General features: G+C 57.8%; 54 protein-coding genes and 1 pseudogene (1 of these 55 running past the window's edge). 38 read left to right on the top strand and 17 right to left on the bottom strand.

Features of this window, described 5'->3' with window-relative positions; all coding sequences use genetic code 11:
- The first annotated feature begins 94 nt into the window (after positions 1-94).
- From ACWNMW_RS02390 to glmM, 7 genes are all read left to right on the top strand, one after another.
- Positions 95-1,093 carry a DNA-directed RNA polymerase subunit alpha gene (locus ACWNMW_RS02390; RefSeq protein ID WP_009408803.1) on the top strand — a complete coding sequence of 333 codons (999 nt, stop codon included), beginning with the start codon at positions 95-97 and terminating at the stop codon, positions 1,091-1,093.
- 41 nt (positions 1,094-1,134) lie between these two features.
- Positions 1,135-1,716 carry a 50S ribosomal protein L17 gene (gene rplQ / locus ACWNMW_RS02385; protein ID WP_034501347.1) on the top strand — a complete coding sequence of 194 codons (582 nt, stop codon included), beginning with the start codon at positions 1,135-1,137 and terminating at the stop codon, positions 1,714-1,716.
- Between the two features lie 131 nt (positions 1,717-1,847).
- A complete protein-coding gene (locus ACWNMW_RS02380) occupies positions 1,848-2,597 on the top strand; it encodes an ROK family protein (protein WP_449489911.1) in 750 nt (249 codons plus the stop codon).
- On the top strand, positions 2,585-3,571 hold the full coding sequence (locus ACWNMW_RS02375; protein WP_449489910.1) for a tRNA pseudouridine synthase A: 987 nt from the start codon (positions 2,585-2,587) through the stop codon (positions 3,569-3,571). Before ACWNMW_RS02380 ends, ACWNMW_RS02375 begins: the two co-directional genes overlap by 13 nt.
- Positions 3,572-3,796: 225 nt before the next feature.
- Entirely contained in the window at positions 3,797-4,240 is a 444-nt protein-coding gene (gene rplM, locus ACWNMW_RS02370) for a 50S ribosomal protein L13 (protein WP_019126481.1), read from the top strand.
- Positions 4,241-4,284: 44 nt separating this feature from the next.
- A complete protein-coding gene (gene rpsI, locus ACWNMW_RS02365) occupies positions 4,285-4,776 on the top strand; it encodes a 30S ribosomal protein S9 (protein WP_156335125.1) in 492 nt (163 codons plus the stop codon).
- A 176-nt stretch (positions 4,777-4,952) separates the two neighbouring features.
- The gene (gene glmM, locus ACWNMW_RS02360; protein WP_449489909.1) at positions 4,953-6,302 is read left to right on the top strand and encodes a phosphoglucosamine mutase; all 1,350 of its coding nucleotides are present in this window, start codon (positions 4,953-4,955) and stop codon (positions 6,300-6,302) included.
- Between the two features lie 190 nt (positions 6,303-6,492).
- On the opposite strand, the gene ACWNMW_RS02355 is transcribed toward glmM, so the two are convergent.
- Both ACWNMW_RS02355 and ACWNMW_RS02350 read right to left on the bottom strand, forming a co-directional pair.
- The gene (locus ACWNMW_RS02355; protein ID WP_295893654.1) at positions 6,493-7,425 is read right to left on the bottom strand and encodes a hypothetical protein; all 933 of its coding nucleotides are present in this window, start codon (positions 7,423-7,425) and stop codon (positions 6,493-6,495) included.
- Between the two features lie 90 nt (positions 7,426-7,515).
- Positions 7,516-8,538: a LacI family DNA-binding transcriptional regulator gene (locus ACWNMW_RS02350; RefSeq protein ID WP_449489908.1), complete on the bottom strand. Its 1,023-nt coding sequence runs from the start codon at positions 8,536-8,538 to the stop codon at positions 7,516-7,518.
- 114 nt (positions 8,539-8,652) lie between these two features.
- Here ACWNMW_RS02350 and ACWNMW_RS02345 point away from each other — a divergent pair, with 114 nt between their 5' ends.
- From ACWNMW_RS02345 to ACWNMW_RS02325, 5 genes are all read left to right on the top strand, one after another.
- Positions 8,653-11,496, top strand: a complete 2,844-nt coding sequence (locus ACWNMW_RS02345; protein ID WP_449489907.1) for a glycoside hydrolase family 2 TIM barrel-domain containing protein — start codon at positions 8,653-8,655, stop codon at positions 11,494-11,496.
- Between the two features lie 124 nt (positions 11,497-11,620).
- The gene (locus tag ACWNMW_RS02340) at positions 11,621-13,036 is read left to right on the top strand and encodes an extracellular solute-binding protein (RefSeq protein WP_449489906.1); all 1,416 of its coding nucleotides are present in this window, start codon (positions 11,621-11,623) and stop codon (positions 13,034-13,036) included.
- A gap of 74 nt (positions 13,037-13,110) precedes the next feature.
- The gene (locus ACWNMW_RS02335) at positions 13,111-14,022 is read left to right on the top strand and encodes a carbohydrate ABC transporter permease (RefSeq protein WP_314212242.1); all 912 of its coding nucleotides are present in this window, start codon (positions 13,111-13,113) and stop codon (positions 14,020-14,022) included.
- The gene (locus ACWNMW_RS02330; RefSeq protein ID WP_034501360.1) at positions 14,019-14,954 is read left to right on the top strand and encodes a carbohydrate ABC transporter permease; all 936 of its coding nucleotides are present in this window, start codon (positions 14,019-14,021) and stop codon (positions 14,952-14,954) included. The genes ACWNMW_RS02335 and ACWNMW_RS02330 overlap by 4 nt, the downstream gene beginning before the upstream one ends.
- 20 nt (positions 14,955-14,974) lie before the next feature.
- The gene (locus ACWNMW_RS02325; protein WP_449489905.1) at positions 14,975-16,408 is read left to right on the top strand and encodes an alpha-L-fucosidase; all 1,434 of its coding nucleotides are present in this window, start codon (positions 14,975-14,977) and stop codon (positions 16,406-16,408) included.
- Here the strand turns inward: ACWNMW_RS02325 and coaA are convergent.
- The gene (coaA, locus tag ACWNMW_RS02320; RefSeq protein WP_034501363.1) at positions 16,398-17,348 is read right to left on the bottom strand and encodes a type I pantothenate kinase; all 951 of its coding nucleotides are present in this window, start codon (positions 17,346-17,348) and stop codon (positions 16,398-16,400) included. The two genes, ACWNMW_RS02325 and coaA, sit on opposite strands and share 11 nt — an antisense overlap.
- Before the next feature lie 142 nt (positions 17,349-17,490).
- Between coaA and ACWNMW_RS02315 the strand changes: the two genes are divergently transcribed.
- From ACWNMW_RS02315 to tsaD, 10 genes are all read left to right on the top strand, one after another.
- Entirely contained in the window at positions 17,491-18,423 is a 933-nt protein-coding gene (locus ACWNMW_RS02315) for a GRP family sugar transporter (protein ID WP_449489904.1), read from the top strand.
- 30 nt (positions 18,424-18,453) lie between these two features.
- Entirely contained in the window at positions 18,454-19,374 is a 921-nt protein-coding gene (locus tag ACWNMW_RS02310; RefSeq protein ID WP_449489903.1) for an ADP-dependent NAD(P)H-hydrate dehydratase, read from the top strand.
- Positions 19,375-19,399: 25 nt separating this feature from the next.
- A complete protein-coding gene (gene alr, locus ACWNMW_RS02305) occupies positions 19,400-20,641 on the top strand; it encodes an alanine racemase (protein ID WP_449489902.1) in 1,242 nt (413 codons plus the stop codon).
- The gene (gene tsaE / locus ACWNMW_RS02300; protein ID WP_449489901.1) at positions 20,638-21,192 is read left to right on the top strand and encodes a tRNA (adenosine(37)-N6)-threonylcarbamoyltransferase complex ATPase subunit type 1 TsaE; all 555 of its coding nucleotides are present in this window, start codon (positions 20,638-20,640) and stop codon (positions 21,190-21,192) included. Before alr ends, tsaE begins: the two co-directional genes overlap by 4 nt.
- Positions 21,193-21,201: 9 nt before the next feature.
- Positions 21,202-21,897: a tRNA (adenosine(37)-N6)-threonylcarbamoyltransferase complex dimerization subunit type 1 TsaB gene (gene tsaB / locus ACWNMW_RS02295; RefSeq protein ID WP_448750862.1), complete on the top strand. Its 696-nt coding sequence runs from the start codon at positions 21,202-21,204 to the stop codon at positions 21,895-21,897.
- Positions 21,894-22,397, top strand: coding sequence for a ribosomal protein S18-alanine N-acetyltransferase (rimI, locus tag ACWNMW_RS02290; RefSeq protein ID WP_448750863.1), 504 nt, complete (start codon positions 21,894-21,896; stop codon positions 22,395-22,397). Before tsaB ends, rimI begins: the two co-directional genes overlap by 4 nt.
- Positions 22,398-22,607: 210 nt before the next feature.
- The gene (locus ACWNMW_RS02285; protein WP_034501369.1) at positions 22,608-23,309 is read left to right on the top strand and encodes a succinate dehydrogenase cytochrome b subunit; all 702 of its coding nucleotides are present in this window, start codon (positions 22,608-22,610) and stop codon (positions 23,307-23,309) included.
- Between the two features lie 15 nt (positions 23,310-23,324).
- Positions 23,325-25,304 carry a fumarate reductase/succinate dehydrogenase flavoprotein subunit gene (locus tag ACWNMW_RS02280; RefSeq protein WP_034501370.1) on the top strand — a complete coding sequence of 660 codons (1,980 nt, stop codon included), beginning with the start codon at positions 23,325-23,327 and terminating at the stop codon, positions 25,302-25,304.
- The gene (locus ACWNMW_RS02275; protein ID WP_034501371.1) at positions 25,301-26,044 is read left to right on the top strand and encodes a succinate dehydrogenase/fumarate reductase iron-sulfur subunit; all 744 of its coding nucleotides are present in this window, start codon (positions 25,301-25,303) and stop codon (positions 26,042-26,044) included. The genes ACWNMW_RS02280 and ACWNMW_RS02275 overlap by 4 nt, the downstream gene beginning before the upstream one ends.
- A 99-nt stretch (positions 26,045-26,143) precedes the next feature.
- Complete coding sequence (gene tsaD / locus ACWNMW_RS02270; protein ID WP_449489900.1) at positions 26,144-27,205, top strand: tRNA (adenosine(37)-N6)-threonylcarbamoyltransferase complex transferase subunit TsaD; 1,062 nt, start codon at positions 26,144-26,146, stop codon at positions 27,203-27,205.
- On the opposite strand, the gene ACWNMW_RS02265 is transcribed toward tsaD, so the two are convergent.
- Entirely contained in the window at positions 27,186-28,424 is a 1,239-nt protein-coding gene (locus ACWNMW_RS02265; RefSeq protein ID WP_449489899.1) for a THUMP-like domain-containing protein, read from the bottom strand. The genes tsaD and ACWNMW_RS02265 overlap by 20 nt on opposite strands.
- Positions 28,425-28,638: 214 nt before the next feature.
- Here ACWNMW_RS02265 and groES point away from each other — a divergent pair, with 214 nt between their 5' ends.
- On the top strand, positions 28,639-28,935 hold the full coding sequence (groES, locus tag ACWNMW_RS02260) for a co-chaperone GroES (RefSeq protein ID WP_034501374.1): 297 nt from the start codon (positions 28,639-28,641) through the stop codon (positions 28,933-28,935).
- Positions 28,936-29,000: 65 nt separating this feature from the next.
- Here the strand turns inward: groES and ACWNMW_RS02255 are convergent, their stop codons facing one another.
- The 3 genes from ACWNMW_RS02255 to ACWNMW_RS02245 form a co-directional block, all read right to left on the bottom strand.
- Complete coding sequence (locus tag ACWNMW_RS02255) at positions 29,001-29,813, bottom strand: cytochrome c biogenesis CcdA family protein (RefSeq protein ID WP_449489898.1); 813 nt, start codon at positions 29,811-29,813, stop codon at positions 29,001-29,003.
- Between the two features lie 140 nt (positions 29,814-29,953).
- On the bottom strand, positions 29,954-30,748 hold the full coding sequence (locus ACWNMW_RS02250) for a DsbA family protein (protein WP_449489897.1): 795 nt from the start codon (positions 30,746-30,748) through the stop codon (positions 29,954-29,956).
- A gap of 137 nt (positions 30,749-30,885) precedes the next feature.
- Complete coding sequence (locus ACWNMW_RS02245) at positions 30,886-31,179, bottom strand: WhiB family transcriptional regulator (protein ID WP_034501378.1); 294 nt, start codon at positions 31,177-31,179, stop codon at positions 30,886-30,888.
- A 344-nt stretch (positions 31,180-31,523) separates the two neighbouring features.
- On the opposite strand from ACWNMW_RS02245, the gene ACWNMW_RS02240 reads away from it, so the two are divergent.
- From ACWNMW_RS02240 to ACWNMW_RS02220, 5 genes are all read left to right on the top strand, one after another.
- Positions 31,524-32,456, top strand: a complete 933-nt coding sequence (locus tag ACWNMW_RS02240; protein WP_449489896.1) for a MerR family transcriptional regulator — start codon at positions 31,524-31,526, stop codon at positions 32,454-32,456.
- Positions 32,457-32,589: 133 nt separating this feature from the next.
- Complete coding sequence (locus tag ACWNMW_RS02235) at positions 32,590-33,873, top strand: AGE family epimerase/isomerase (RefSeq protein WP_449489895.1); 1,284 nt, start codon at positions 32,590-32,592, stop codon at positions 33,871-33,873.
- 92 nt (positions 33,874-33,965) lie between these two features.
- Positions 33,966-35,483, top strand: a complete 1,518-nt coding sequence (gene guaB / locus ACWNMW_RS02230) for an IMP dehydrogenase (protein WP_449489894.1) — start codon at positions 33,966-33,968, stop codon at positions 35,481-35,483.
- Positions 35,484-35,794: 311 nt separating this feature from the next.
- Positions 35,795-36,433, top strand: a complete 639-nt coding sequence (locus ACWNMW_RS02225; protein ID WP_034501385.1) for a TetR/AcrR family transcriptional regulator — start codon at positions 35,795-35,797, stop codon at positions 36,431-36,433.
- The gene (locus tag ACWNMW_RS02220; protein WP_034501387.1) at positions 36,426-37,592 is read left to right on the top strand and encodes a macrolide family glycosyltransferase; all 1,167 of its coding nucleotides are present in this window, start codon (positions 36,426-36,428) and stop codon (positions 37,590-37,592) included. Before ACWNMW_RS02225 ends, ACWNMW_RS02220 begins: the two co-directional genes overlap by 8 nt.
- Before the next feature lie 321 nt (positions 37,593-37,913).
- Here the strand turns inward: ACWNMW_RS02220 and ACWNMW_RS02215 are convergent, their stop codons facing one another.
- Positions 37,914-38,678 (bottom strand): exonuclease domain-containing protein, encoded by a 765-nt coding sequence (locus ACWNMW_RS02215; RefSeq protein WP_449489893.1) that lies wholly within the window; start codon positions 38,676-38,678, stop codon positions 37,914-37,916.
- 671 nt (positions 38,679-39,349) lie between these two features.
- Between ACWNMW_RS02215 and ACWNMW_RS02210 the strand changes: the two genes are divergently transcribed.
- Positions 39,350-40,471, top strand: coding sequence for a GuaB3 family IMP dehydrogenase-related protein (locus ACWNMW_RS02210; RefSeq protein ID WP_034501402.1), 1,122 nt, complete (start codon positions 39,350-39,352; stop codon positions 40,469-40,471).
- 46 nt (positions 40,472-40,517) lie between these two features.
- Here the strand turns inward: ACWNMW_RS02210 and ACWNMW_RS02205 are convergent, their stop codons facing one another.
- The 3 genes from ACWNMW_RS02205 to fumC form a co-directional block, all read right to left on the bottom strand.
- Positions 40,518-40,988 carry a hypothetical protein gene (locus ACWNMW_RS02205; RefSeq protein WP_034501404.1) on the bottom strand — a complete coding sequence of 157 codons (471 nt, stop codon included), beginning with the start codon at positions 40,986-40,988 and terminating at the stop codon, positions 40,518-40,520.
- A 317-nt stretch (positions 40,989-41,305) separates the two neighbouring features.
- Positions 41,306-41,557 carry a hypothetical protein gene (locus tag ACWNMW_RS02200; RefSeq protein ID WP_158705811.1) on the bottom strand — a complete coding sequence of 84 codons (252 nt, stop codon included), beginning with the start codon at positions 41,555-41,557 and terminating at the stop codon, positions 41,306-41,308.
- 211 nt (positions 41,558-41,768) lie between these two features.
- Complete coding sequence (fumC, locus tag ACWNMW_RS02195) at positions 41,769-43,178, bottom strand: class II fumarate hydratase (protein ID WP_295893568.1); 1,410 nt, start codon at positions 43,176-43,178, stop codon at positions 41,769-41,771.
- Positions 43,179-43,324: 146 nt separating this feature from the next.
- Between fumC and ACWNMW_RS02190 the strand changes: the two genes are divergently transcribed.
- The 3 genes and pseudogenes from ACWNMW_RS02190 to ACWNMW_RS02180 form a co-directional block, all read left to right on the top strand.
- Positions 43,325-44,056 (top strand): SGNH/GDSL hydrolase family protein, encoded by a 732-nt coding sequence (locus ACWNMW_RS02190; RefSeq protein ID WP_449489892.1) that lies wholly within the window; start codon positions 43,325-43,327, stop codon positions 44,054-44,056.
- A gap of 37 nt (positions 44,057-44,093) precedes the next feature.
- The gene (locus ACWNMW_RS02185) at positions 44,094-45,341 is read left to right on the top strand and encodes an MFS transporter (RefSeq protein ID WP_449489891.1); all 1,248 of its coding nucleotides are present in this window, start codon (positions 44,094-44,096) and stop codon (positions 45,339-45,341) included.
- Between the two features lie 4 nt (positions 45,342-45,345).
- A pseudogene (locus tag ACWNMW_RS02180) lies at positions 45,346-45,429 on the top strand (twin-arginine translocase TatA/TatE family subunit); the annotation flags it as partial.
- Between the two features lie 58 nt (positions 45,430-45,487).
- On the opposite strand, the gene tatC reads toward ACWNMW_RS02180, so the two are convergent.
- Together tatC and tatA are read right to left on the bottom strand one after the other, a co-directional pair.
- On the bottom strand, positions 45,488-46,267 hold the full coding sequence (tatC, locus tag ACWNMW_RS02175; protein WP_449489890.1) for a twin-arginine translocase subunit TatC: 780 nt from the start codon (positions 46,265-46,267) through the stop codon (positions 45,488-45,490).
- Positions 46,268-46,281: 14 nt separating this feature from the next.
- On the bottom strand, positions 46,282-46,455 hold the full coding sequence (tatA, locus tag ACWNMW_RS02170) for a twin-arginine translocase TatA/TatE family subunit (RefSeq protein WP_448750875.1): 174 nt from the start codon (positions 46,453-46,455) through the stop codon (positions 46,282-46,284).
- Positions 46,456-46,621: 166 nt separating this feature from the next.
- Here tatA and efeU point away from each other — a divergent pair, with 166 nt between their 5' ends.
- From efeU to ACWNMW_RS02145, 5 genes are all read left to right on the top strand, one after another.
- A complete protein-coding gene (gene efeU, locus ACWNMW_RS02165) occupies positions 46,622-47,494 on the top strand; it encodes an iron uptake transporter permease EfeU (RefSeq protein WP_449489889.1) in 873 nt (290 codons plus the stop codon).
- Positions 47,491-48,690 carry an iron uptake system protein EfeO gene (gene efeO / locus ACWNMW_RS02160; protein WP_449489888.1) on the top strand — a complete coding sequence of 400 codons (1,200 nt, stop codon included), beginning with the start codon at positions 47,491-47,493 and terminating at the stop codon, positions 48,688-48,690. Before efeU ends, efeO begins: the two co-directional genes overlap by 4 nt.
- 96 nt (positions 48,691-48,786) lie before the next feature.
- Complete coding sequence (gene efeB, locus ACWNMW_RS02155; RefSeq protein ID WP_449489887.1) at positions 48,787-50,130, top strand: iron uptake transporter deferrochelatase/peroxidase subunit; 1,344 nt, start codon at positions 48,787-48,789, stop codon at positions 50,128-50,130.
- An 11-nt stretch (positions 50,131-50,141) separates the two neighbouring features.
- Positions 50,142-50,993 carry a class I SAM-dependent methyltransferase gene (locus ACWNMW_RS02150; RefSeq protein ID WP_449489886.1) on the top strand — a complete coding sequence of 284 codons (852 nt, stop codon included), beginning with the start codon at positions 50,142-50,144 and terminating at the stop codon, positions 50,991-50,993.
- A complete protein-coding gene (locus ACWNMW_RS02145; protein WP_448750790.1) occupies positions 50,980-51,354 on the top strand; it encodes a cupin domain-containing protein in 375 nt (124 codons plus the stop codon). The genes ACWNMW_RS02150 and ACWNMW_RS02145 overlap by 14 nt, the downstream gene beginning before the upstream one ends.
- A gap of 62 nt (positions 51,355-51,416) precedes the next feature.
- Here the strand turns inward: ACWNMW_RS02145 and ACWNMW_RS02140 are convergent, their stop codons facing one another.
- From ACWNMW_RS02140 to pta, 4 genes are all read right to left on the bottom strand, one after another.
- Complete coding sequence (locus tag ACWNMW_RS02140) at positions 51,417-53,498, bottom strand: NAD(+) synthase (protein ID WP_449489885.1); 2,082 nt, start codon at positions 53,496-53,498, stop codon at positions 51,417-51,419.
- Positions 53,499-53,581: 83 nt separating this feature from the next.
- The gene (locus tag ACWNMW_RS02135) at positions 53,582-54,316 is read right to left on the bottom strand and encodes an NAD-dependent protein deacylase (protein ID WP_449489884.1); all 735 of its coding nucleotides are present in this window, start codon (positions 54,314-54,316) and stop codon (positions 53,582-53,584) included.
- 99 nt (positions 54,317-54,415) lie between these two features.
- Entirely contained in the window at positions 54,416-55,609 is a 1,194-nt protein-coding gene (locus ACWNMW_RS02130; RefSeq protein ID WP_034502094.1) for an acetate/propionate family kinase, read from the bottom strand.
- A 158-nt stretch (positions 55,610-55,767) separates the two neighbouring features.
- Positions 55,768-57,261, bottom strand: a complete 1,494-nt coding sequence (gene pta, locus ACWNMW_RS02125) for a phosphate acetyltransferase (protein ID WP_449489883.1) — start codon at positions 57,259-57,261, stop codon at positions 55,768-55,770.
- Between the two features lie 132 nt (positions 57,262-57,393).
- Here pta and ACWNMW_RS02120 point away from each other — a divergent pair, with 132 nt between their 5' ends.
- A protein-coding gene (locus ACWNMW_RS02120; RefSeq protein ID WP_034502089.1) for a DUF3017 domain-containing protein crosses the window boundary here: on the top strand, positions 57,394-57,473 show its 5' end (the start). Its footprint extends 211 nt past the window's final position; 80 of the gene's 291 nt are visible here — the first part of the coding sequence; the start codon lies at positions 57,394-57,396; its stop codon lies off the right edge, out of view.

Below are 57,473 nucleotides of genomic sequence, written 5' to 3'. Positions count from 1 at the left end.
AAAGAATCCGTGGCCTCGTCCTTACCTTTTTCCCCGCAATGCGGGACCCCTATCCGGCGTCATATGGCGGGCGCCGGGAAGAAAGGACTAAGACGTGCTCATTGCAGAGCGACCCATCCTGACCGAAGAGAAGGTCAGCGAACTGCGCTCCCGTTTCATCCTGGAGCCCCTTGAGCCCGGTTTCGGCTACACGCTGGGTAACTCCCTGCGCCGAACCCTGCTCTCGTCGATCCCCGGCGCTGCTGTGACCTCCATCCGCATTGATGGAGTGCCTCACGAGTTCCGCACGATCGAGGGCGTGAAGGAAGACGTCGCCGAGATCATCCTGAACATCAAGCAGATCGTTCTCTCCTCCGAGAATGACGAGCCTGTTGTCATGTACCTGCGCAAGGCAGGCCCGGGAGAGGTCGTCGCAGGGGATATCACCCCTCCGGCCGGCGTTGAGATTCACAACCCCGATCTGCACCTGGCAACCCTGAACGAAAAGGGCAAGCTGGAGATCGAGCTGACTGTTGAGCGTGGCCGCGGCTACGTTTCGGCAGCTCAGAACAAGGACCCTCAGGCTGAGATTTCCCGCATCCCGATCGATTCGATCTACTCGCCCGTTGTCAAGGTGACCTACAAGGTCGAGGCAACGCGTGTTGAGCAGCGCACCGACTTCGATCGCCTGATCATCGATGTCGAAACCAAGCCGGCAATCACCCCGCGTGACGCCGTTGCCTCCGCTGGCAAGACCTTGGTTGAGCTCTTTGGTCTGATGCGCGAACTGAACGAGGAAGCCGAAGGCATTGAAGTTGGTCCCTCGACCACCGATGCCACTCTCGCTGCCGACCTCGCGCTGCCCATTGAGAACCTCGGCCTGCAGTCGCGTTCCTACAACGCCCTGCGTCGCCGCGGAATCCTCACTGTTGGCGAGCTCGTGGCTCACTCCGAGGCGGATCTGCTTGACATTCGCAACTTCGGAACGAAGTCGATTGAAGAAATCAAGGAAGCTCTTGCAACCCTTGGTATGACCCTGAAGGATTCCGTCCTGCCCTCCGGTGAGGCCAGCGAATCCGGGTCTATCCACTTCAGCGACGACCAGTCCATCTGACATGCTGCGTCCGGTGGACGCATAAATTCCTAGGAGACAAAATGCCCACCCCCAAGAAGGGTGCTCGTCTGGGCGGAAGCCCGGCACACCAGAAGCTGATCCTCAAGAACCTCGCGACTCAGCTCATTGAACACCGCTCTCTGACCACGACCGAGGCCAAGGCTAAGGCCCTGCGCCCCTTCGTTGAGAAGCTCGTGACCAAGGCAAAGCGCGGCGACATCCACGCTCGCCGTACCGTTGCACGCGTTATCACCGACCGCGATGCGCTCTACACCCTGTTCGACGTCATTGCTCCTGCTCTTGACCCCGAGCGTAAGGGCGGCTACACCCGTCTGACCCGCCTGGGCAACCGCAAGGGCGACAATGCCCCCATGATGCAGATTGAGTTCTGCATGGAGGCCGTCGAGAAGAAGGCAGTCGTGAAGTCTGCTGAGAAGGCTGCCGAAAAGGCCGCTGCTGCCGAAGTTGCAGCAGAAGCTGAGGAAGCCGCAGAAGCAGCAGCAGAGCGCGCCGAAGAGGCTCGTGAAGAAGGCGACCTCGCCAAGGCTAACGAGGCTGAAGAAATCGCAGCCGAGGCCGGCGAAGAAGCTGACGCCGCCGAGCAGGTCGAAGAAGAGAAGTGACCACGCTCGCGTAAGCGACTTTTCGGGGCCGGGCACCACAACTGTGGTGCCCGGCCCTTGTGCTATGCCTATTTCCCCTGTATTTCTTGCCTCTTCAGGATGAAAATCGGTGGTGGCTGTAGCCTGTACGTATGACTCGTAAGATGACCTTGGCTGTCGACTGTGGCGGCGGCGGAATCAAAGCATCCGTATTGGATTCCCTTGGAACAATGGTCGCTCCGCCCAAACGCACTCCGACTCCCTATCCTCTTCCCCCGCAGCTCTTGGTCGACACTGTCGTCGAATTGGCCTCGCAGCTTCCGGCTGCCGATCGAGTCACCCTTGGAATGCCGGGAATGATTCGCCACGGCATTGTCATCGCCACTCCGCACTACATCACCAAAGATGGTCCCCGTTCTCGCGTTGTCCCTGAACTTGTCACCTTGTGGGATCACTTTGATATGGCAGGTGCGTTGGAGAAGGCGTTGGGCCTCCCCACGAAAGTCCTCAATGATGCAGAAGTCGCGGGTGCGGGTGTTGTGACCGGCCGAGGCCTCGAAATGATTATCACTTTGGGCACGGGTCTTGGAAACGCTGTTTTTGACGGCGGACGCCTTGCCCCACACGTTGAAGTCTCCCAGGGGCCGATTCGCTGGGGACTCACCTACGACGACTACATCGGCGAGCATGAACGCTTGCGCTTGGGCGATATGCACTGGTCACGCCGCGTCCGCCGCGTCGTTGAGGGCCTGCGCCCCATGTACATGTGGGATCGCCTCTATTTGGGTGGGGGAAACTCAAAGCGCATTGTTCCTTCGCAACGCGAAAAGCTTGGGGACGATGTCATCATCGTCCCCAACGACGCGGGAATTATCGGGGGAGTGCGCTCGTGGGAGCTTTAGAATCTGCCTCGCTGAGGATCCGTCTTGACCTCGCCTACGATGGGACTTTCTTTCACGGCTGGGCCTCTCAAGATGGCCTGCGCACTGTTCAAGGAGTTCTCACCCTTGCCCTTGAGACGATTCTTCGCCACCCCATTACGCTCACCGTCGCAGGGCGGACCGACGCGGGAGTGCACGCGCGTCACCAGGTTGCGCACTTTGACTGCTCCGCGCAAGCCTTCCACGGCCTCGTGAGGGAGAAAAACCAACCTAGCGACGAAGGGGAACTAAGCGCGGCATGCGCCGAAGCTCTCCAGCGGCGAGTGAACTCCCTCTTGGGGCGCGCCTATGTTGACTTCGCAATCGGCAGTGGACTGAAGGTCCCTCGAGGAACCAGCGATGTGCGCATTGATCGGGTGAGGGTCGTCAGTTCAGACTTCGACGCGCGCTTTGCTGCCCTTGAGCGCTCCTACACGTATCGCCTCGCCCCCGAGGGGCAGCTTCCCTTGGCTCGGCGCTGGGACGTGTGCGAGGTCCCCCACGCTCTCGATATCGAGGCGATGAACCGCGCGGCGCAACCACTACTGGGTGAGCATGACTTCCTCGCGTATTGCCGCCCGCGTGAGGGGGCGACGACGATTCGCGAACTACGTGAGTTGGGTATTATTCCCGAGGCCGAGGGGAGCGGCGTCCTTGAGTGCCACGTGCGCGCGGATGCCTTCTGCCACTCTATGGTTCGATCCCTTGTCGGTGCTCTTATTGAAGTCGGTAGGGGAGCGCGCGAGGAGACGTGGCCCGCGCAGCTGCTCGAGAAGGCCTCGCGCCAAGACGCGGCACCGATTGCCCACGCCCACGGGCTGACTTTGGAATCCGTGAGCTACCCCGACGAGGCCGAGTGGAGTGCGCAGGTTCACCGCACTCGCAGGATTCGCGGCTTTGCCTTCGATGGAAGCGTTGAAGAGTGGGCGATGGGTGGCAATTGCTGTGCTGGTTGAGCAAGAAACGATTTGAGGAATAAGCCACACTCTGGTCTGCGCTTTGACCCGGAGTGCCGCGGACGCATAGACTAGCAGGTGCTGTGCGTCAGCTGGACCTTCGGTGCCTTCCCACTCGCCGGAGAAGAAATTCGGCTGATGCCTCGCGGAACCGTTTCATAGCGGGCCGGTGCGTTGAATATTCGATGCTAGGCCCCATGACAGAAAGAATTGAAGGTTACGCCCGTGCGCACCTATTCACCTAAGCCGGCGGATGCCGACAAGCAGTGGTACGTCATCGACGCCACTGACGTCGTCCTCGGCCGCCTTGCGGCTCAAGTTGCCGCTATCCTTCGTGGGAAGCACAAGCCGACGTTTGCCCCTCACCTTGATATGGGCGATTACGTCATCATCATCAATGCGGACAAGGTTGCCCTCACCGGTAAGAAGCTTGACCAGAAGATGGCCTACCGCCACTCCGGTCGCCCCGGTGGTCTGAGCGCAACACGTTATCGCGATCTCATGGCTGAGCGTCCTGAACGCGCAGTTGAGAAGGCAGTCCGTGGCATGCTTCCTCACACCAGCCTCGGCCGCGCGCAGTTCAAGAAGCTGCACGTCTACGCCGGAGCTGAGCACCCGCACATCGGCCAGCAGCCGATTCCCTACGAAATCACCCAGGTCGCCCAGTGAGCGCGTCGCGCTTCTGAGCCCAACGAACTGCACTGAGGAGAACTGTGGCTGAGACCACCGAGATTCTTGAGCTGGATGAGGAAGTTGTCCCCAGCTCCTACACCACAGAGACTGAGTCAGCGCCTGCTGGTGCTGGTCAGTCCATCACCGCGCCCGGCGCGGGCCTTGGCCGCCGCAAGGAAGCCGTTGCCCGTGTTCGCCTGGTTCCCGGCAGCGGCCAGTGGACCATTAACGGACGCACTCTTGAAGATTACTTCCCGAACAAGCTGCACCAGCAGCTCGTGAAGTCCCCCTTCACCCTGCTCGATATCGACGGTCGCTTCGACGTGATCGCTCGCATCAATGGCGGCGGCATCTCCGGCCAGGCCGGCGCGCTGCGCCTGGGCATCTCCCGCGCACTGAACGAGATCGATCGTGACGCGAACCGCCCCGCACTGAAGAAGGCTGGCTTCCTGACCCGCGACGCCCGCGCTGTCGAGCGTAAGAAGGCAGGCCTCAAGAAGGCACGCAAGGCTTCGCAGTTCTCGAAGCGCTGATCTTCGCCTTTACTTCAAGGTGTGGCCCCAATCGGAAGATTGGGGCCACACCTTTTGTATTCGGAATGCCTGTTCTCTGCTTGCTTTCCTGCAATGTTGCTTGCTGGTCAATCGATTGAGTGAACAGTGAGCAGCTAGAATAGCGGTGGATTAATTTTCGAGCGGGAGGAACCCCGATGACCAGGTTGTTCGGAACTGACGGCGTACGCGGACTGGCAAATGTTGATTTGACCGCGCCCCTCGCACTGGAACTGGGTGAAGCGGCAGCTCGCCTGACGATTCAGGGACGCCCGGCCTCGGGACACAAACCAAAAGCCATCATCGGTCGCGATACGCGTATCTCCGGCGAATTCCTCGACCACGCACTGGCGGCGGGCCTGGCAAGCGCCGGAATGGACGTTGTCCGTGTCGGTGTCGTCACCACTCCGACTGTTGCCCACCTGACGGCGTCGTCCTCAGTCGATCTGGGCGTCATGATCTCCGCTTCGCACAACCCCATGCCCGACAATGGCATCAAGTTCTTCGCGCACGGCGGCTACAAGCTCCCTGACCAGGTCGAGGACCAGATCCAAGAACTCCTCAATACTCCTTGGGATCGTCCCACAGGCGCCGCCGTTGGTGAGGTCGAATACGATGATGACTGGGCGGAAAAGTCCTACATCGAGCACCTGATGACGTCCTTGGGTACCGACCTTCATGGCCTCCGAATTGCGGTTGACTGTGCAAATGGCGGTGCGTCTTTCCTTGCTCCCGAGGCTTTCCGTCAGGCGGGTGCGGATGCCGTTGTCATTAACGCGGCTCCCGATGGTCGCAATATCAATGACAAGGCCGGCTCCACCCACCCCGAGCAGCTACAGGCTCTGACCGTTGCCTCCGAGGCCGATTTCGGCGTTGCCTACGATGGTGACGCTGACCGTTGCCTTGCGGTTGACCGCCACGGAAATCTCGTTGATGGTGACAAGATCATGGGCGCCCTGGCTGTGCATATGCGCGATGAGGGCCAGCTTGCCAAGGACACTCTGGTTGTCACGGTCATGTCGAATCTCGGCTTGATTCTCGCCATGCAAGAAGCAGGTATTCAGACGGTTCAGACCGGAGTTGGTGACCGCTACGTGCTCGAAGCGATGCTCGAGGGCGGCTACTCCCTGGGCGGCGAGCAGTCCGGACACATCATCGCAAAGAAGTACGCGACCACCGGCGACGGTATTCTCTCCTCGCTGCTGTTGGCACGCATGGTGAAGGAATCTGGCCGAGATCTGGCCGACCTGACCAGCTTCATCAAGCGCCTTCCTCAGACGCTCATCAACGTTGGGGGAGTGGATCGTTCGCGCGCGAATACCGACCCGGCTGTTCAGGAAGCGGTTGCCGCTGCCGAGGCCGTGCTGGGCAATACTGGTCGCGTCCTGCTTCGCCCCTCCGGTACCGAACCTTTGGTCCGTGTCATGGTCGAGGCCGCAACGCAGTCCCAAGCCGATGGTGTGGCTTCGCGTTTGGCTGATGTCGTGAAGGAAAACTTGGCGCTCTGAAACGGCTGAGGCCTGTGGCCTCGGCGAGTAACGGCGTCGCTTCTGGGTGTTGCTCCCGCATTTTGTGAGCGTGTGGGAGACACCCGGAGCGGGGTGCACTCAAGCGGGAGGGGCGGATGTCAACTGGCATCCGCCCCTCCCTGCGTCATGTCGAGGATCCTCCGATGCGTCCCTCGCGTCGGACTCGCGACTAGGGCAAGTCGAATCGCGCCCGGAAAGCGGGGGAGGGGGACAGGTACTGATCGACGCAGGTGCGCACGGTCTCGGCGTCGATGTCTTGATTCGTGAACAACTCCTGGATGGCCGGGTTATCGCCCTGCGTGATCGGCTCGTACGTTCCTTCCGGCGAGTAGTAGAAGATGTCGCGGCTCACAACAGCCTCCGGGCGCTGCTTGGTCGTGGTGAGGACGGGGACGCGGCCGAAGATCGCGAGATCCCAGAGCTGCTTCGAAATGTTCGCGGGGTCGGCGGGGGCGTAGTACATCATGTGGTTCGCCGGGATCGTAAAGAACAGGCCGTGCGGTGCCTGGATGAGGAAACGCGACATGAGCGCGGGTATGTTCGCGGCCTTCGCCGTGACAAACGGGGATTGCGCCGACAGGCAGGTGAAGGGCCCGAACTGCTGGATGCGCTCGATGGGGAGGTCGTCGGTGTTCTTTTGTGCGCAATGGAAGAGCTCGTCGATGCTCAGGGGGCATTGGGCCAGCTGTTCGTCTTTCAGCCTGAACAGGGGTGTCGGGCAGTCGAGGCTGAGCGTCAGCGCGAGGCCGCCGGGGTATTGGCGGGCGTAAGAAAACTGCGGGTGTGCGACAGCGTCGGCAGTGCAGAACTCGGTGCGTATGAGTCGACGTAGCTCGTCGGGTTTGTTCAGGATGGTTTCGTCGATGCGTGTCCGCTCGATGAGGTACGGAACCCACGGATCCATCAGATCGTGGTGCGCGTCCGGTTCCGCATCTAGCAGCTCGTTGATGAGTTGATTAATGCCGCACTTCACGGAATCGTTGAGGAGGAGGAACATTGTGCGCTCGGTTTTGTTGAAGCCAAGCTGAACCGTGAGGCCGGCGTCTTCGAGCTTGCTCGTCAGATAGGGCAGGGATGTATTGACGACGTATTCGGGATCCATGGGGTCATTCTACAGGGTATGGCGGCCGACAGACCGGGTGGATGGCGTAGCCTCGCGCCTGGCTGATGTGGTGGAGGAAAGCCTGTCGCTCTAAAGACGAGCGACAGAAGAGTGCCAAACCGCGCGAGTGGGGACGATGAGCCGCTCAGCTTTCTTAACTTTGCGAGGCTTTTCGATCGCCGAAATCATCGCCTCAACGGCGCCCTGCGTCATTTCACGCAGCGGCCACTCGACGGTTGTGAGGCCGAGGGCTTGGCTGCTCGCGGGTTCTTGATTACCAAATCCCAGGATGGAAAGGTCTTGTGGAACGCGGCGATCAAGATCGGCGGCGGCTTGGAACACGCCCGGTGCCTGCGAGTCATCGGCGACGGCGATCAAAGTGATATCTGGGTTGTCTGAGAGAAGACGCAGGGATGCCTGGTATGCGGTCGACGCGTCCCAATCGGGAAGCGAAAGCAAAGTGAAACCTGTGCCGAAGGCTTCCTCAAGGGGGAGCTGGCGTGAGTGATTGGTATTCGGTCCCGCAAGAAAGACTGCGTGTCCGCGCTTGCCCACGTTCAGGTGCTCACTGAGGATTTCTTTCACCCCTGCGCATTCATCAATGCTCACGAGGGCACTGGCCCCTTGAGTGTCTTCCGTATTAATCATCGACATTGCAACGATCGGGATGCCAAGGTTTGCCAGAAGCGTCGATGTGAAGCTTTCTGCGGAGGTCGTTTCCCGGATGACCCCTGCTAATTGTGTGTCCCCTAAGACGGAGCGAATTGTCTGCGCATCTGAGGGGTCGTTGCTTGATTGGAAGAGTGGAAGAAGTAAGTATCCGCGCTTTTGGATTTCGATCATGGCGGTTGTGAGAACCGTGTGAACGACGGGAACGAAAGGATTATCTGGGAGTTCTGCCATGAGTAGGGCGATCAGGCGAGAACTGCCTCGCCGAAGTGAACGTGCAGCAGCGTTAGGAATATAGTTCAGGTCTCGCGCTGCATCTTGGACTCTCTGAATTGTTGCTGGTGCGATCTTCACTTCCGGTCCGCGGCCGTTCAGTACCAAAGAAACCGTCGAAGGAGCAACTCCTGCTGCTCGGGCAACATCGGCCCGCGTTGCTCGTTCCATTCTTTCTGCTCCGGATCTGCGATGGAATAAAAGTGCGTTAACACAACAACTATAACGTGTTAGTCTTTGTGTACTGCAAGGAGTTTCAATGTTGACTCACCTGAAAGGCTCATCATGAAAATTATGCCCTCATACGCGCCCTGTGTGGGAGCACTTTCTCCTGCTCGTGCGTATTTCGCTGATGATCCAGGGCAGATGAGCCTCGATGGCCGCTGGGCCTTCACCTATCACCGCGTTGATCCCAATCCCGGTGCGAATCCCGAAGAGGCATCTCCCTCTCCCTGTGTATCAGGCGAAGAGACGATCGATGTCCCAAGCCACTGGGTTCTCAGAGGAGAAGGCCGTTGGGGTGCCCCCGCCTATACCAACGTTGATTTCCCCTTCCCTGTGGATCCGCCTTTCCCCCCGGAAGATAATCCTGTCGGCGACTATTCGCGGCGTTTCACGTGTCCAGAGTCGTGGCTTTCCTCGGGAGGCCAGATCCGCCTGCGCTTCGAAGGCGTTGAATCCCAGATCATTGTCTGGGTCAACGGGCAATGGATCGGAATGGCTCGCGGTTCACGCCTCGCCCATGAATTCGACATCACCCAGGCGCTTGTCCCCGGTGAAAATACGGTGACTCTTCGCGTCCATCAGTTCAGCGCGGGATCCTATCTTGAGGACCAGGATCAGTGGTGGCTTCCCGGAGTTTTCCGCTCAGTTTCACTACGATACCTTCCCGATTTCTCCATTGAGGATCTGTGGATCAACACCGATTACGAGGCCGGGCAAGGATTTGCGGCCCTCGAGCTGAGGATGCGCGGAGCGCAAAGCGAAACGCTTGAAGCGAATCTGGACATCGAGGGCCTCGGTACCTCAGTGCTCACGCTCGCGCGAGGGGAGGATGGGCGCTACCGGAGCGAAAACATCGGCCTCGGAACTGTCCAGCCGTGGAGCCCGCAATCCCCGAAACTTTACGCCGCGCGCGTGCAAGCGGTGGGGGAGGGTGGTCGCACAACGGAAGAGCGCCATCTACGCCTCGGTTTCCGGAGAATCGAAATCGTTGATGGCGTGCTGCACGCTAATGGACAGCCACTGAAGCTGAATGGTGTCAATCGCCATGAAATTCGCGCCGACGAAGGGCGAGTATTCAGCGAAGAATTCGCGCGCGCCGACCTTGAACTCATGAAGTCGATGGGAATCAACGCGATCCGAACCTCCCATTACCCGCCTCACCCGCGCCTTCTTGATCTGGCCGATGAAATTGGGCTGTGGGTCATGCTCGAGGGAGATATCGAAACCCACGGTTTCGAGGGGAACCGTACCTGGATCGATAATCCCTCCGACGACTTGCGGTGGGAAGCCTCCTACCTTGACCGCACCGAACGCGCCTTTGAGCGCGACAAGAATCACGCCAGCATTTTCTGCTGGAGCCTGGGGAACGAATCTGGAACGGGACGTAACTTGGCAGCGGCCGCACGTTGGCTCCACGAACGCACCCGCGGGCGCGGGATCGTCCACTACGAGGGCGACCACGCAATGGAGTACGTCGATATCTACTCGCGGATGTATCCGACGCTTGAAGAAGTCGTGGCGGTGCTTGACGATGCAGACAAGCATGCGCCGGTTGCTGTCCCAAGCCATGCAAGTGCGGCTGTGGATGACGCCGCGAAAGAACGTATTCGCAGTGCTCCCTACATCATGTGCGAGTACCTTCATGCGATGGGAACCGGCCCCGGTGGAGCCGCCGCTTATGCCCAGCAAATGACCCATCCTCGCCACGCTGGAGGCTTCGTCTGGGAGTGGCGTGACCATGCGCTGTGGCGCACTCTTCCTGATGGGCGGCGAGCTCTTGCCTACGGCGGCGATTTCGGAGAGGACGTCCACGATGGGAATTTCGTTTGCGACGGCTTGGTTGATGCGCTTTCGCGTCCCTATGCGGGGACTTGGGCATGGATTCGCGCGCTCGCACCTGATGCGCCAATCCTGCGAGAGCGTGCGCAGAAATCGGGTGGCGAGGCTGAGGAGCGCTTGCGTGGTCTGGCCCTCGCAGCTTCTTCCCTCCTTCCCCCTGACGAGGCCGAGTGTGGCGCCGTGTTTGATGATCGTGGGCGCATGGAGTCCGTGGGCGGGCTTCCGATCTCGATGGAGATTAGTGTCTATCGAGCACCGACGGACAATGATCGCGGTCGTGGTCCCGTCGATTACTGGGGGATTTCTTCTGATGATCTAGGGCCGCTGGGAACAGGGACCGGGCAATGGGGAGTCTCTCACGCCCAGCGATGGGAAATGGCGCGTTTGCACCTTCTGCGCAGGACCTGGCACGGAAGCTCTTGTGAGCACGGAACGCGAGTGCTGATTGAACGCTGGGCGCCACCGGCCGCGCAGTTTGGGCTTGAGGCTCGCTGGAGTTTCACTCCCGTAGACCGAAAAACCGGAGGCGCATCTGCGGGTGCTGCACTGCCGGGAAGTTGCCTCACCGTCAAGGTTGAAATGACCCCCTTCGGGCACTGGCCCGAGCGCATTCCTCGCGCAGGGGTTCGTCTGCGCATCCCCGGAACGGGGTGGACGGCCTCGTGGGTAGGGGAGACGGATATCGCTTATGCGGATATGCCTGGCGTCAATCCAGATGGGTTTGGGTGCGCGAAGCTCGAGGAGCTATGGGATGTGGGCGTCAAGCCTCAAGAAGGCGGGCATCGACCGGGACTGAAGGTCCTCGAGCTGCGTGGGGAAGGTCGTGCGCTCACGATCGTTCCTCGAAGCGAGGTGGGGTGGAGCGCCTCGCCGTGGAGTGAACAAGAACTTGCACAGGCCGGGCACTGGGAAGATTTGCCGGATTCGAATCGGACTTTTGTCTGGCTTGATGCCATTCAAGATGGCATCGGGACTCGCTCGTGTGGCCCTGATGCGCGCCCCGAATTCGGTGCACGGATGAATCCGCTGACCAGCGAATTCATTGTTTGTGTAACGGATCTATAACAATTATCCGCTGAGCAACATAAAGCTAGGTTCTCGACGGTAGCCTAGGCTTATCAACTAACACGAGATAGTTAGTGATTCGGTATTCATATCGATCTACGACACGAACCAATGGAGGTTTCGCATGTTGAAGAAAAAGATGGCCGCTGGCGTCGTCGCCTTGGCCATGGTGAGCACTCTAGGATTGAGCGCCTGCTCGAACGGCAGCAGCGACTCTTCCTCAAGTTCTGCAAGCGGTGGATCCGCATCGGGTTCGATCCCCAAGCCCGATGTTTCCTGTGATATCCCTGCAACGAATCTCGATGATTCGAAGATCGACACCTCGAAGGTCGAAGGCGAAATCACCTTCCAGACCCAGGGCCTCAAGACCGACTTCGGCGACTTCTTCACCAAGAAGATCAAGGAATTTGAGGACGCTAACCCCGGTGTCAAGATCAAGTGGACTGATCAGGCAGGTGGCGCCGAATTCGACCAGACCATCACTGCTCAGGCAACCAATTGCCAGATGGCAGACGTTGTGAACGTTCCTTCCTCCACCATCCTGGCCCTGTCCAAGTCCAACCTCCTCATGGACTTCGATGTGAAGGCTCCCGGTATTGGTGACAAGTTCGTCAAGACCATTTGGGACTCGACCGAGCTGGGCGCAAACAAGCACCACACCGCACTTCCGTGGTACTTCGGCCCCTACATCACCACCTACAACAAGGAAGTTTTCAAGCGTGCAGGCTTGGATGAAAACACTTCTCCCAAGACCATGGAAGAGATGTTTGACTACGCCGCTAAGGTCGGAGCGGACGGCAAGGGCGATTACGGTATCTACGGCTCCCCGCAGTGGTACATGACCGCCCAGCTGCACGGCATGGGTGTCAGCCTGATGAATGCTGACAAGACCGAGTTCAACTTTGCTGACAATGAGCAGGCCATCAAGTATGTGACCCGCCTCTCCGAGCTCTACAAGAGCGGTGCAATCCCGAAGGACTCACTGACCGGCGAACCCGATCCGGGCAAGGCATACGCCGATGGAAACCTCGCATTCGGTACCCCGAACGCTTCCTTCCTCAAGTCCGTCAAGGCAAACAACGCGACCGTCTACAACAACACCGGTGTCGGCCCCTTCCCGACCAACCCCGGAATCAAGCCGGTCTTCGAAGGGCAGTACATCGGCGTATCCGTCTCGACCAAGAACGCTCCTTTGGCAATGAAGTTCGCCGAGTGGATCACCAACGCTGAGAACGAATACGCATGGACCCACGACGGTGGTGCGATCATCTTCCCGGCAGCAACAAGCGCTCTTGACAAGCTCGTTGCCAACCCGCCGGAGATCGCTAACGACCCGGTCTTCAAGGCCGCTTACGAAGAAGCCGCAAAGGCTGCAAAGGACGCCGAGGCCTACACCGACGTCTTCTACACCACCGGTGCTGTTCAGGACAGCCTGGTTGAGAATGTGAACAAGGCAATCCGCGGAGAGGTCGACCCCAAGACCGCTCTGAAGACTGCACAAGATCAGATGAACAAGAAGCTCAAGGCTCTGGGCGAATGATCTAACCCTTGCCGGGGCGAAACATGACGGTTTCGCCCCGGCAAAACCCTTGAACAGCACCGAAGGACCTGACAATGTCGTCGCGTACAGGACGTGCCCCAAGCCGATCTCTAAATGGGGCCGCGCGTTTCCGCCCGGGATGGATGCCGTGGATCTGGATTACACTCCCGGTCTTGGCCATTATTACTTTCTACATTTATCCCTTCATTACAACGGTTTTCGTCTCTTTCACAAAAACAAAACCGCTGCGAAAAATTGGTCCCTTCATCGGGATCGAGAACTACACCTACGTTCTGAACGACGCGGAATTTTGGGGTTCTCTTCGCAACTCGCTGATCTACGCGGTCTGCGTTGTCCCTCTGATGGTTCTTCTCCCTCTTCTCCTTGCGCTCCTAGTCAAGTCCTATGTTCCGGGCATCGGATTCTTCCGCGCGCTCTACTACCTGCCTGCGGTTTCCTCGCTCGTTGTCATTTCTTTGGCCTGGCGCTACCTGCTCAATGAAAGAGGACCGGTAAATAACCTCTTGACCTCGTGGGGAATGGATACGGTCCCATTCCTCTCAAACCAATGGCTCATCCTCTTTTGCGCGATGCTCATTACCCTGTGGCAGGGCTTGCCCTACTACATGATTCTCTACTTGTCCGCTCTTGCGAACGTCGATAAATCCCTCTACGAGGCCGCCGAACTTGACGGGGCAGGAAGCGTCCGTCGTTTCTTCACCGTCACGGTTCCGGGCGTCAAAGTCATGATGTTCTTGGTCGCGACACTCACAACCATTGGATGCCTCAAGATCTTCACCGAGGTCTACCTCCTTGGTGGAAGTGCCTCCCCGACAAAGACCTTGACCATGTACATCCGAGACTGGACCGATCCAACATATGGGTCTTTAGGTAAGGGCGATGCAGCCTCGGTCTGCCTCTTCCTCATCACTTTCGGATTCATCATCGCCTCCCAGAAACTCCAGAGGAAGGCTGAAGACCAATGAGCACCGCAGTTTCTTCAACCAGTCCAGCAACGGCCTCGTCAAAGTTCGCGAGTTGGCGCAAGGCTCGCAAGCTTGAGCACCAATCGCGCAACGTTGCATCGCGCCAGCTCAAAGGTTCTCGCCTTGTCCTGCGCTACATCACGCTGGTCGTCGTCGCGATTCTCATGGTGGGACCGCTTCTGCTTCCTCTCCTTGCAGCATTCAAAGCTCCGGGAGAGTCGGTGTTCGGTCAAGGTGCCACGATCTTCCCACAGACGTGGTCGCTTGCAGCTTTCAGCACACTGTTTAAGCAAACTGCGATCCTGCGCGCGATTGGGAACTCGGTGATCGTCGCAACGCTGACGGTCATCTCTAACATCATTTTGTCCTGCTTGGGCGGATACATGCTCTCGCGGCGAGGATGGACCGGTCGGAACATCATGTACTTCGTCGTCCTCTCTGCGATGATCTTCCCCTTCGAATCAATCATGCTGTCGCTGTACTCGATGATGGTGTCCATCGGCACGTACAAGACCCTGACCAGTGTGTGGATGGTCGCCATGATTGGCCCCTTCCAGATCCTCATGATGCGCGCAGCTTTCCTTGGAATCCCCGAAGAAATTGAAGATGCAGCACTGATTGATGGGGCAGGAGAGTGGGCGCGCTTCTGGAGGATCTTCCTTCCTCAAGTACGTGGAACTCTCACGGTCGTGGGACTGACCTCCTTCATTGGCGCCTGGTCGGATTTCCTCTTCCCACTACTCATGCTGGTCGACAACGACAAGCACACTTTGATGCTGGAACTTACCGCAATCCAAAACTCTGCTCAGGGAACGACTTATCAATTGGTCCTGGCTGGCGCGGTCGTTGCACTGGTACCTGTCGTTGTGGTCTTCGCCTTCTCGCAGAAGTACTTCTTCCGTGGAATCGAAGACGGTGGATTGAAGTTCTAGACCGATAGAGGCACACACCAATGAGTGACGAACTGAGCGAAGATTTTGCTCCCGATGCACTAGAAGCCGCGGGCGCGCTGCGTCGATACCCGGATCCCGGGTACATCTGGCCAACGAACCCACGCACCGTCGCCGCGCTTGAGCAGTGGAGGGACCACAAGGTCGGTGTCATCATCCACTGGGGGATCTTCTCTCACATCGGCCAAGATGGCTCCTGGTCCCTACATCGTCAGCATTTGGGTGGATTCACTGATCCGCCCGAGGACTGGAAGGGGAGCGACGAGGAATACCACTCGTGGTACTGCGACCAAGCTCGCTCCTTTACGGGGGATGACTTCAACGCCGAGGAATGGGCCTGTGCATGCGCCGATGCTGGAATGCGTTACGTCGTTTTTACGACAAAACATCATGACGGTTACGCCATGTACGACACGGACTTCTCGAACTTTAAGTCGACCAGCGAAGAATCCGGTCTTGGTCGCGACATCGTCCGTGAAATTTTCGATGCTTTCCGTGCTCACAACATGGAAACGGGTGTCTATTTCTCCAAGGCTGATTGGAACCACCCGGGGTACTGGGATCGCGCTCGCGCCATCACTGATCGCTACCACAACTTCGATATCGAAAAACACCGCGCAAAGTGGGATTCCTTCGTTCGCTACACCCACAATCAAATCGACGAGCTCTTGCGCAATTACGGGCGCATCAACGTGCTATGGCTCGATGCCGGCTGGGTTCGCGAACCAGATGAACCGATTGATATCGATGAGATCGCTGAGAATGCACGCCGTCTCCAGCCCGATATCTTGGTTGTTGACCGAGAAGTCCATGGGGTGAACGAAAACTACCGAACCCCCGAGCAGGAAATTCCGGACGATATTCGACGCTACCCCTGGGAATCATGCATCACCATGACTCGCGGGTGGTGCTCGATGCGTCCCGAAGAACCGATCAAGCCCATGCGTCATATCATCTCCAACCTCTTGGCGATCGTGTCGCGAGGCGGGAACTATCTCATTGGGATCGGTCCTGACGCTCGCGGAGGGATGTCCTCGTGGATTTCAAGAGGCCTCGGAGAACTCGGCGATTTCTTAAGCGTCAACGGTGGAGGAATCTACGCGACCCGTCCATGGACACCGATCACCTCGGTACGCGCGCAAGAGGGCTGGTCTTGGTACGCGACCCACCCAAAGGACAGTGAGGCTCGCGTCTTCCTCTTCGGAATGCCCCCGGCTCCATCGGCTGACGAGGCCGCGGACCTCTCGCTTGAGGAGGCAACCTTCGCCGCTGCGGGTCTTGCGTCAACCTGGCTTGAGGTCCCCGGGAAGGTACACAGCGCACGGATCCTCGGAAGCGAGGAAGGGGTCATCGTCGAGGCGCGCGAAGGTTCATCACGCCTCGTGATTCCGCAGACTGATCTGCGCTATGCGGTGGGAGTAGAGCTCACCTTCTAAGGCGCAGTGACTCGACCCGGTGATCCGCTCCCTTGGTGAAAATCATCGTTGCGCGCTCACGGGTGGGAGCAATGTTCTCCAAAAGGTTCGGGAGGTTGATCTCCTCCCAAATCGAGCGAGCAGTGGCCTCGGCCTGAGCGTCCGTTAAGGAAGCGTAGGTGCGGAAGAAGGAATCCTCGCGGGTGAACGCGGTCTGGCGCAGGGTGAGGAAACGATCAACGTACCACTGCTGGATGTGCTCAGCGTTGGCGTCCACGTAGATGCTGAAGTCAAAAAAGTCGGAGACTGCGATCGGCATGACTCCTGGTCCCCACTTGGGAGGTTGGAGGACATTGAGTCCTTCAACGATGAGGATATCCGGGCAGTCTACGACAACGCTCTCGCCTTCGACGATGTCGTAAACGACATGTGAATAGACGGGAGCCTGAACATTACGCATCCCCGACTTCACCGCCGAGAGGAAAGAAATGAGCGCTGGGCGGTCGTAGGACTCGGGAAAACCTTTTCGCCCAAGCAAGCCTTTGGAACGGAGAACCGCATTGGGGAAAAGGAAACCATCTGTCGTGATCAGATCAACTCGCGGGGTCTTTTCCCATCGGGACAAGAGGAAACGTAAGAGGCGGGCGACAGTAGATTTTCCAACGGCAACTGAGCCGCCGATCCCGATGATGAAGGGGACAGGAGCCTGGTGAGAGCGCGTGAGGAAATGCGAACGCTCGTGCTCAACGCGTCGGTGTCCTTCCACGTAGAGCTGCAACAGTGCGGTCAATGGTCGGTAGATCGCATCGACCTCGGCAATATCGATGGGGTCGCCAAGGGATGCTAAACGCGAAAGATCAGTGTGTGTGAGTGGGAGAGGAGATCTGTCGGCGAGTCGATCCCACTGGTCGCGGGAGAAAAAGTCGAAGGGAGATTCTTCGGTGTTGTTGATTTCACTCACGGTCTTCATTGTCGCAATTTGCTGTGCGACGCACACGATTTAGGGCTAGTTGTGCGCCAAATTGTTATCTATCGCGCAGCCCAGATAGGGATCTTGCCCCTTGTGTTTACTTGATTGTCCACTAGCCTGAAAACATAATTCCTTGGTTGCACCAATTGACGCACCAGAAAGTGAGTATGTCGTGATCGACTACTTCGTCGCTTTGCTCCCGGCTCTTTTCCTTGGCTTTATGTCCATCGTCCTTGTCGCTCAAGGCGGCGATGATCGGCAGAAGACCCTGGGAACTTTGGGAGGTGCCTTCCTCTTCTCGGCGCTGGCAACCCCCTTCATTGATGTTCATTGGACAACCAAGACCCTGCTCATTTCCTTCCTTTCAGGCTTGATCCTTGGATTCGGGCAGTATCTCCAAATTCTCTGTCTGAAGGTGCTCGGTGTTTCACGCACCATGCCGCTGACGACTGCGGGCCAGATTATCTTCATGTGCCTGGGCGGGATCATTCTCTTCGGTGAGATGAACCATGGCCTTGCACTTGTCTTTGCACTGAGCTCTATCGCGCTTCTCACCCTGGGCGTGGTCTTCATCTCCAAGACTGAAAAGACAGAGGAAGCTGCCGACGAAAACGTTGATTGGAAGCGCGGGACAATTCTTCTGGTGATCTCGACCTCCTGCCTTGTCGCCTACCTGCTGATTGTTCAAGGCTTTGGTTTGGATGGCCGCTCCGTGATCCTTCCCCAATCGGTCGGTTACTTCCTTGTCGGCCTCATCGCAACGATCCCTGCGCTTTCGCCTCAACTGGGCAAGGAAGACAATCGCTGGAGTCTGCTCACTCTTCGCCAATTGATCCCCGGCATGATGTGGGGAGCCGCGATTTTGCTAACCCAGGTTTCCTCCTCACTTCTTGGCGTCGCGGTTGCTTTCCCTCTGTCGCAGATGGGCGTCATTATTCAGACTTTCGGCGGAATTTTGATTCTCCACGAGACGCGCACGCGTCGTGAGATGCGCTGGACCATCATTGGCGTTGTCATCATGGTCATCGGCGTCATCATGGTGGGTGTTGCTCGTTCCTTCAGCTGAGGTTGGCACCGGGCGTGAAAGAATACGCTCATGACACCGGACACTCTTGCCTTCTCTCAGGAACAAGCACGCGCCTACTTTCGCACTCCTGGCCCCAGCGACGATAAGTATCGCCGAGGCGTTGTTGGAGTAGTCGCGGGCTCTGATACCTATCCCGGGGCCGGGCTTCTTGCTTCTTTCGCCGCCGCGCAGACCGGTGTGGGGATGGTGCGTTTGAACGCCCCGCGCAGGGTAGAAGACCTGGTGCTGGCGCATGTTCCCGGTGTTGTCACCGTCGGTGGAAGGATTCAAGCGGGCCTCGTCGGTCCTGGATGCGATACTGACAGGCGCGAGGACTGCGTGGAACTCGCTCGTTTTTGTATCGATTCCAAGCTCCCACTGGTGATCGATGCCGGTGCACTCGACGCGGTCGCGGGCCTCGTGGCTTATGGGAAGGAACGCGGTAGAAGCTTGTCGCGCACAATCCTCACCCCGCACCACGGCGAGGCCGCGCGCTTGCTTTCCCAACTTGGGGAAGAGACGACGCGCGCGAAGGTCGATGCCGATCCTCTTGGAGCGGCACGAGCGCTGGTGGAACTAACGGATGCGGTTGTTGTTCTTAAGAGTGCTCGCACCCTGTGTGTTTATGGCCAGTACAGCCAGGGGCAGCGGCGCATCACCGCCGTCGAAATCCCCCAGGAAACTCCGTGGGCAGGAGTCGCTGGAAGTGGTGATGTACTCGCCGGGGTTGTCGCGGGAACCTTGGCCGCGCACCAAGCCCGCGTGGAACGCCGCAGTCCGGGTACGACCATTTCCGAGGCCGAGTGCGGCGAGTGCGCGGGAGCGGGAGTTTGGGTTCATTCGCGGGCAGGGGCGAAGGCCAGCATGGGTGAGGACGCGTGTTTCCGCCCCATCCAAGCCATCGATATTGCCCGCAAAGTTCCAGATATCGTAGGGCCGCTGTGTTCCTGATAGACGAGGGTGCGATACTGGGGGAGTGGAACTTTCCGAAGTTGGACGAGGCTATCCGTCTGTAGCCTCAGTAAATCTCTCCGCTATTGCGCGAAACTTAGCTGTCTTGCGTGCCGCTTCGCCGACGACTATTCAAATGGCAATCGTTAAAGCTAATGCCTATGGTCACGGCCTGATTCCCGTCGCTCTTGCTTCGTTGAAGGCGGGAGCACAGTGGTTGGGCGTTGCACAATTGGCTGAAGCCCTCGAACTTCGTGCAGGTCTTGACGAGGCTGGTATTGCGCGTAAGGACGCGCCGATTTTTGCCTGGATTTCTGCGACCGGTACCGACTTTACCGCGGCAATCGAAGCGGATATTGACCTGTCAGTCTCGTGGACGTGGGTGCTCGATGAGATATGTGCAGCCGCACGGGCGCTGGGCAGGCCCGCCCGAGTGCATGTCAAGATCGATACAGGAATGTCGCGTGCAGGTTCGACTCTTGCCGACCTTCCCGAATTAGCGCAGGCTCTTCGCGGAGCGCAGGATCAGGGACTCATTGAAGTCGTGGGTGCTTGGAGCCACATGTCGCGTGCCGATGACCCCAGCCCCTCGGGTGAAGAATCAACGCGCTCTCATGTCAAGATCTTTGAAGAAGGACTGCGAATTCTTGCCCAGGCAGGTGTGCGTCCGCAAATTCGTCACCTTGCCGCGACCTCGGGAATCTTATGGCACCCCGAGACCCACTACGACATGGTCCGCGCGGGAATCGGGATGTACGGTCTCTCTCCTGACCCCTCCGTCAAAAGCGCACGTCAACTGGGCGTCGAGGCCGCAATGACGCTCAGTGCACCACTGACCTCAGTGAAGGTGATCGAGGAAGGAACCCCGGCCTCGTACGGAGGAACCTGGCAGGCGCCGACGCGCAGGTGGATCGGGCTGGTACCGCTGGGCTACGGTGATGGGATTTTGCGGGCATCGTCAAACGGGGCGCCGGTCGTCGTCGAAACTGAGCGGGGATTATTCCCAACGCAGATTGTCGGGCGAGTGTGTATGGACCAATTCATGATTGACCTTGGTCCAGCCGAAGGCGAGGCGGGGACGCCGACCTCGGCCAGCGGGCGCCCGCCTGCCCACGTGGGCGACCGAGCATTTCTTTTCGGCGATCCCGAAAAGGGATGCCCATCGGCTGACAAGTGGGCGCTTCACGCGGGAACCATCAACTACGAGATTGTTACGCGTTTAGGTGAGCGCATCCCCCGCAACTATCACTACGAAGAGGAACGATGACCGAGAAGAGCACTATCCACTTCAGCTATCGCGTGAGTGACGCTGACCAGACTCGCCACTTGGGTGAAGAACTTGCGCATCACCTGCGCGCCGGAGATCTCATCATGCTCCGAGGCGGCTTGGGAGCAGGAAAAACGACTCTGACGCAGGGGATTGGGCGTGGGCTCGGCGTACGCGGAACTGTTGCCTCGCCGACCTTCATCGTTGCGCGCGTCCACCCCTCACTGGTCGGCGGTCCGGACCTGATCCACGCCGATGCCTACAGGATCCGCGACCTGGACGATCTTGAAACGCTGGACTTGGACTCAACCATCGACCAAGCGGTCACGGTCGTTGAGTGGGGCGAAGGCAAGACGGAGGCGATGAGTGATTCCCGCCTCGAGATCGAGGTGCGCCGTGAAGAAGGCGGGGAGGCCTCACTAGACGGTGGAGTCGTTGACCTGGAAAGCATGGATGATGGGCAGCGAATTATTACCTTCACTCCCTATTCGAGCCGCTGGGATGGGGTTTTCGACGAGCTTGCTCCTGAGCTGAAAACCAGCGTGGAATAGGATCGACTTATGACCGAATTGTGTATTGATACCTCTGGGGTGACCGCTGTCTCCATCGTTCGCGACGGGCAAGTGATCGGCGCTTCTCGTAATGAGTCAGGACGTCACCACGCTGAATCCATCACCCCCTGCGTGCTGGAGGCTCTCGAGGACGCTGGTCTTCCCGCTGACGCCTCGCACGCGGGATTAGACGCCGTCTGCGTAGGAACGGGGCCGGCTCCCTTCACAGGTTTGCGTGCAGGCCTGGTGTCGGCGCGGGTCTTTGCCAAAGCTGCTGGCATTCCTGTGTACGGGGTCTGCAGTCTAGATGCTATTGCGCGACTTGCTCTTGATCATCTCTCGCCCGATACCCATGTCTACGCCCTCACCGACGCTAGGCGAAAGGAATTGTACTGGGGTCATTTCGTGGCTGAAGGCCCCGATGACGTGCGTCTCATCGGCCAGCTCGAAGTCGGATTTGCACGCGCTCTTGGGGGAGCTCTTCGCGAGCAATCCGGGCTTTTAGTCTCGGATGCTCCCATTCCTTCTCACAGTGCCGATGTATTGGCTGGTGCTGAGATGGGGCCGGTGCTCCCGCTTGATCCCGCGGTTATGGTTCGTATTGTTCGCGCTCGCTTGGCTCGCGGGGAGGAAGAGCGTTTAGGAACCGAACCCCTTTACCTGCGTCGTCCCGATATTCACGGCCAAGCCCCGGAGCGCATGTGACCTCGCTTGAATCTATTGCTCGCGAGAGAGCCGAGGCCTCTGGCGGGCAGCTTCTTGTCCTCGGAATTGAGGACCGGCAGGCTCTCGTCACTCTCGAGCAGGAGATTTTTCCCGAAGACCCATGGACGACCGGGATGATCGCTCAAGAGCTGAGCTCGGGTCGCAGCGTGTATTTCGGTGTCTGCGTGAATGATGATGCGGTCGCGACGCCGGTTTTATGCGGGTATGCGGGAATCGCGCTGGGGATCGACGCGGATGTGATGACCATGGGTGTTTTGCCCGATTTCCGAGGCCGTGGACTGGGTCGCGTTTTGATGGATGCCCTGATCGATGTCGCCCGTCGTTGGGGGAGCGAAAGGGTTTTCCTCGAGGTTCGCGAGTCCAATGCTGCTGCGATTTCTCTCTATGAGAATTCCGGTTTTGAGGTCGTTGGTCGGACGAAAGGCTACTTCCGCAACCCGCGTGAAGATGCTCTGAATATGCGGCTCATTGTCCGATGAATAAAATACGAAAAAGGATGTTGCCTTAATGGCGGGATTTTAGGGTGATTTTGTCGAATCTGTGACGAGTCTTTTTCCTGACTAATTCGTGCGCTTTGTCCCTCAAAACCTCAGGTTTTCCGGAATACTTCGTTGACGCGGGAGGTGGTTTTTTCCTAAGAGGGCCGCCGGTCCCATCGAAGTGACGCTTCCTCAGCATAGGCTTATCTCATGGCCTCACAAACAGTCGCAACAAAGAAGCGTCGCGCATGGACCACGACGGTTTTCGTCAAACAGCTGATGGCGATTTCCGGCATTGTGTTCGTGCTCTTCCTGCTCTTCCACTCCTATGGCAATCTCAAGATGTTCTTGGGACAAGACGCCTACGACCACTACGCACACTGGCTGAAAGAAGAAGCCTTTGTGCCGATCTTCCCCCACGGCGGATTCATCTGGGTGTTCCGCGGTGCAATGGTCCTGATGCTGGTCATCCACATCTGGGCAGCTGCCGTGACCTGGAAGCGTTCGCGCCGTGCACGTCGCAGTGCATACGTCGTTAAGCGCAGTGCGGCAGATGCTTACGCCGCACGCACAATGCGCATGACCGGCGTCCTGCTCTTCTTCCTCATTGTCTTCCACATCCTGCACTTCACGACGGGAACGGTCCGCACCGGTTTTGCTGCAGACTCCACTCCTTACGAGCGCATGGTTGCAACCTTCCACAGCCCGCTGATGGTTGTTGTCTACCTGATCTTCGTCGGTCTTGCAGCGCTTCACGTCTCCCACGGCTTCTGGTCAGCATTCCAGTCGCTGGGATGGGTCCGCGGTGGAACTCGTAAGTTCATGGAGATCGTTTCCGGCTTGGTCGGAGCCCTGATCTTCCTGATGTTCGCGCTTCCTCCTCTGGCGATCGTTGCCGGTTACATCTCCTGACAAGGACATTGAGACATGACTGATACTTTGATTCACGGGCTGTACCGCGAAGGCGAAGAGATCGCCGACTCCAAGGCCCCCATGGATGTTCCCTTGGCTCAGGCCTGGGAACAGCGTAAGTTCAACGCGGCTCTGGTGAACCCCGCCAACCGTCGTAAGCTCCACGTCATCATCGTCGGTACCGGCCTTGCCGGTGGCGCAGCCGCCGCATCGCTGGGCGAGATGGGCTACAACATCGACGTCTTCTTCTACCAGGACTCCGCCCGCCGCGCGCACTCCATTGCAGCGCAGGGTGGTATCAACGCTGCGAAGAACTACCGCAACGATAACGACTCCGTCTACCGCCTCTTCTACGACACCGTCAAGGGCGGCGACTACCGTGCACGTGAAACCAACGTGTACCGCCTCGCTGAAGTCAGCGCCAGCATCATTGACCAGTGCGTGGCACAGGGCGTCCCCTTCGCACGTGAATACGGCGGCTTGCTGGACAACCGTTCCTTCGGTGGTGTCCAGGTCTCGCGTACGTTCTACGCGCGCGGTCAGACAGGTCAGCAGCTGCTCATCGGTGCCTACCAGGCACTGGAGCGTCAGGTTGCCGCCGGCACCGTGACCGAGCATTCTCGCCACGAGATGGTGGAACTCATCGTTTCCGACGGTCGCGCTCGCGGTATCGTTGCGCGCGACATGGCCACCGGCAAGCTCGAAACCCACATCGCTGATGCGGTCGTTCTGGCAACCGGCGGTTACGGAAACGTCTTCTTCCTCTCGACGAACGCGATGGGCTGCAACGCCACCGCAATCTGGCGTGCATACCGCAAGGGCGCATACTTCGCGAACCCCTGCTTCACCCAGATTCACCCGACCTGCATCCCGCAGCACGGCGACCAGCAGTCCAAGCTGACGCTGATGTCCGAGTCCCTGCGTAACGACGGTCGTATTTGGGTTCCCAAGAAGGCCGAGGACTGCGAAAAGGATCCTCGCGACATTCCCGAAGAGGATCGCGACTACTACTTGGAGCGCATCTACCCCTCCTTCGGCAACCTCGTTCCCCGTGATATCGCAAGCCGCCAGGCAAAGAACATGTGCGATGAGGGACGCGGCGTTGGCCCGAAGATCGATGGTGTTGCACGCGGCGTGTACTTGGACTTCTCCGAGGCCATCCAGCGCATGGGTAAAGCAGCAGTGTCCGCCAAGTACGGCAACCTCTTCGATATGTACGAGCGCATCACGGGCGATAATCCCTACGAAGTGCCCATGCGTATCTACCCGGCCGTTCACTACACGATGGGTGGTCTGTGGGTTGACTACGACCTGGAGTCCAACCTGCCCGGCCTGTACGTCGCTGGTGAAGCAAACTTCTCCGATCACGGCGCCAACCGCCTGGGCGCATCGGCACTGATGCAGGGTCTGTCTGATGGTTACTTCGTTCTTCCGAACACCATCAACGACTACTTGGCACACTGCTTCAACCTGCCGAAGCTGGATGCTCAGTCCCCGGATGTCGTCGAGGCACTGAACTCCGCTCAGGAGCGCATCGATAAGCTCATGTCGGTCAACGGTTCGCGTTCGGTGGATTCTTTCCACAAGGAACTGGGCCAGATCATGTGGGAATACTGCGGTATGGAGCGTCGCGAGGAAGGCCTGAAGAAGGCCATCGAGATGATCCGCAAGCTTCGCGCTGACTACTGGCGTGATGTTCGCGTTCCGGGCAAGTCCATCGGCGAGCTTAACCAGTCCCTCGAAAAGGCTGGCCGCGTCGCGGACTTCATGGAGCTGGGCGAGCTCATGTGCATCGATGCCCTGCACCGTGAGGAATCCTGCGGTGGCCACTTCCGTGCGGAGTCGCAGACACCGGAAGGTGAAGCCCTCCGTCACGATGACAAGTACCTCTATGTTGCAGCATGGCAGTGGGGTGGCGAGGACCAGCCTCCGATCCTCCACAAGGAAGCCTTGATCTACAACAACATCGAGCTGAAGCAGCGGAGTTACAAGTGAACCTGACACTGAAGATTTGGCGCCAAAACGGACCCGAGGATCCGGGTGCCATGCACGAATACCAAGTCCGCGGCATCTCTGAGGAATCCTCGTTCCTGGAAATGCTCGACGTGTTGAACGAAGAGCTCTTTGCCCGCGGAGAAGAACCGATCGCATTTGATTCGGACTGCCGTGAAGGTATCTGTGGCCAGTGCGGCATTGTCATCAACGGCATTGCCCACGGCCCCGAGGTCACCACGACCTGCCAGTTGCACATGCGTACCTTCCACGATGGTGATGTCATCACCATCGAACCCTGGCGCGCAGAAGCATTCCCGATCATCAAGGACCTGGTTGTTAACCGCAGCGCTCTGGACCGTATCGTCCAGGCCGGTGGCTACATCTCGGTGAACACGGGTGCGGCCCCGGATGCGAACGGCACTCCGGTTCCCAAGCAGGACGCAGATCGCGCTTTCGAAGCCGCTGCCTGCATCGGTTGTGGCGCCTGCGTGGCGGCCTGCCCGAACGCCTCGGCAATGCTCTTCACCTCGGCGAAGGTCACTCACCTGCACCTGCTTCCGCAGGGCAAGCCCGAGAACTACCGTCGCGTTGTCAGCATGCTTAACCAGATGGACGAAGAAGGATTCGGTTCCTGCACGAACATCGGCGAGTGTGCAGCGGTCTGCCCCAAGCAGATCCCGCTCGACGTGATTTCCACGCTGAACCGTCAGCTTGGAAAGGCAGCCCTCAAGGGCGTCTGAGTCTTTCAATACTCACTGGTTTGGGGACGATCCTGCGGGATCGTCCCCATCCCTTTTACGGCGTATGCGCATCATGAGCCGCCGGACTAAAATGGCCGGGTGAGTGAAAAAGACCCCTTGGTATTGGGAATTGAATCCACCTGCGATGAGACAGGTGTCGCCTTGGTGCGTGGCTGTGATCTTTTGGTTGACCGGACCGCGACCTCCATGGATCAGTACGCCCGCTACGGTGGCATCATTCCTGAAATTGCCTCGCGTGCACACCTGGAATCCTTCATTCCGACCTTGGACAGTGCCCTCGAAGAAGCAGGGGTCACTCTTGACGAGGTGGACGCAGTCGCGGTTGCTGCCGGTCCGGGCCTCGTCGGCTCACTCACCGTCGGTATTTGCGCAGCCAAAGCGCTGGCCTCGTCAATTGGAAAGCCGCTGTACGGGGTCAATCACGTTATCGGCCACCTCGCCGTCGACAAACTCGCCGATGGCCCCCTCCCAGAGCGTTTCATCGGTTTGGTGGTCTCGGGCGGGCACTCGAACCTGCTTCTCATTAATGACATCGCGACCGATGTCCGCGAACTCGGTGGAACCCTTGACGATGCTGCCGGTGAAGCCTTCGACAAGGTGGGTCGTCTGCTGGATCTTCCCTATCCGGGTGGCCCCCACGTCGACCGCCTCTCGCAAAAGGGCGACCCGACTGCGATCCGTTTCCCGCGTGGTTTGGCAGCCGGGAAAGACCAGGAGCGTCACAAGTACAACTTCTCCTTCTCCGGCCTCAAGACTGCTGTCGCGCGCTACGTAGAAGGACTGAAGGAACGCGGCGAAGCCCTTCCCGCCGAGGATATTTGTGCCGGTTTCTCGGAAGCTGTGAATGATTCCCTGACCTCAAAGGCGGTACGCGCCGCACTGGATCATGGTTGCGACACCATCGTCGTGGGTGGCGGGTTCTCCGCTAACTCGCGCTTGCGTTCTTTGATCGTTCAGCGTGCCGAGGCCGCGGGACTGAGTGTCCGTATGCCTCCCTTGCGGTTCTGCACGGATAACGGCGCGCAGATCGCGGCGATGGGATCGGAATTGGTCCGCGCGGGCGTTGCACCTTCAGACTGGGATTTCTCTCCAGATTCTGGGATGCCGCTGACGCAGACTTCTATGCTTCCCCGTCGCTGATTCTCCGGGCAATAATTGCCCGGTGGGCGCCGCCGATGCGCGTTGCAATGATGACGGCTTCGGCGTCTCCCTTGAGTTTCAGGGATTTTCTTAAGGCATCTGGCTGAATGTCAGCCCCGCGTTTCTTAATTTCGACGCGCCCGACGTTAAGCGCACGCAGTACCTGTTGAATGCTCTTGACGCGCAGATTCACGTGATCGATCACTTCGAAAGCACTGGCGAAAGGTGTCTGGTGCAGGGTGGGACCACTCAGGTATGCAATCGATTCACTGACAAGGTGAGCCCCCATCTGCTCTGCAAGACAGGCGATTGTCCCTGAGCGGATCACCGCAGAATCTGGCTCGAAGATATAACTGTCCAGCGGACCGCACTCGGCTTGGCGAGGCTGCGAATTTGCCGCCTGCGTCTGTGGATCGATGAGGGTATGGACCTGATCAGCAGTGATGACGCTTGCCGATCGCCCCGCCCCTTCTGGTGCAAGCTCAGGCGCCCACAGCGCGGCCTCGAGAAGGTCTCCATCGACGCTGGTCCACTGCGCATGGAAGTGTCCGGGGATTAAGTCGTAGGGGATTCCAGGGGCCACCTTGACGCCGAGGCGGGGGATGGAATCCCCCCAAGCCAGCACGTGGTCCAGGGAAGGTGACCAATCCTCGGGGGAAGTAATGCGCTTCGACCCGCCCTGCTTGCCCGTGCGCCTTGCAGGATCGGCGAAAAGAGCGTCAAAACCATAGGCCTGAAAGTCCTCGCCGTGAAGCGTCGTGACGTCTCTTTTTTCAACGCGGCACGAGGGGAAAACAGAGAGGTTCGCCCCCGCTGCGGCAAGGGCCTCGTCGTTGATGTCGAAGGATGTCACTCGCATTCCCGCGCGGGCAAAAGCAAAGGAATCCGCGCCAATTCCGCACCCGAGGTCGCCGATGTGGTGTGCCCCTGAATCAAGGAAACGTTGCGCGTGCAGGCGGGCGACCACCCAGCGGGTTGCTTGCTCATAACCATCGCGCGTCCACAAAAGCGTGCGAGCAAGAGAGCCGAACTTCTTCTCCGCCTGGGTGCGCAGCTGCAGTTGGGAAGCAACTGCCGAGGCGACTCCCGGGTCTGCGACTTGGGAGCGTATCGCGAGCGCAAGATCCATGGGGGAGAGAGAACGAAACGCGCCCTCGCGTTCCCATTGGGCAAGCAACTCGCGGCCGGGGGAGGACAGGAGGGGCGTAATGGAGGACATGCACACTATTCTTGCTGAAATTCAAGGTAGAAGAGAAACCTAGTGGGGCGTGTGGGGGTTCAGGTGGAGAGAAAAGAAGAAGCTGGCACTCAGTTTGCTAGAGTGCCAATCGAAGCCTAAACTGAGTCCGTAAACACATTGCGATCCCATACCTGACCCCCGCGACGGCAGGGAAGGGATGACAAATCGTTACGAGAAGAAAGGGAGTGCTGACATGGCAATCACCATTAAGCCCCTCGAAGATCGCATTGTTATCCGTCAGGTTGACAGCGAAGAAAAGACCGCTTCAGGTCTCTACATCCCCGATGCAGCTAAGGAAAAGCCCCAGGAAGGCGAAGTTCTGGCTGTTGGCCCCGGCCGCGTTGATGACAACGGCAACCGCGTCCCCGTCGACGTCAAGGTTGGCGACCACGTGATCTTCAGCCGTTTCGGTGGCACCGAAGTCAAGTACGACGGCGAAGAGCTGCAGATCCTGTCTGCACGCGACGTTCTGGCGATCGTCGAGCGCTGAAAATCTTGATACAGGCGCGCTCAGCGCTTGTTGAGGATGGGTCCGGACAATAAGGTCCGGGCCCATCACTTTTTATCTGAAGAAGTCCCGCGTTGATCCGAGGACTCCCGGCGGGGAACCAGCATGAAAATGGCAGCGACAATCAGTACTCCAGCAGCTGCAAAGACCCACCAGGGGATCGCGCCGAAGGTAGCGATGATCGTCTCCTCCCACCCCGACAAGGTTCCCAGTGAGATGAGACCGCCAAGAGGATTGCCGAGGTCAACGAGCAGGAGAAGCAGCCCCAGAGCGATTAAAACCACGCCCGAAATGACATTGGTCCATGTCGTCTCGCGGCCCAAAAATCGCAGCGGTTTGGGGCGGATAATTGCTTGAACGCGGCCGGCAGTTTTTCTCCAGACCAGTGCAAGAACAAGCAAAGGAAACGCCATTCCTGCCGAGTAGAAGACCATCGAAATTGCGCCACTAACCGGAGAACCGCCCAGCGCTGAGGTCGCAAGAACCGCTCCCAGAATGGGCCCCGCGCATCCGACGCCCGCAATCCCGTAGGTAATCCCCAGAAGATAAACCGCGATGGGGGTGCTCTTTTCTCCCGAGGGTGCGCCGGTGGGGGAAAGAGAAACTTGAGGTGTCGAGGCCTCGCGAGTGCTGAGCTGGCCAGCTGCAGTGGGCGTGCTCAAGGTAAGTTTCGTGCCCGGCCTCGTGGGCGCAGGCCTCGGGCTACCGAAGTGGAATTTTGGAAAGTCAAGGGCCGCGATGGTGATGATTCCCGCGCAGATCACGAGGAAGGCAACAACGTGGGTGATCAAAGAGGCATGCTCGCGGATGAGCGCAACGACCCCAGACAGAGCAATGCCAAGCGGGATGAGCGGAGTCATGAGCCCGAGCCAAAAGATCCCGCAGCGCGCGATGAGCTGACTAGGAGAACGAAATGCGTAGGAAAAAAACGCAGGCAGGAGCATGACCGAGCATGGAGCACACAGCGTCAAAACTCCGCCTAAGAAGGCGATAAAAGGATTCACTTCTTGAGGTGCTCGGCTTGGTTCGCAATGGTTGCGCGGATGTAGTCAGCATCGCGGTAGCCCGAAATGAAGCTATCGCCAATGAACATGAAGGGAGTGCCTTGAATCCCGATCTGGTAGGCATCATTCTGCGCCTGCTTGACTTGGGCTGCGGTATTCGCATCCGTCGTATCCGCACGGAACTTATCGAGGTCGCTCACGCCGGCCTTTTGGGCAAGTGCGGTCAAAGAATCCATCGTGTATTCGGGGTGTCCGGAGGGATCGGCTTCTCCGTAGGCTGCTGCGACAAATTCCCAGAAGCGCCCCTGATTGGCCGCTGCGATTCCTGCCTGAGCGGCAAGGGGAGAGGACTGGGAGATCTGTGCGAGGTCGCGCCACTCGATCCTGAGCGTGCCGTTTGCAACCAAATCCTCAAGCTGAGGTTCGACCTGCTTGGCAAGGCGCGTGCAGTAGGGGCACGAGAAATCCGAGTAGAGCACCATGACGACGGGAGCGTCAACGCTTCCCTTCGCGCGAGCATCGCTGGGGTCACGGTGTTGCTGGGCGTGAATGATGCTGAGTCCCTGCTCATCGGTGACCGTGGGGGCGAAGGAACTTTGCGCGGTGGGCGCGACCGTCGCTTGTGGTGACTGCTGCATTGCAGTTGCGCTGGGCATTGCCGAGGCCGACGAAGTTGCTGCGGGGGTAGCGGGGCGGTTGGTCCACCACACGGCACCGCAAATGAGTGCGACAGCACATGCGAGAAGAGCGATAGCGATGATTCGTTGTTTGCTGCCTTGGCGCGTCGTCATTGGTCACCTTTCGCCTGAATTGATGGGGATGAGTTCAGTGTATTGTATGGGGCCCGTGAGGGCGAATAGCCTGTGAGCATAGGAAACTCGCCCGGGAAAGCGTCCCGAGCGAGTTTGTTGTTTACGTATGAAGTGCGTCAGGATGCTCGGCGGATCCGACGACGCTGAACTTCTTCGCGTCGTTCTTCTTCTGTCATGCCGCCCCAGATTCCGTAGGGCTCCTGAGCGCGCAGAGCATATTCGCGGCACTGCTCGATGACGGGGCAGGTTGCGCAAATGGCCTTAGCGCCAGCTGCACGACGGCGACGAGTAGAGCCTCGTTCACCCTCGGGGTGGAAGAAAAGTTCCGTGTCGAGGTCGCGACATGCGCCCTGGTACTGCCATTCCCACGCATCAATCGAAGGTCCGGGCAGTCGGGAGACGTCAGACATGAGTACCTCCATTCATTGGTCTTTCCGGCAAGAGACGATCTCTTGAGGAAGGACTGAATGAAGGCTACCGAATTGTGCAAGAGTTATTCAAGCCCTTGTCACAGAATCATAGTTGTTTCACAGGAAACCGAAAATGCTTTAACTTCCAGCGAAAACCGCATTATTACGGCATATAACGGCCAGCTGTAAGGAGGCTGAAAGCGCAATTTTGTTGCCTGTCACATATTCTTGCTCAGCTGTGAGCGGACAAAATCTCAGCCCTCGATTGGCGAAGACGACCTTCAGAGCTGACAATCAATAGGTAGCATTCATTTAGGTATCCTTCAGAAAGGCAGGAGAAGGCGATGCCCCGCGCACAACTTGTGCTTCCCCCCGCTCATGACGCACCGCTGACCGTTACTGCTGTTTCTTCCAAGCTTGGCGTCTCTGCCTCGACTCTTCGAACCTGGGAACGACGTTATGGTCTGGGACCGGGCGAACGCTCTGCGGGTAGTCACCGGCGATACCTTCCTGAAGATGTTGCTCGACTCAGTCACATGATCGAGCTCATTCAAAGTGGTGTCACTCCCTCAGATGCCGCTGCGATTGTGCTTTCTCAGTCCAGGGGAGATCTCGAAGAAGTTGCCCCTCCGCGGACAGCGGATGAATTGGTTGCTGCCGCGCGCGCGGGAGACCGCGAGAAGCTTGTCCACTTGATCGAGGCGAGCATCAGTGAAAAAGGCCTGCTTCACACCTGGATGCTCTTAGTTGAGCCTGCTTTCGAAGTCATGGCAACGGACTATCACGGGGAGACTCCCGGTGTTGCAGGTTCATCGCTCTTAACCCAAGCGATGTATGACGTTCTGCGTGCAATGTCGGAGCAGCGCCCTGAACCGAAGTTCCCTTCCTCTCCCAGCATCATTATCTTGGGAGACCGTGCGCACCTGCTTCCTGCTCACGTTATCGGAGTTGCTCTTCGCTGGTATGGACCCAATGTTGTCGTCTTGGGTGCCTGTAGCCGCGGATGGGTTGGCGGAAAAGAAAAGCTCGATGCCTTTGTCGAGAATATTGACTCCAACGTCGCTGCACTTATTACCTTGGGCCAAGGGGAAGAGTGTAAAAACTTCGTGGCCTCGGCAGTGCACAACCATGGAATTGACGTGATCGCGGTTGGTTCCCAGTCGCCGCGCGTTCTGGATGATCATGTGTTGCGTGTTCGCACTGTTTCAGCGTGTGTGGAAGAAACTTTAGCGCTGCTTGGAGCGAAGCTTACGCGCGCCGTGGCGCGAGCAAAATAATCTCGCATAAACAGGGAACTTGCCCGGTTTAGCGGAATTGGCCTCGTAACGGTTTCTGTGCATCGAAGAACGTGTTAGCGTAGACGCGTATCTATTACGCCGCGCAGGTGCGGCAGCATGCAGAGGAATAAAGATGACCCCGTGGGAAGATCCTCAGCTCATTGAGGCATTTGACGAAGAATTCGAAGAACTCGCTCATTTTGCAGCAGGGTCCGTCGTTGACTGCGGATTCGGATACCTCGATCGCAATGGCGCTGTCGATCCCTCCAAGCCCGTTGAACTATGGATTACAGGGCGCATGACCTATGTCTTTGCACTGGCTGCACTCAAGGGCTACGACTGGGCGATTCCTCTGGTAGACCACGGAATTCGTTGCCTCTCCGAAGGGCCGATGTACGACCGTGAGAACGGTGGATGGTACTCCGGCCTCGTCACCGAAATCGTTGAACGCGAAGACGGTCCACATTGGAAGGTCGTTGAACCTGCAAATGGCGGCCTCAAGCAAGCCTACGCGCATGCCTTTGTCATTCTGTCTTCGAGTGCCGCTACTGTTCTGGGACGTCCCGGAGCTCGAGAGCTGCTCGATCGCGCGTTGACTGACCAAGACCAGCACTGGTGGGAACCTGAGTTTGGACGCGTCCGCGAGGCCTGGAACCGCGACTACACCATCAGCGAGGACTACCGCGGCGTGAACGCCAATATGCACACTGTCGAGGCCTATCTTGCCGCTTTCGATGCGACGGGGGATCGCCTGTGGCTGGACCGTGCTCGCGGCATTTGCCGTTTCGTTGCCGACACTGCCGAGCAATTTCACTGGCGCATTCCTGAACACTTCGATGCTGAGTGGAATATGCTCCCCGAGCACAATGCGGATCGCCCTTCGGATCCTTTCCGTCCCTATGGCGCTACCCCCGGTCATGGTATGGAGTGGGCGCGTCTGATTCTTCATACGCGCGCAGCACTGATCGGCCTCGGAGATCGCGATGACTGGATGGTCGAAGCTGCTGAACAACTCTTTAATCGTTCGTGCGCCGATGGTTGGGATCGCCATGGCGCCGGAGGCTTCGTCTACACAACCGACTGGAACGGTCGCCCGGTCGTTGATACCCGTATGCACTGGGTCTTGTGCGAGGCCGTTAATAGTGCGTGTGTGCTTGGTCGAGTTCATGAAGAGGCAGGGGACGCTTCCCGCGTGGCTGAGTTGAGTACTTTGTATGCGCAGTGGGTTGATTGGGTGGACCGTTACCTTCGCGAGGCCACGGGGCGTTGGATTCATGAAGTGGACGCCTCGGGTGTGGAGTCTGGTACGACGTGGGAAGGCAAGGCAGACGCCTACCATGTGGCCCAGATGCTGCTGCTCCCGCAGGTCGGAAACACTCCCTGCTTTGCTTTGGCTCTCAAGCAACTCGCGGAGTAAATCGGCTCATTATTGGTGAGCTTAGCCACCCCTCGCGGTATTTCGGTCGACGGCAGTATGCTCTGGGGCTTCAAGAGGCCTAGACTTCGTTCATGGCAGACATTCACACTGATCCTTTTGCTTTGACCGGACTGACCTACGATGACGTTCTGCTTCTTCCCGAGCTGACCGATGTTGTTCCCTCTGAGGTTGATACATCTGCTCAGCTGACGAAGAAGATCCGCCTGCGTATTCCTCTGCTTTCTGCGGCGATGGATACGGTGACCGAGGCGCGCATGGCGATTGCGATGGCCCGCCAAGGTGGTATCGGAATTCTGCACCGCAACCTTTCGATCGAAGAACAGGCTTCCCAGGTTCGTCAGGTGAAGCGTTCCGAGTCGGGAATGGTCGAGGATCCCGTGACCATCGGCCCCGATGCGACCATCGAAGAACTGGATCAGCTGTGTGGGCACTATCGAGTCTCCGGCCTGCCCGTCGTGGATGATGACCAGCAGCTCATCGGCATCATTACCAACCGCGATCTACGCTTCGTTCCCACGGATCAGTGGGCTTCCTTGAAGGTTCGTGATTGCATGACTCCTCGCGAACGACTGGTAACCGGAAAGGTTGGAACTAGCCGTGAAGAAGCGAAGGCTTTGCTTGCGACGAACCGCGTTGAAAAGCTGCCGATTATCGATGAGGATGGGCGCCTGACGGGTCTGATTACCGTTAAGGACTTCGTCAAGACTGAGCAGTACCCGAACGCGACAAAGGATGAACGCGGCCGCCTCATGGTTGGCGCTGCAGTGGGCTACTGGGGAGATACCTGGGAGCGTGCGTGTGCGCTTCGTGATGCGGGTGTCGATGTCTTGGTAGTTGACACCGCAAACGGCGGCGCAGCTTTGGCTTTGGAGATGATCCGTAAGATCAAGGCGGACTCGACTTTTGATGGCGTTCAGATCATTGGCGGCAACGTCGCAACGACTGAAGGCGCTCAAGCTTTGATCGATGCGGGTGTCGACGCTGTGAAGGTCGGTGTTGGACCGGGTTCTATCTGCACGACTCGCGTGGTTGCGGGTGTGGGAGTTCCTCAAGTCACCGCGATTCACCTGGCGTCCTTGGCTTGCAAGCCTGCAGGTGTTCCGCTCATTGCTGATGGTGGGCTGCAGTACTCGGGCGATATTGGCAAGGCCATCGTCGCTGGCGCCGACACCGTTATGCTGGGGTCCTTGCTGGCAGGCTGCGAAGAATCTCCCGGCGAGGTCGTCTTCACCAACGGTAAGCAGTACAAGCGTTACCGTGGCATGGGTTCCTTGGGTGCCATGAGCTCGCGTGGGCGTAAGTCGTACTCGAAGGATCGCTACTTCCAGGCAGATGTGTCTTCAGACGACAAGATTGTTCCTGAAGGCATCGAAGGCCAGGTTCCCTACACCGGAGCTCTTGCGGCGGTCGTCTACCAGCTGGTTGGTGGTTTGCACCAGACGATGTTCTATCTGGGGGCCTCAACCATTGATGCTGTGAAGCGTAATGGTCGCTTTGTGCGCATCACGTCTGCGGGTCTGCGTGAGTCGCATCCGCACGATGTTCAGATGACAACAGAGGCTCCGAACTACCACTCTTCGGCGAAGTAATCGCAGTTCGAGCGTTCGTGACGGGCGGGAGCAGTCGGGTGGACTGCTCCCGCCCGCTTTCTATTGCTGAAGGTGACCGGGACGAATGATGGTATCTGAGGCGGTAGGGACGTTCGCGTTTTGGAGGTAATTAAATATTTATATAGCCACTGCATAGATAGGTGCGGGGAAAAGCGGGGCGGTAGCTGGTTCTTTCGTTCAGTCGTGGCAGTGCGGTCGGTCTTGTCATTTGGACTCGCCAGTGAACTGTCTTGCAGGTGTGGGGGAGGGCGTTAAAATAAAACCGACCGTCGGTCGGTTATGGAGGTTGTATGAATCAGGCGGAGAAGTCCGAGCGTACTCGGGAGATGATCTGTGCAGCTGCCCGACAGCTATTCGCAGAGAATGGGTACGACAGCACAACCATGCAAGATATCGTCGGGGCAAGCGGAATGTCGAAGGGGGCGATCTATCACCATTTCTCATCGAAGCAGGAGGTGTTGGGTTCCGTTATTCAGGGTGAGTTGCAGTATTTGAATGCATTTGTCGAAGATTTGGCTGCACAATCGGATGTGTCGGTGATCGATAGGATGACAAGCCTCACGGCGCATATGGTCGCCTCCGGTCCGCAAAATGGTATCGGGCGCGCCAACTGGGTAAGCGAGGTTCCTGAAGCCTTGCTGGGATCATTGCGTCACTCCCTGACAACGCTCGCGCCCCACTTGGAACAAATGCTGCGCCAGGGAATGGAGTCTGGTGAAATTGGCTGCGCCTTCCCGGGTGAAGTCGCTGAAGTGTTGGTTCTGCTTGTAGATGTGTGGATTGACCCGCTGATCGTTTCGGATTCTTATGAGCGAAAGTGCCAAAAGGTGGATTTTATTGCTGCTTTCCTCGAACGTTTTGACGCCCCGGTGCTCAGTGAGGACTCTATCGCAGTCATCAAAAATGGGGTAGGTCGTTTCTATGAATGAGCGCGATTTCTACTCCATTCTCATGGTGAATCTACCGTTTTCTGGGCACACGAACCCGACGCTCGGCTTAGCTCGGGTACTCACTGATATGGGACATCGTGTGACCTACATTCATTCGCCTACGTGGCGGGAAGCTGTGGAAGATACGGGCGCAGATTTTGTCCCCTATGACGACTATCCCCTCTGTCCGAGTCCATTCCAGGATCGCATGCACTGCTGGAGTGCTGCTTACCGGACGGTGCTGCGTATCGGCTCAGACTACGACTGCCTTATCTACGAGATGCTCTTTGTTTCAGGCAAAGCACTCGCCGACCGTTTGGGGATAGTCCCGATCAGGATCTTCTCAACCTTTGCGCTCAATGAGCATGTACTAGACGACTTCGGGCGAAGCGGCGGGTTGTACTTAACGTCGATCTTCCGTTTTCCGCGCCTTAGATCGCTCATTTCTGCACCTTTAAGTAGGAGATATGGGTGGCGCTTCCGAGAGATCGAAGCCGAGATTGCGTGTAATAGCCCTAGCCTCAATATCGTCTATACGCCCCGGAGCTTTCAGATATATGCCAAGGAATTCCCTTCATCTCGATACGCGTTCGTAGGGGCGTCTATCGATGGACGTTGCAGCGAGCCATTTTCGCCTCCCGGGGGTAGTGGCCCCCTCATCTACATATCTCTAGGGACAGAACTCAATAAGTCCGAACGTTTCTTCCGTCGGTGTGTGGAAGCGTTCCGCAGCTGTGGTGTGCGCGTTGTTATGGCAATCGGTGGGTCTGTACGTCCTGAGAGCCTGGGCTCCCTGCCACCCACGATCATGGTCCGCAGCAGGGTTCCGCAGCTTGAGGTGCTTGCACGAGCATCTCTCTTTATTACCCACGGAGGAATGAACAGCGTTAATGAGGCACTCTTCTACGGAGTGCCGATGCTGGTTGTACCAGTTGGTAACGATCAACCGACTGTGGCTCGGCGGGTGAAAGAGCTGGGATTGGGCGAAGTGTTGGAGGCCCATGCAGTAACTGCCGATGTGCTTCGTGAGGCTGCCATGCGTGTGTTATCTGATCGTGAGTGTCACACGCGTCTTTCCGAGTTTCGCAGAGAGACATGCAACGCAGGTGGCAATGCAGAAGCTGCGAAGCTCATCGTCGAGCGGCTCAATCGAGCGTGAAACGCGGGCGGGGAGCAGTTGACGGGCTGTTCCCCGCCAGCACTGTTTTAAAGCTACGAAAACTCGCAAGAGTGCAAAAAGAATCGTTCCAATGTTCATCCTCATCGATCATGCGGATGTCTATTCCACGGCAAAGCCCCTGGAATGGCCGCCCATCGACGGATTGACGACCGTCCTAACGATTCTGCACCGGGAGGACAAGGAACTCCTCGGCGTTCGGCACTTAATTCAACATCTTCCTGCCCGACGGGTGCCCCGACGCAGGCGATTCCCAAGACATGGCGAAAACGGCGGTACTCGGCGTACCCGCACGAAGCATGCTTACTCCTGGTCGTCCCTACGACCTCTCGGCGTGATCTGGGGCCACTCTCGGTCGATGTGGGTCTCCCGTCCTCTTGAACGCAGGAAGTTTTCAAAGTTTTCTGCCCACGCTGCGTGAGCTTCCTTTTGGAATGCGTGGATTTGAGTGCAGCTCTGAGCCGCACAATCCGGGAACTTTCGGGCGATCGCGGCCAGCACGTCCAAGGTCATGACCACGTCGTATTCGGCGGTATGCGCATTTTCTGAAACTGGAACCCCGTACGCGCTGGCCATGAGAGAAAGCTGCTTTTTCCCCTTGCGGTAGCGATCAAGATGACGGTCCAAGACCAAAGGATCGATGATGGGCGCGGGCTCGCTTAGACCGAGCCTTTCACTGAGAGTGGGGAGCTTATGTCTGCGTAGCTCTTCTTCAAGCAAGGTGAAATCGAAACTTCCGTTGAACGCGACAACGGGATATCCGCGTCCCATATGCGAGGCAAGAGAAGTGGCAAGTTCTTCAAGAACTTCACGGATCGGACGGCCGTGGGTTTGTGCCGTTTGCGTTGTGATCCCATGAATCTGAGCTGCAGAGTCAGGGATGACAACTTCGGGGTCTGCGAGCCATGTCGTAATGACGTCAGAGCCGGCAGTGGCTGCAGCTCCGTCTGCGCGTAGAACGAGTGCTGCAGTAACCAAGCGGTCACTGTGGGGGTTAACCCCTGTTGTTTCGGTATCAAAGCCAAGCCAGGGGAGTTGTGCCCACGACGGAACTGATGTGTGTGTCATGCCTTAAGTGTGCACTGTTGCTCCGTCATTTGCGTCCAATTTCAGATCCGCGTAAAAAGATGTCCCACTTCGTCGTGGAAGTGGGACATCGCTAGATGAACTGTGATGAATCAGGGATGCAAAGGCAAGGGGAACGAGAAACGCGTGTATGCACCAGGCATCTGGGCGCGATCGCGAGATCCCAACTTACGGGGTGTGCGCTCGTTTGTGCGGCGCGATACATCCTGCGCAATGCGGCTTTCCGCGCGTGAACTGCGACGGAAATCCCTTTGAGTGGCAGCTGCTGCTGTCAACATGATGACCTCCTGCGGATCAAATGGCGAACACCACTTGCGGGTGTATTTGTGATGACGTATACATTCTGCGCATTGCCGACGATCTCTTCAAGTGTTTTTCACCCTCGGCGTGCAGGGTCGTTCCTTCAGGCGTGGATTGAAAAGCAAAAGGTTGGGAACTGGTGAAGTCTCCCCATGGCCTCGTCCTCAATAATCTAAAAATTCGGTAAAAATTTGTGGGCGATCGTCATGTCTCCACAGGGCTTTCGGGGTAAAAGTAAAGTCGTATCAGAATGCAAGCCGACTGTGAAATGTGCCACTTTATGCTCGGTGTATGTGGCGTGTCTTCGATGCGGCGTCAATATCGCGCCCATGTGGAGTGACTACAATGGCCCCATGGGTAATGAGGTCGAAATCGGTCGAGGAAAACGAGGCCGCCGCGCCTACACGCTAGATGACATCGCACTTGTTTCGGCACGCAGAACCAGGGACCCTGCCGACGTGAACGTTGGATGGCAGATCGATGCCTATCACGTCGATGTCCCCATCATGGCTGCCCCCATGGATTCGGTGATGAGTCCCGATACGGCAATTCTCTTCGGCAAGCTTGGCGGTATTGGAGTTTTGGACCTTGACGGTCTGTGGACTCGTTACGAAAATCCTCAACCGATCTTGGATGAGATTGCCCAGCTCCCCGCCGAAGGCTCAATCGCTCGACTTCAACAAATTTATTCGGCACCTATCCAAGCCGATCTCATCACCGAACGTCTCCAATACATCCGAGATGCGGGCGTTGTGGTGGCCGGAAGGCTTTCGCCCCAGCGCACCCAGCGCTACTGGCGCGCTGTTGTCGAGGCTGGTGTTGATCTCTTCGTCATCCGCGGAACAACGGTGTCTGCCGAGCATGTCTCTTCGCGTGCAGAGCCTCTCAACCTCAAACGCTTTATCTATGAGCTTGATGTTCCCGTCATCGTTGGCGGAGTCTCCACCGACACCGCCGCCTTGCATCTGATGCGTACGGGCGCTGCAGGTATTCTGGTTGGCTTTGGCGGGGGAGCAGCCCACGCAACTCGTCAGTCCCTGGGCGTCCACGCTCCCATGGCGACGGCAATCGCCGATGTTGCTGCGGCGCGTCGCGACTACATGGATGAGTCTGGCGGTCGCTACGTCCACGTGATCGCGGATGGTGGAATTGGGCGTTCCGGTGACATGACACGCGCGATCGCCTGTGGTGCAGACGCGGTGATGATGGGTGCGGCCCTTGCTCGCGCCGAGGAAGCTCCAGGACGTGGTTGGCATTGGGGGTCCGAGGCCACGCACCCGGAGCTCCCGCGAGGCCACCGTGTGCGCGTGGGAACTTCGGGGACCTTCAGTGAAATCTTGTACGGACCCTCGACGCGTGCGGATGGAACGCTGAACTTTATTGGTGCGCTCAAGCGAACTATGGCCTCGACAGGGTATTCGGAAGTGAAGGACCTGCAAAAGGCGGAAGTCGTCGTCAGCCCCTATTCGCGCTGAGACAAAATTCTGGGTGGCGAACGTCTTAGTTCGCCACCCAGATCAGTTAGAGGGTGGGTTTGTGAAGAGTAAGCGAAGCAACTTCCGCTCGTGGAACCCACAGATCTAATGCCGTGAATCCAGCGAAGGCCAAAGACAAACAGCTCGGCCAGAGAATGTTTTCGTACTCTAGTGAGAAAGCGTAGAAGCTATCGGCAGCGGTCGTATGGAGTGTTCCCAACAGTGTTCCAATGACGATTAGAGGAATACTGAAATTGACGACTACTGAAATAATCCGAATCACCCGTGAGGGTCCGACGATATTTCTTATCCTGAGAATGCTTCCAGTGAGTGCCAGTAAGAGCCCAATAACAATGGCGATAGCGACTGGTTTCGTGAGCCAGATTAATGGATTGTCATGGAAGAGAGGCGGAAGCCAAAGCACGAGAAGTGGGAGGCCACCAACGAAAGCAAGATAGGTGGATGTCTCCCATGCGTTCCATTGAGTGTCGACAGTCGCGCTGCGTAGATTTGACATTATTCCTCCTAGTGGAACGAATTCGGATCCCATTGGTTGCAGCAGGAGCCGAAATGCAAACGATGGCCAGTTTGGAGTGAACTAGATTTCTTCCTTGAAACCGAAGGAAAAGGGTCGCGCAAAGCTGGCGGTGGCGGTGGGGGAGGCCGCGAAGGAAAGACAGGTGGCGTGCAGCGGTTCTTTGGTGCACCCATGAATAATTATCCCCGGGTGTTTAATCCCTTGTCAATAGTTTTTCTGCAGGTCAAGGCATGAAAATGTGGGGCGACCACAGTTGTGATCACCCCACAACTATTGAAGGGGGTTGGTGCTTGGCTTTAGGCGGCTGTGTTCATCACCAGGGCAGTGATTGCCGGGCTGATGAGAATCAGAGCTAAGGCTAGTGCGCCGTAGAGATTTCGTTGGTATGAGGGGCCTTCGGAAGCGGTCTGATGCCAGATCGCTGCAAAAGGTAAGAAGACTGCGGCCACTAGTCCCACAACGAGAACCATGGGGCGCAGTGCTGGAGCAAAAACGCAGGCGAAAAGGGCGACTGCAAGGATGATGGGAGTGATCAGGGATTTTCTCACGGAAAAATCATAAATCTGAGCAGTTGGAGCTTCAGTACAAGCGCTTGTGATTTTGATTAAGTCTGCGACTGTGTGCATATTTCGGTTGAATAGTTTCCAGCATCATGCATAAATAGTGATGTTTTGGCGACGGTTTAGAACGTGAAAAGTGGTCCCGGCCTAGAAAACCAGACCGGGACCACTCTCAGTAACTTGCTAGACGCGCCCTAGATCACTGATCTGCTGCGCTGGGGTGCGTCATGTCTGCGGGAACAACCCATGCGTCGAACTCTTCGGGGGTGACAAAGCCCAGCTCAAGAGCGGACTCACGCAGAGAAATGCCCTTGTGATGTGCGTTCTTTGCGATCTTCGAAGCCTTGTCGTAACCGATGTGACGGTTCAAAGCAGTCACCAGCATCAAGTTGATATCCAAGTGGTGCTGAATCTTTTCGCGGTTCGGCTCAATGCCGTACGCGCAGTGAATATCGAAGGAAACGCAAGCATCGCCAAGCAGGCGGATGGATTCCAGAACGTTCCATGCCATAACGGGCTTGAAAACGTTGAGCTGGAAGTTGCCCTGAGAACCAGCGAAACCAACGGTTGCATCATTACCGAAGACCTGGGTCGCGACCATGGTCATGGCCTCGCACTGGGTCGGGTTGACCTTACCGGGCATGATGGACGAACCGGGCTCATTCTCGGGAATGATCAGCTCGCCAATGCCGTCGCGCGGGCCGGAGGCGTACCAGCGCACATCGTTGGCAATCTTCATCAGCGCATCAGCCAGAACGCGCAAAGAGCCAGAGACCAGGACGAGTGCGTCGTGCGCGCCCAGGGCTGCGAAAAGGTTATCGGCCTGCTTGAACTCAATGCCGGTTTCCTCAGAAATCTTCTTCGCGGCGAGCTTGCCGAAAGCGGGGTGAGCGTTAAGGCCGGTTCCCACTGCGGTTCCGCCGATCGCCAGTTCGCGTGCGCGAGAATCCGCGTAGCGAATGCCATCGAGCGCGAAATCAATCTGTGCAACCCAGCCGGAAATAACCTGGCCAAGAGTAATGGGGGTTGCGTCCTGGAGGTGGGTGCGGCCCACCATGACGACATCCGCGTATTCCTTGGACTTTGCATCCAAAGTATTGCGCAGCTGCTCAACGCGCGGATACATCGCCTGGAGTTCCTGGACCACAGCAATGTGCATTGCAGTGGGGAAGGTGTCATTCGAGGACTGACCGCGGTTCACATGGTCATTGGGGTGAACAGGAGTCTTGGAACCCATGACGCCACCAGCAAGTTCGATTGCGCGGTTGGAGATGACCTCATTCGCGTTCATGTTCGACTGCGTGCCGGATCCGGTCTGGAAGACGACCAGCGGGAAGTGATCATCGAGCTTGCCCTCGATCACCTCGTCGGCGGCGCGAGCAATCAGGTCTGCGATGTCCTGCGGGAGCTCGCCGAGTTCGGCGTTTGCAAGCGCAGCAGCCTTCTTCAAAGTGCCAAGTGCGCGAACCATGGGGCGTCCCCACACGAAAGTGTTACGACCGATGTCGAAGTTGTGGAGCGAACGCTCTGTTTGTGCGCCCCAGTAACGATCGACAGCAACCTCAACGGTGCCCATGGAATCGGATTCGGTACGAGTATTTTCTGCCACGAGTGCCTCCTTCACATCTGTGACCAGGAATGTACGTCTTAAGCCTACTCGGAGAGTGCTAATTTTCAGGGGTCACTCGTCCTAGCTTTAGACAGAAAATAGAAAACGCAAGAGCGCGAGAGTACGGCCGCGCGTAGGGTGGAAGAGTGAATCTAATCAGGAAGACGATCTTGCTCACGCAGGCCCTGTGGGCAAAGCACACTGTCCGCCTCGCCCCTGAGCCGCCCGGTCGGCGCAGTGGGGTAGTCCTTCCTTCTTCACCCATTGCCGAGGCCACCGCCGAGCCCCTACGTCTGGTGGCCGTGGGTGATTCCTTAGTTGCCGGCAGTGGTGTTGAAAATCAAAGTGATGCACTTACTCCGCGGATTGCGCAAAAAATCGCTGAAAAGACTGGCCGTTCAGTTTGCTGGGAAACGTATTCGAAACTTGGGTCGACAATGCGCAGAATTCGCTACCGTTTTCTTCCTGAAGTAGACGGGCATGTCGATATTCTCTTTGTCTGTGCGGGAACAAATGACATCATGGCCAGGCGTACGAGAAGTGAATGGATCGAAGAATTCACAGCGGTCATGACCCAGGCTCAGGCCCTGGCAGATCACGTGATCGTTTGTTCTGCCGGGCAACCGCATCATTCCCCAAAGCTTCCTAGAATGCTCAGGGCTGAACTTGGTAAACGTGTTGATGCCCAAACCTTGGATTCGCAAAAAATCTGTCGTGAGCTTGGAATTGACTATGCCGATGTGGCACACGCCGAACTTGTCCCAGATTTTTGGGCGAGTGATGGTTTCCATCCCGGTGCTCCCGGCTACGAACAAGCTTCGGGATTGGTTGTTAACGCGATGAGTTTTCTCCCATCTTTGACTGCTACGATCCATTAGAACGCGACGCGCTATGTCGATCGTCAAGGAGTGTTAGGTGGAACAAGCAGTCGTGACCGCCGCTGAGCGTCGCAAGGCACGCGCTGCGATTTCAGCGCTTTTCTTCACTAATGGCGCGCTCTTGGGCAGTCTTGTTTTGCGCTTCCCTGAGATTAAGGATGCCTTCGGTCTTTCCTCCAGTGTCTATGGTGCAACCATCGCGCTGTCATCCCTGGGAGGAATTCTCGCCGGTCCCTTCGCTGCGCGAGCTGTTCGCCGCTTGACCTCGCGCGTGGTTGCCTCGGTCATGACCATTGGGATCGGTCTTGCGGTTCTCTTAATTGGCCTGACATCAACGCTTCGCATCTATGCAGGGGTCTCTCCAACTGTTGCCACAATTCTCTACATCATTCTTGCCTCGAGTTTCCTCCTCAATGGATGCAGTGACTCAATCGTTGATGTTGCGCAGAATATGCAGGGATTTCGTCTCCAGCGCCTCTACGGTCGGCCAATCATCAGTGCTTTCCACGGGATGTGGTCTGTTGGTGCCGCGGTTGGTGGTCTCTTTGGTGTCTTGACCACTACTTTCCACATTTCTCTTTTGATCCACAGTCTCATCGCCTCATGCATCTGCATCGCACTTGGGTTCGCGGTGATGCCCTTCACTATCCGAGGCGCAGACCCCCAAGACAACAACGAAGACGAAGCCGGCGATTCCTCCCGAGTACGGACAGTTTCCTGGCATCCGGTCCTTGTTCTTACTCTGCTCGTCATCTTGTGTATTTCAGGAATGCTGATTGAAGACGCAGGCTCCTCGTGGGCGACGCTCTTCATGCGAGACTATGCCCATGCCGGTGCCGGACTCGCTGGTTCGGGGTATGTCGTTCTCTTAACGACGCATGCGTGTGGTCGTTTTATTGCCGATTCGCTCGTTCATCGTTATGGTCCCCGTGCCGTCGTCTGTGGGGGAGGAGCCCTTATTTTGATCGGAATGGGAAGCGCTCTCGCCATCGGCACATTCCCCGCGCTTCTCGTTGGTTTCGCCGCCGCAGGACTTGGATGCGCGGCCTCGGTACCCCTGGCCTACAACGCAGCCCACGATATCCGAGGGATGAACCCCGCCACGGGGCTGACGATCGTCTCCTGGCTGGGGCGCCTCGCATTCCTTGCGGCACCCCCGCTTGTCGGCCTCGTCGTGCAGCACACCTCGTTGCTCTCGGCGATGATCGTCATCCCACTCGCGGGCGCGGGACTGGTCCTGACCTCAACTGTGCTTGCCCGCAGGGGTGCCAACGTGCAAGAGTGACGGCATGGAGTTTTTAGGAATCAGCGGACCCGAGGCGATCATCATCGCCGTGGTGGTTCTCGTGGTTCTGGGCCCCAAGGGAATGAGCGAGGCCGCGCGACGCATCCTTGAAGTGCGCAGGCGCTGGTTGGAGGTGTCGGCCTCGTTCAGGAAGCAATCGGATCAGGCGATAGCGCAGCTTCGCGCTTACGCTTCCGACGCCTCGCAAGAAGATCGCGAAGCCAGCACACCCCAAGCGCACCAAAATACAGAGCCAGAAGCGCGCACATCTGAAGAATCATCGACCACAGGTCGGGGAGCGGATTCGTAATCGCCGCAAAAACTGTCGCACCCACGACCGCCCACCTCCAGCGGCGCAGAATCTGAGAAGTCGAGGCCAAGCCAAGGGCGTGAATCCCGATGATGATCATGGGGAATAGGAAAGATGCGCCGACGACCAGAGTAATGATGACGACAAAACTCAAGTAGGAGTCAAAGTCCAAAAGCGCCGAGGAACCCGGGGGAAGTTCTGACAGGAGGAGTGCGACCGCGTGGGGGAGGAACCAGATTGCCGAGGCAACTCCCGCAAGGAAGAGGAAAGCGCTGGGGATCGCGATGAGTGCGGCCCGTCGCTTCTCGGTGCGAGTGAGCGCGGGCGCAACAAAAAGCCAGAGTTGAGCGAGCCACCAAGGAGTGGTGAGGATGAATCCTGCCCACAGTGCGAAGGTGATGTGGGTTGAAAAGGGACCGATGACGGTTCGGAAATTGATCCCCGAGGCCCCGGCCGCGTGGAGCGGTTTCGTGAGCCAGGTGAGGGTTGGAGTGTAGAGGAACCATGCACCGACACCGCCGACGAGGACTCCCGCGATGCTCAAGAGGAGGCGTGTGCGCAGCTCAAGGAGATGTCGGGTGAGCGACATATGTGCTTGGGCGTCGACCTGAGGCATGGGGAGGGAATGAACTACTTGGTGGTCGAGTCTTCGTCGGAGGAAGGCGCATCCTCGGAGAGGTCGTTCATTTCCTTCTTAAGGATTTTGGCGCTCTGGCCGATCGACTTTGCAAGTTCTGGGAGCTTTTGGGCGCCGAAGAGTACAAGAACGACGACAAGAACGATGATCCAGTGGATGGGACGCATGCTTTCTCCTTCTTGGGCGGGATTCCTGGGATGAGCCTACACCGCCTTTCGTGATCTCAGCGTGAGAAAGACAACGAAAGGGGACGCGCTTAGGTAACACAGGTTATCCTAAGTTCAGTTAATTAGGTTATGAGTGGTTATCGTAAATCATTCGGTTGGGAGATGAATGTTCCTCGCGAACTTCTTGATTGCCCTGAGAGAGGGAGTCGAAGCTGCCCTCATCGTCGGAGTGGTCGCAGCATACTTGGTCAAGGTCGGAAGAAAAAACCTCCTTCCCAAGGTGTGGCTGGGAGTTGTCATTGCGGCAGCCATTCCCCTGAGCCTCGGTGCAATCATGACCTGGGGTCCCTACACGCTGTCATTCCAGGCGCAAGAAATCCTCGGCGGAACCCTCTCATTGGTCGCAGTCGCCATGGTGACCTGGATGATCCTGTGGATGAGTTCAAACTCCCGCCAATTTGCGCGCAAACTTCGCGAAGACACCGCCGCGCAGTTGGCTTCGGGCTCTGATTGGGGAGTCGTCTGGATTGCCTTCATTGCCGTGGCGCGAGAAGGAATTGAAACCGCACTTTTCGTGTGGGCAACAATCAAATCCTCGGCAGAAAGCGCGATCGCAGCTCCCGCACTCGGAGTGGTCACCGGTTTGCTCGTCGCAGTTGTCATTGGCTGGCTCATTTACACCGGAGCCGCTCGCATCAATCTCTCTGTTTTCTTCAATATCACCGGTCTGCTCCTGATCTTTGTTGCGGCAGGAATCGTTTCCTACGGCATTGGCGACCTTCAAGAATCGTCCGTACTCCCCGGATGGGGCGTCCCCATCTATGACATCACCGCCTACCTCGACGGCTCGGTCTACTCGTGGCTGACCACCTCTTCGTGGTGGTGGACCCTCCTGGAAGCAATGTTCAACGTCAATGCTTCCCCGACACATCTCCAGCTCATCGGCTGGGTGCTCTACATCGTCATTATTCTGCCGCTTTTCCTGGTGCGTTCCGGGATGATCGGCTCACAACACCACACCCCACAAGGAGAAAAATGAACGCCTCCCGCACGCGCCTCGTCATTGGAGTTGCGGCTGTTTCTGCACTGGGTTTGAGCGCATGCGTCGCCAATAACCCCTCGAGCACTTCGGCCTCGGGAAGTGCAGGCGCAAGCGACGCACCCCTGACCGTCACCATCACCGATGACACGTGTAAGGTTTCCGCCGCGAGCGTTCCCTCAGGCGTCGTCACCTTCAAACTGACCAACAACGGAACCGTCCGCAACGAATTTGAAATTCTTGCCGAAGACAAGCTCCGCATTGTTGGAGAGCGCGAAAACCTGGGCCCCGGAACCTCGGTCGACTACACCGTCACCCTGCAGCCCGGCAAGTACTTCACCGCCTGCAAGAAGAACATGGTTGGCGCACTTGTCGGCGCAACTGAATTCACCGTGACCGACTCTGGAAAGCCCGTCGAGGTTAGCTCGGACGAAAAGGCACAGATCGACGCCGCCGTCACCAACTACACCGCATACGTCCGTGATCAGTCCGGTCAGCTCCTGGAGCAAACCAAGTCCTTCGCTGAGCTGTACAAGAAGGGCGATTTTGATTCGGCCCGCAAGGCCTACGCCCCCACGCGCATGTACTACGAGCGCATCGAGCCCACTGCCGAGGCCTTCGGTGACATTGACCCCGCACTGGATCAGCGTGAAGCTGACTGGCAAGAAGAAGGCGCTGACGGAGAATGGACCGGCTGGCACGCCATTGAAAAGGACCTGTGGCGTCCCGATGGCTACCAGGGGTTGAGCGAGGAACAGCGCACAGCAATGGCCGATAAGCTGGTAGAAGACACTCAGAAGCTCTACGATCTGGTCTACTCCAACGACTTCAAGATCTCTCTGTCGGATATCTCCAACGGCGCAATCTCGCTGCTCGAAGAGGTTGCAACCACGAAGATCACCGGTGAAGAAGAAGCCTTCTCTCACACTGATCTGTATGACTTCGTCGCAAACGTCGAGGGCGCGAAGGTCGCATATGGGGATGTTGAAGATCTCGCGAAGGCGAAGGACCCCAAGCTGGCCGGAAAGATCAGTGATGCCTTCACCGAGCTTCAGCACGAGCTCGATAAGCACAAGGACGGCGACGGTTATGTCTCCTACGACAGCATTGACGAAGCGGGCCGCAAGGCCCTTTCCGACAAGGTCAATGCGCTTCGCTTGCCCCTGGCACAGCTGACGGCAGCAATTGTCCAGTAAGTACTAGTTACAACTCGTTGGGCGTGGCGCACCTGAAGGCGCGCCACGCCCAACGGCATCACTTTCACCATCCGTCTGTCATTAAAGGACCCAGTCATGACTCAGCATCACGAAGCAGCTGAAAACAATGGCAATGCCGATCACGAGGGCACCAAAGAAGGACTCTCGCGTCGCCAATTTTTAGGATTAGCCGGCCTCGGCGCACTTACCCTTGGGCTGGGCGGTGGCGGCGGATTCGCCCTCGGTCGCCACGCGGGTGATGGCATCGATTCCGATGTCATGAAGAAGACCTACGAGTTCCGCGGTGAACACCAGCAGGGAATCATTACCCCAGCTCAGCAGCAGATGCACACTGCCGCATTCGATCTGACGACCACGAACCGTGACACGCTCATTGAACTCCTCCAAGACTGGACCTTGGCCGCGGAACGCATGACTCATGGCGAACTGGTCAAGGACTACACGACTTCGCTGACGAAGGCGCCAGACGATACCGGCGAATCAATGGGGCTTGGCCCCGCCGGCCTGACCATCACTTTCGGTGTAGGAAAAACGCTCTTCATCGACGACGAAGGACGAGATCGCTTCGGTCTTGGCGATAAGCTTCCTGTTGCCCTACGTGACGGCATTCCGCCCATGGCAGCAGAAAAACTCGACCCCAAGCGCGGCGGCGGAGACCTCATCATCCAGGCTTGTTCCGAAGACCCCATGGTGAATCTCCACGCCCTTCACAACCTCACGCGCATCGCATTTGGTCGCGCGACCATGCGCTGGACACAACTGGGATACGGGCGAACCTCATCGACCTCAAAGTCCCAAGAAACGCCTCGTAATCTTTTCGGCTTCAAGGACGGAACATCCAACATCAAGGCCGAAGACTCTCAAGCCGAATTGGATAAGCACCTGTGGATCCAATCCGGTGATGACCAGGGTTCATGGGCAGCCGGCGGCTCCTACATGTGCGTTCGCAAAATCAAGATGATGATGGAGGTCTGGGACGAACTGGTCCTGGCTGAACAAGAACAGATCATCGGACGCGACAAGATCCACGGCGCACCTTTGTCGGGCGGAGAAGAATTCACGAATCCGGACTTCGCGAAGGAAGGACAGCAGGGCAACCCCACTGTTGGCTCCTCTGGCTTGGCTATCGCTCCGGACTCTCACGTCGCCATGATGAACCCGAATAACAACTCGGGACGACGCATGCTTCGTCGTGGATACAACTACCTTGAAGGCGTGGACTACTTGGGGCGCTTGGATGCGGGTCTGTTCTTCGTCGCCTACGTGCGAAATCCTGCAGAGGGCTTTATCCCCGTTTTGGCGAAGATGAAGAGCGACCAGCTCACCGAGTACCTCCAGCACTTGGCATCGGGTGTGTACCTCATGTTCCCCGGAGTGCGTGAGAAGGACACCTATGTCGGCCAGAAGCTCTTTGAGTAAGGGGATATGTGGTGAGTGACTCGAATCAGACGGGTGAACACGCAGACGTAAGCGAGGCCCTTCCCATTTCACAACGCCCGGCCTCGAACGCTCCCGGACACTGGGTGCTCGCAAGAGTCGGAAAGAAAGTTCTACGCCCCGGCGGCTTGGAACTGACTCTTCAGATGCTCTCCGAGGCGAAGCTAACGGGCTCCCGGGTGGTTGAATACGCTCCCGGGTTGGGGCGAACCGCATCGGAAATTCTTGCTGCACGCCCGGCCTCGTACACGGGGGTCGATAAAGATCCGGTTGCCGCCAAACACGTAAGAGAGTTGGTCGGCACGCGGGGGACAGTGATCAATGCTGATGCCGCCGACACCGGACTGGAGTCGGGGTCTGCTGATGTTGTCGTTGGTGAAGCCATGCTCACCATGCAGGGAGAGAAGTCTAAGAAAGCCATCATTTCCGAGGCCGTGCGGCTGCTGGCACCGGGAGGACGCTATGCGATCCATGAGCTTGCCGTTCAACCCGATACCATCGATGAGGAATTGCATACGCAGATTCGTCAAGATTTGGCACGTGCAATTCACGTGAATGCTCGTCCCCTCACCTGCGCGCAGTGGTCGCGGCTTTTGGAAGAATGCGGATTAGTGGTTGATAGCGTCCACACCGCGCCTATGGCCCTCCTAGATTTCTCGCGGAATATTCGCGATGAGGGTTTTCTTCAAACTCTGCGAATCATACGAAATGTTCTTTCAGATCGAGAGCTACGTGCCCGTGTGCTAGGAATGAGGAAGACTTTCCGCACATATCAACAGTGGATGTGCGGAGTGGCAATTGTGGCTCATAAGCCACTGGAAGGAGACACCGATGACGCTCAGTGACGACACCAATCTTGAGGTCCCCGTGCCGATCATGACCGATGTTCAAGACATCGCCTCTATGATCCAGATCAACGAACAAGCCACGGTTTCGCGCACCGTCATGCACTGTGAAGGAATGCGTCTGGTGCTCTTCTCCTTCGATAAGGATGAGATTCTCAGTGAGCACACCGCGGCAATGCCCGTGATCCTCCAGACCCTTGAAGGTGCTCTGGAAATCGTCGCTGATGGCCGTACAGTGATTCTGCGTCCGGGAGATGTGATCCACTTCGGAACGCGACTGCCTCACGCCGTGCGCGCGCTCGAGCCTTCCAAGATGGCGCTGTTCATGTTGGATTCACGGGAGCGATCACCAAAGAAGTAAGGCGAGACAATGTTGATCGGGGCTGGGTTTGTGAGTAACCCAGCCCCTTTCGTATGAGAGATTCAGTCGACGAGGCCGTTGACGGCGCTGTCCAACTCACGCAGCCACGCCTCGGCAGATACATCCGAAGGCATACGCCAATCTCCGCGCGGGGAGAGCGAGCCGCCGGCCATGACCTTGGGGCCATTGGGGAGTGCACTGCGCTTGAACTGCTGGGTGAAATAACGACGGATGAACAGACGCTCCCACTTCACGATCTCATCCAAGGAATACGAAACCTTGTCTTCCTCGGGGAAGCCAGCGGGCCAGTCCCCGTGAGAAGCATCGGACCACGCGTGCTCTGCCAAAAATGCAATCTTTGAAGGTCGCGCCCCGCGTCGCAGCACGTAGTAGAGGTTGAAGTCTTGAAGGTTGTAGGGGCCGATCTTGTCCTGAGTGGATTGCATCTTTTGTCCGGGCTTTGCGGGAACCAACTCCGGAGAAATTTCGGTTCCCAGAATTGACAGCAAAATCTCACCAACTTCGGGGGAGAACTGGCCAGAAGAAACCACCCAACGAATCAAGTGCTGGATCATCGTCTTAGGGACGCCAGTATTGACGGCGTAGTGGCTCATCTGGTCGCCCACACCGTAGGTGCACCAGCCCAGTGCAAGTTCCGATAAATCGCCAGTACCCAAGACAATGCCGCCCAGGTGATTTGCGAGGCGGAAAAGATAGTCCGTGCGTAGTCCTGCCTGGACATTCTCAAAAGTGACGTCGTAGTCGTCGTGCCCATCGGCGTAGGGGTGATCGATATCGGCCAACATCTGCCGAGCAGCGGGGGTGATATCGATTTCCTTGAAGGACACTCCGAGCCTCTCGCACAGTGCAATCGCATTGGTTTTCGTGCGCGCGGAGGTCGCAAAGCCTGGAAGTGTGTAGCCCAGAATATCTGTGCGCGGGCGCCCCAAGAGGTCCATCGCACGAGCCGCAACGATCAACGCGTGCGTTGAATCCAAACCACCAGAAACCCCAATGACAACCTTGGGCTGTCCGATTGCGCTCAGGCGCTTCGCAAGTCCCGCAACCTGAATGTTGTAGGCCTCGTAGCAGTCCTGTTCCAGCTGGCTCGGGTCGTCAGGGACGAAGGGGAAGCGATCGACCTCGCGTTCCAAACCCAGATCCTTTCGTGGTGGGTTCAGCTCAATGGCAATGCTGTAAGGGCGCGGGATGGAGAGGCCCTCAAGCATCTTTTGAGCGTTGTCGGTGAAAGAATTCTGGCGCGTACGCTCGGTGCGCAGATGCTCGACATCCACGTCGGCGACGGTGATCTGGGTTCCTGAGGCAAAACGCTGCCCGGCGGCAAGAAGCTGCCCGGCCTCGTAGATCAGGGTCTGCCCATCCCAGGCAAGGTCGGTCGTTGACTCACCCGGGCCGGCGGCGGTGTAGACGTAGGCGCAAGCACAGCGTGCGGAAGTTGACTGTGCCAGGAGCTTGCGTTCATCGCCTCGTCCGACGGTGATGGGGGAGGCGCTCAGGTTGAGCAGCACTGTTGCGCCTGAGAGCGCAAGGAGTGAAGCGGGAGTGACGGGAACCCACATGTCTTCGCAGACCTCAATTCCCACACACAGTCCCGGAATGTCGGTGACATCAATAGTGACAGAGCCAAAAGGCAACAGGGGAGCATCCCCCGTGTAGGGCTCTGTTGGCGCCCACGGAGCCTGAAGAAGATCGTTGTCAAAGCTCGGTGGAGTGACAAAGTGACGCTTTTCGTAGAACTCGCGGTAGTTCGGAAGATAGGACTTCGGGATGACGGCAAGTGCGCGGCCTCGGTGAATTGCAACCGCGCAATTGTAGAGGGCTGCACCCTTGCGCAGGGGCGCGCCGACGACGATTAGGGGGAGAAGATCCGTACTGGCATTGATGATTGCAGTGAGCGCGTGCTCGACCTCATCAAGAAGAACGTCTTGAAGGAGGAGATCGTCGATCGCATACCCCGAAACGCACAGCTCAGGGAAGAGCGCGATCGAGACACCGCGTTCATCGCAGCTTCGCGCGGCTGCAATGATTTCTTCGGCATTGGCCAGTGGCCGTGCGGGATGAACGGGGAGCGTCACTGCCGCCACGCGTGCGAAGCCCTGGTCATAAAGGGAATGGAAGTTCATGGCTTTCCTCCTGAGTCGCTAGGGCTATTGTCGCCTACTTGGGCGCCTTGCGCCTTCTCGAGGCCCTAGCTGGCTTGGTGTGTCTACTTCAGTTCGTTCATGATCTCTTCAAAAGAGTGAGCAACGGGGTCGCGGATGATGAGGTCTGCGTCAGCGTCGGCGTTCGTTGGCGTCGCGTTCATCAAGACCAAGTGTGAACCCGAGAAATAGTTGAGTAATCCCGCAGCGGGATAAACGACCAGAGACGTCCCAGCAACGATCAATAGATCGGCGTGCGCAATTGCCTGAACAGCGCCGCTAATGACTTCCTCGTTCAGCGATTCGCCATACATGACGATATCGGGGCGGAGCTGTCCGTGGCAGCGAGGACAGGTCGGGACCAACTCAGCAAAGGCCTCGGGAATCGAGGAAAGGGGATAGCCGGCCCCACAAGCGGTGCACAGAAGGTGCTCCCAATTTCCGTGAAGCTCCCAGACTGTGCGTGAGCTGGCCCGCTGGTGAAGACCATCGATATTTTGAGTGATGACGCATTCGAGAAGCCCATCTGACTCGAGCGAGGCAAGTGCGCGGTGAGCACCGTTGGGTTCGACCGGCTTGTGCACCTCGCGGAACCACTCCCAATAGGCCTCGGGATGAACCGAAAAGAAATCGATACTGAGGACCTGCTCCAAGGGGATTGTGCGCTCTTGGAAGTAGAAGCCGTTCGCACCTCGGAAATCTGGAATGCCTGATTCCGTGGAGACTCCCGCACCGCCGAAAAATACTGTTGAAGCAGAGGTGCGAAGCCAATTCGCAAGAGTTGAAACATCAGTGGTCATCGTTAGTCCTTTGACGATGGAACCGTTTAAGAATACGCCGAGGCCGGGGTGCACATGGCAGCCCCGGCCTCGTATTGCGATGAAAAGTCGCGTCTACACTCAGATCAGCGTGAGAGCCTGACGTGCGATTGCCAGCTCCTCGTTGGTAGGAACAACCATGACGGTAACAGAGGAATCATCGGTCGAAATGGTCGTTGCGGCAGAGAAACGCTGGTTGTTCACCTCGTCATTGATGCGCACACCGAAGGGGAGGAGGCGCTCGCAGACCTCGCGACGCAGATCCGCATCGTTCTCGCCAATGCCGGCGGTGAAGGTAATGACATCCAGGCCGCCAAGTTCGGCAGTGTAGGAGCCGATGTACTTGATGATGCGGGTGACGTAGATATCCAGAGCGAGGCGTGCACGGCGTGCGACCTCGGGGTCCTCAGAATCGACCATGTGGCGAACGGCGCGCATATCGTTCTCTCCGGTCAAGCCCTTGAGGCCCGACTGCTTGTTGAAGAGGTCATCGACTTCGTCGGCGCTCCAGCCGGTCTGACGCTGCAGGTGGAAAACGACGGCGGGGTCGATATCGCCGGTGCGGGTTCCCATGACCAAGCCCTCGAGAGGGGTCAGGCCCATCGAGGTGTCGATCGGACGGCCAGCCTTGACCGCGGACACTGATGCGCCATTGCCCAGGTGGAGGACGATCTGGCGCAGAGCATCGTTACCCATGAGGCGAGCAACCTGACCCGAGACGTACTGGTGAGAAGTGCCGTGAGCGCCGTAGCGGCGCACCGCGTACTTTTCGGCGACTTCCTGCTTGAGAGCATAAGTCGCAGTCTCCTCGGGAAGACGCTGGAAGAAAGCGGTATCGAAAACTGCCACGTGAGGGGTGTCGGGCATGAGCTCGCGGGCAACGTCGATGCCCTTGAGGTGCGCGGGGTTGTGCAGGGGAGCCAAGGCGCACAGCTCATCGATCAGGTCACGGACCTCGTCGGTGATCAGTGCCGGTCCGTCGAAGTACTTACCACCCTGAACGATGCGGTGACCAACGGCAACAATGTTGGCCTCGGCAAGAGAAGGGCCAACTTCGTCAAAGAGGCGCAGAACTTCACGCATGCCAACTTCATGGTCGGCAATGGGTTCGTTCACATCGACGACCTTCTCGCCGTACTTGTGCTGGATGTGGCCCTCAGATTCGCCGATGCGCTCAACGAGGCCCTTGGCGATTGCGTCACCATTATCGGGGTTGACAAGCTGGTATTTGATGGAGGAAGAACCAGAGTTAATAACGAGAACGGTGTCGGTCACGACATACCTTCCTTGGGAGTGCTGACGACCCGGGGCAACTCGACGAAGCCGGAGGTCGTCCGCCCGGATTGTTGTGGGCAGTTAACTGAATTTTACTCGCGTCTATTACGCGGACGTGATTCGAGGGTGTGGGATTGTCCCCACACCCTCGAGAGTCGTTAGCCCTGTGCCTGAACGGCTGTCAAGGCGACGGTATTGACAATGTCTTCAACCAACGCACCGCGTGAGAGGTCGTTCACGGGCTTGTTGAGTCCCTGCAAAACCGGGCCAATCGCAACGGCGCCGGAAGAACGTTGAACGGCCTTGTAGCCAATATTTCCAGCGTTGAGCGAGGGGAAGATGAAGACGTTCGCGTGGCCCGCGACGGGGGAGTCGGGCAGCTTGACCGAGGCGACGGCCTCGTCAACGGAAGCGTCGAACTGGATCGGTCCCTCAAGGGCCAGCTCGGGAGCCTTCTCGCGGGCAAGGCGGGTGGCCTCGACAACCGCATCCACGTCGACGCCCGAACCAGAGGTGCCGGTCGAGTAGGAGAGCATGGCAACCTTCGGATCGAGGCCGAACTGACGTGCGGTCGCTGCCGAGGAAATCGCGATATCTGCCAGCTGCTCGGGGGTCGGGTTGGGGTTGACGGCGCAGTCGCCGAATGCCCACACGCGATCCTTCAGCAGCATGAGGAAGACCGAAGAAACGATCGAGACACCGGGAGCGGTCTTAATGATCTGGAAGGAAGGAACGATGGTGTGCGCGGTGGTGTGGATGGCGCCCGATACCATGCCGTCGGCGTCGCCCATGTGGACCATCATCGTGCCGAAGTAGGAAACGTCGCGAACCTTATCGCGAGCCTGCTCAATGGTCACGCCCTTCTTTGCGCGCAGACGTGCAAACTCTTCGGCGTAGCGCTCTGCGTATGCGGGGTCGTCGACGGAAACGACGCTGGCTGCCGAAACATCCAAGCCAAGTTCCGCTGCTCGTGCGTTGATTGCCTGAGCATCGCCGAGCAATACCAGGTCGGCAATTCCGCGCTCAAGAACGATTGCGGCTGCATGCAGGACGCGATCATCTTCGGGTTCGGGCAAGACGATGCGCTTGCGGTTGGAGCGGGCGCGTTCGATGAGGTCTGCCTGGAAAGAAAGGGGAGTGACAACCTGCGGTGCCTCAAGCGCCGAGGCCGCTTCCAGAGTTTGTGCGCTGAAAGGCAGTTCCAGAACGGGCAGTTCCGTCTGAACGTGCGAGGCCATGGCTGCGGGGAGAGCAACTGCGGCCAGGCGGGTTGCGTGCTGGCGTGCGCGGCGCTCAAGAACTTCAATCTCGCGCTGAACGAGCTCGGGCGATGCGCCTTCGGTGTCAAAAGCGGCGATCACGCGCGCATTCGTTGAAGCTGCGACGTCGAGGTTCCAGCCCAAGGTGTCGAAAGTCGACACGGAACCCTCGGGGAGTGCGTCAATGAGGACGGTGTCTTCTGTGTGAGAGCGGATATCTTCCACGACGCGGGGAAGGGCTTGCTCGGGGTTGGAGGTGATGGCCTCGATTGTTGAGGTGCCACCGGCGCTCACCCGTGCCAGCGTTGATGAGGGGACAAGCTTGGCGAAGTCGTCACTGACCTGTGAGGCGGCTTCTGCCTGTGCGGTAATGACGATAAAACGGGCGGTCACGTCTGCTCCTTGCGTGTTGGGTCTAGTCGTGCGGCTGTTTGGTCGGAAACCAAGGAAGCCAACGGGACTATGGTAGTCCTCCCGTGTTCAGTGCGTCGCGCTCATCCCCGGTGACGCGATAGGCTGTGCGTTATGGAAGAGGAATCCTCAGGATCGACAGGTGGAATTGCGACGCTAGCGAGCGTTGCTTTTGTTGTCCTCTCCTGCACGAC

Source organism: Actinomyces sp. Marseille-QA0893 (genome assembly GCF_976954355.1).
Note: the sequence above shows the minus strand (reverse complement) of the source record. Positions and strands in the feature narration are given on the sequence as shown.

Coding starts and splice junctions, on each gene's coding strand:
- ACWNMW_RS02255 (WP_449489898.1), bottom strand. CDS start 29,813: ATGACTCCGCTCATCCCGCTTGGCATTGCTCTGTCTGGGGTCGTTGCG.
- ACWNMW_RS02220 (WP_034501387.1), top strand. CDS start 36,426: ATGAATGAGCGCGATTTCTACTCCATTCTCATGGTGAATCTACCGTTT.
- ACWNMW_RS02240 (WP_449489896.1), top strand. CDS start 31,524: ATGCCCCGCGCACAACTTGTGCTTCCCCCCGCTCATGACGCACCGCTG.
- ACWNMW_RS02310 (WP_449489903.1), top strand. CDS start 18,454: ATGACACCGGACACTCTTGCCTTCTCTCAGGAACAAGCACGCGCCTAC.
- ACWNMW_RS02350 (WP_449489908.1), bottom strand. CDS start 8,538: ATGGAACGAGCAACGCGGGCCGATGTTGCCCGAGCAGCAGGAGTTGCT.
- efeU (WP_449489889.1), top strand. CDS start 46,622: ATGTTCCTCGCGAACTTCTTGATTGCCCTGAGAGAGGGAGTCGAAGCT.
- rplQ (WP_034501347.1), top strand. CDS start 1,135: ATGCCCACCCCCAAGAAGGGTGCTCGTCTGGGCGGAAGCCCGGCACAC.
- ACWNMW_RS02380 (WP_449489911.1), top strand. CDS start 1,848: ATGACTCGTAAGATGACCTTGGCTGTCGACTGTGGCGGCGGCGGAATC.
- efeO (WP_449489888.1), top strand. CDS start 47,491: ATGAACGCCTCCCGCACGCGCCTCGTCATTGGAGTTGCGGCTGTTTCT.
- ACWNMW_RS02335 (WP_314212242.1), top strand. CDS start 13,111: ATGTCGTCGCGTACAGGACGTGCCCCAAGCCGATCTCTAAATGGGGCC.
- ACWNMW_RS02145 (WP_448750790.1), top strand. CDS start 50,980: ATGACGCTCAGTGACGACACCAATCTTGAGGTCCCCGTGCCGATCATG.
- ACWNMW_RS02235 (WP_449489895.1), top strand. CDS start 32,590: ATGACCCCGTGGGAAGATCCTCAGCTCATTGAGGCATTTGACGAAGAA.
- ACWNMW_RS02135 (WP_449489884.1), bottom strand. CDS start 54,316: ATGACCACTGATGTTTCAACTCTTGCGAATTGGCTTCGCACCTCTGCT.
- ACWNMW_RS02330 (WP_034501360.1), top strand. CDS start 14,019: ATGAGCACCGCAGTTTCTTCAACCAGTCCAGCAACGGCCTCGTCAAAG.
- ACWNMW_RS02225 (WP_034501385.1), top strand. CDS start 35,795: ATGAATCAGGCGGAGAAGTCCGAGCGTACTCGGGAGATGATCTGTGCA.
- ACWNMW_RS02265 (WP_449489899.1), bottom strand. CDS start 28,424: ATGTCCTCCATTACGCCCCTCCTGTCCTCCCCCGGCCGCGAGTTGCTT.
- efeB (WP_449489887.1), top strand. CDS start 48,787: ATGACTCAGCATCACGAAGCAGCTGAAAACAATGGCAATGCCGATCAC.
- ACWNMW_RS02215 (WP_449489893.1), bottom strand. CDS start 38,678: ATGACACACACATCAGTTCCGTCGTGGGCACAACTCCCCTGGCTTGGC.
- ACWNMW_RS02245 (WP_034501378.1), bottom strand. CDS start 31,179: ATGTCTGACGTCTCCCGACTGCCCGGACCTTCGATTGATGCGTGGGAA.
- tatC (WP_449489890.1), bottom strand. CDS start 46,267: ATGCCTCAGGTCGACGCCCAAGCACATATGTCGCTCACCCGACATCTC.
- ACWNMW_RS02280 (WP_034501370.1), top strand. CDS start 23,325: ATGACTGATACTTTGATTCACGGGCTGTACCGCGAAGGCGAAGAGATC.
- ACWNMW_RS02140 (WP_449489885.1), bottom strand. CDS start 53,498: ATGAACTTCCATTCCCTTTATGACCAGGGCTTCGCACGCGTGGCGGCA.
- ACWNMW_RS02345 (WP_449489907.1), top strand. CDS start 8,653: ATGAAAATTATGCCCTCATACGCGCCCTGTGTGGGAGCACTTTCTCCT.
- ACWNMW_RS02250 (WP_449489897.1), bottom strand. CDS start 30,748: ATGACGACGCGCCAAGGCAGCAAACAACGAATCATCGCTATCGCTCTT.
- guaB (WP_449489894.1), top strand. CDS start 33,966: ATGGCAGACATTCACACTGATCCTTTTGCTTTGACCGGACTGACCTAC.
- groES (WP_034501374.1), top strand. CDS start 28,639: ATGGCAATCACCATTAAGCCCCTCGAAGATCGCATTGTTATCCGTCAG.
- tatA (WP_448750875.1), bottom strand. CDS start 46,455: ATGCGTCCCATCCACTGGATCATCGTTCTTGTCGTCGTTCTTGTACTC.
- glmM (WP_449489909.1), top strand. CDS start 4,953: ATGACCAGGTTGTTCGGAACTGACGGCGTACGCGGACTGGCAAATGTT.
- ACWNMW_RS02205 (WP_034501404.1), bottom strand. CDS start 40,988: ATGTCAAATCTACGCAGCGCGACTGTCGACACTCAATGGAACGCATGG.
- ACWNMW_RS02285 (WP_034501369.1), top strand. CDS start 22,608: ATGGCCTCACAAACAGTCGCAACAAAGAAGCGTCGCGCATGGACCACG.
- ACWNMW_RS02325 (WP_449489905.1), top strand. CDS start 14,975: ATGAGTGACGAACTGAGCGAAGATTTTGCTCCCGATGCACTAGAAGCC.
- ACWNMW_RS02210 (WP_034501402.1), top strand. CDS start 39,350: ATGGGTAATGAGGTCGAAATCGGTCGAGGAAAACGAGGCCGCCGCGCC.
- tsaB (WP_448750862.1), top strand. CDS start 21,202: ATGACCGAATTGTGTATTGATACCTCTGGGGTGACCGCTGTCTCCATC.
- tsaE (WP_449489901.1), top strand. CDS start 20,638: ATGACCGAGAAGAGCACTATCCACTTCAGCTATCGCGTGAGTGACGCT.
- ACWNMW_RS02340 (WP_449489906.1), top strand. CDS start 11,621: ATGTTGAAGAAAAAGATGGCCGCTGGCGTCGTCGCCTTGGCCATGGTG.
- ACWNMW_RS02355 (WP_295893654.1), bottom strand. CDS start 7,425: ATGGATCCCGAATACGTCGTCAATACATCCCTGCCCTATCTGACGAGC.